At 69.8% G+C, this 56,083-nt stretch carries 54 protein-coding genes, 4 tRNA genes and 1 pseudogene (2 of these 59 cut by a window edge); 33 read left to right on the forward strand and 26 right to left on the reverse strand.

The features are described 5' to 3' along the window. From ACWD0F_RS06360 to ACWD0F_RS06375, 4 genes are all read left to right on the forward strand, one after another. Positions 1–70, forward strand: a tRNA-Glu gene (locus tag ACWD0F_RS06360); it begins 3 nt to the left of the window's first position. A gap of 91 nt (positions 71–161) precedes the next feature. Further along, positions 162–236, forward strand: a tRNA-Asp gene (locus tag ACWD0F_RS06365). Positions 237–241: 5 nt separating this feature from the next. Then, positions 242–315: transfer RNA gene (locus tag ACWD0F_RS06370), tRNA-Phe, on the forward strand. A gap of 184 nt (positions 316–499) precedes the next feature. Next, the gene (locus ACWD0F_RS06375) at positions 500–769 is read left to right on the forward strand and encodes a winged helix-turn-helix domain-containing protein (RefSeq protein WP_449872865.1); all 270 of its coding nucleotides are present in this window, start codon (positions 500–502) and stop codon (positions 767–769) included. 152 nt (positions 770–921) lie between these two features. On the opposite strand, the gene ACWD0F_RS06380 is transcribed toward ACWD0F_RS06375, so the two are convergent. Then, positions 922–1,407, reverse strand: a complete 486-nt coding sequence (locus tag ACWD0F_RS06380; protein ID WP_449872866.1) for a hypothetical protein — start codon at positions 1,405–1,407, stop codon at positions 922–924. Positions 1,408–2,506: 1,099 nt separating this feature from the next. On the opposite strand from ACWD0F_RS06380, the gene ACWD0F_RS06385 reads away from it, so the two are divergent. Next, a complete protein-coding gene (locus tag ACWD0F_RS06385) occupies positions 2,507–3,619 on the forward strand; it encodes a trypsin-like serine protease (RefSeq protein WP_449872867.1) in 1,113 nt (370 codons plus the stop codon). Here the strand turns inward: ACWD0F_RS06385 and ACWD0F_RS06390 are convergent. Continuing rightward, positions 3,616–4,431, reverse strand: coding sequence for a hypothetical protein (locus tag ACWD0F_RS06390; RefSeq protein ID WP_449872868.1), 816 nt, complete (start codon positions 4,429–4,431; stop codon positions 3,616–3,618). The genes ACWD0F_RS06385 and ACWD0F_RS06390 overlap by 4 nt on opposite strands. 520 nt (positions 4,432–4,951) lie before the next feature. Here ACWD0F_RS06390 and ACWD0F_RS06395 point away from each other — a divergent pair. From ACWD0F_RS06395 to ACWD0F_RS06415, 5 genes are all read left to right on the forward strand, one after another. Continuing rightward, positions 4,952–5,022, forward strand: a tRNA-Ser gene (locus ACWD0F_RS06395). 131 nt (positions 5,023–5,153) lie between these two features. After that, on the forward strand, positions 5,154–5,390 hold the full coding sequence (locus ACWD0F_RS06400; protein ID WP_449872869.1) for a barstar family protein: 237 nt from the start codon (positions 5,154–5,156) through the stop codon (positions 5,388–5,390). Positions 5,391–5,536: 146 nt separating this feature from the next. Next, a complete protein-coding gene (locus ACWD0F_RS06405; protein WP_449872870.1) occupies positions 5,537–6,031 on the forward strand; it encodes a hypothetical protein in 495 nt (164 codons plus the stop codon). Between the two features lie 158 nt (positions 6,032–6,189). Next, complete coding sequence (locus ACWD0F_RS06410) at positions 6,190–6,456, forward strand: type II toxin-antitoxin system HicA family toxin (protein ID WP_449872871.1); 267 nt, start codon at positions 6,190–6,192, stop codon at positions 6,454–6,456. A gap of 57 nt (positions 6,457–6,513) precedes the next feature. Continuing rightward, on the forward strand, positions 6,514–7,563 hold the full coding sequence (locus ACWD0F_RS06415) for a hypothetical protein (protein ID WP_449872872.1): 1,050 nt from the start codon (positions 6,514–6,516) through the stop codon (positions 7,561–7,563). Between the two features lie 111 nt (positions 7,564–7,674). Here the strand turns inward: ACWD0F_RS06415 and ACWD0F_RS06420 are convergent, their stop codons facing one another. Continuing rightward, positions 7,675–9,078 carry an MFS transporter gene (locus ACWD0F_RS06420; protein WP_449872873.1) on the reverse strand — a complete coding sequence of 468 codons (1,404 nt, stop codon included), beginning with the start codon at positions 9,076–9,078 and terminating at the stop codon, positions 7,675–7,677. 110 nt (positions 9,079–9,188) lie between these two features. On the opposite strand from ACWD0F_RS06420, the pseudogene ACWD0F_RS06425 reads away from it, so the two are divergent. From ACWD0F_RS06425 to ACWD0F_RS06440, 4 genes and pseudogenes are all read left to right on the forward strand, one after another. Continuing rightward, positions 9,189–9,350 (forward strand): annotated as a pseudogene (locus tag ACWD0F_RS06425) (LLM class flavin-dependent oxidoreductase); the annotation flags it as partial. A gap of 62 nt (positions 9,351–9,412) precedes the next feature. After that, the gene (locus tag ACWD0F_RS06430) at positions 9,413–9,544 is read left to right on the forward strand and encodes an MbtH family NRPS accessory protein (RefSeq protein ID WP_449872874.1); all 132 of its coding nucleotides are present in this window, start codon (positions 9,413–9,415) and stop codon (positions 9,542–9,544) included. A gap of 10 nt (positions 9,545–9,554) precedes the next feature. Further along, positions 9,555–12,143: an ATP-binding protein gene (locus ACWD0F_RS06435; protein WP_449872875.1), complete on the forward strand. Its 2,589-nt coding sequence runs from the start codon at positions 9,555–9,557 to the stop codon at positions 12,141–12,143. A gap of 147 nt (positions 12,144–12,290) precedes the next feature. Further along, positions 12,291–12,656 (forward strand): DsrE family protein, encoded by a 366-nt coding sequence (locus ACWD0F_RS06440; protein WP_449872876.1) that lies wholly within the window; start codon positions 12,291–12,293, stop codon positions 12,654–12,656. 42 nt (positions 12,657–12,698) lie between these two features. On the opposite strand, the gene ACWD0F_RS06445 is transcribed toward ACWD0F_RS06440, so the two are convergent. Next, positions 12,699–14,753, reverse strand: a complete 2,055-nt coding sequence (locus ACWD0F_RS06445) for a cellulose binding domain-containing protein (protein ID WP_449872877.1) — start codon at positions 14,751–14,753, stop codon at positions 12,699–12,701. Between the two features lie 147 nt (positions 14,754–14,900). Between ACWD0F_RS06445 and ACWD0F_RS06450 the strand changes: the two genes are divergently transcribed. Further along, entirely contained in the window at positions 14,901–15,596 is a 696-nt protein-coding gene (locus tag ACWD0F_RS06450; protein ID WP_449872878.1) for an HAD family hydrolase, read from the forward strand. Positions 15,597–15,629: 33 nt separating this feature from the next. Here ACWD0F_RS06450 and ACWD0F_RS06455 read toward each other — a convergent pair whose 3' ends face one another. Continuing rightward, positions 15,630–16,406 (reverse strand): hypothetical protein, encoded by a 777-nt coding sequence (locus tag ACWD0F_RS06455; RefSeq protein WP_449872879.1) that lies wholly within the window; start codon positions 16,404–16,406, stop codon positions 15,630–15,632. Positions 16,407–16,530: 124 nt separating this feature from the next. Then, the gene (locus ACWD0F_RS06460) at positions 16,531–17,007 is read right to left on the reverse strand and encodes a hypothetical protein (protein WP_449872880.1); all 477 of its coding nucleotides are present in this window, start codon (positions 17,005–17,007) and stop codon (positions 16,531–16,533) included. A gap of 246 nt (positions 17,008–17,253) precedes the next feature. Between ACWD0F_RS06460 and ACWD0F_RS06465 the strand changes: the two genes are divergently transcribed. Both ACWD0F_RS06465 and ACWD0F_RS06470 read left to right on the forward strand, forming a co-directional pair. Beyond that, a complete protein-coding gene (locus ACWD0F_RS06465; protein WP_449872881.1) occupies positions 17,254–18,075 on the forward strand; it encodes a hypothetical protein in 822 nt (273 codons plus the stop codon). A gap of 175 nt (positions 18,076–18,250) precedes the next feature. Next, positions 18,251–18,715 (forward strand): anthrone oxygenase family protein, encoded by a 465-nt coding sequence (locus ACWD0F_RS06470; protein WP_449872882.1) that lies wholly within the window; start codon positions 18,251–18,253, stop codon positions 18,713–18,715. 28 nt (positions 18,716–18,743) lie between these two features. On the opposite strand, the gene lpdA is transcribed toward ACWD0F_RS06470, so the two are convergent. Further along, positions 18,744–20,123: a dihydrolipoyl dehydrogenase gene (gene lpdA / locus ACWD0F_RS06475; RefSeq protein WP_449872883.1), complete on the reverse strand. Its 1,380-nt coding sequence runs from the start codon at positions 20,121–20,123 to the stop codon at positions 18,744–18,746. 199 nt (positions 20,124–20,322) lie between these two features. Between lpdA and ACWD0F_RS06480 the strand changes: the two genes are divergently transcribed. From ACWD0F_RS06480 to ACWD0F_RS06490, 3 genes are read left to right on the forward strand one after another with little or no spacing between them, the layout of a single operon-like run. Further along, positions 20,323–21,012 (forward strand): TetR/AcrR family transcriptional regulator, encoded by a 690-nt coding sequence (locus ACWD0F_RS06480; protein WP_449872884.1) that lies wholly within the window; start codon positions 20,323–20,325, stop codon positions 21,010–21,012. Beyond that, positions 21,005–21,928 (forward strand): ATP-binding cassette domain-containing protein, encoded by a 924-nt coding sequence (locus ACWD0F_RS06485; protein ID WP_449872885.1) that lies wholly within the window; start codon positions 21,005–21,007, stop codon positions 21,926–21,928. The genes ACWD0F_RS06480 and ACWD0F_RS06485 overlap by 8 nt, the downstream gene beginning before the upstream one ends. Continuing rightward, complete coding sequence (locus ACWD0F_RS06490) at positions 21,925–23,523, forward strand: ABC transporter permease (RefSeq protein WP_449872886.1); 1,599 nt, start codon at positions 21,925–21,927, stop codon at positions 23,521–23,523. The genes ACWD0F_RS06485 and ACWD0F_RS06490 overlap by 4 nt, the downstream gene beginning before the upstream one ends. A 234-nt stretch (positions 23,524–23,757) precedes the next feature. Here the strand turns inward: ACWD0F_RS06490 and ACWD0F_RS06495 are convergent, their stop codons facing one another. Further along, the gene (locus ACWD0F_RS06495; RefSeq protein WP_449872887.1) at positions 23,758–24,132 is read right to left on the reverse strand and encodes a tautomerase family protein; all 375 of its coding nucleotides are present in this window, start codon (positions 24,130–24,132) and stop codon (positions 23,758–23,760) included. 19 nt (positions 24,133–24,151) lie between these two features. Between ACWD0F_RS06495 and ACWD0F_RS06500 the strand changes: the two genes are divergently transcribed. The 3 genes from ACWD0F_RS06500 to ACWD0F_RS06510 are packed head-to-tail and all read left to right on the forward strand — an operon-like array spanning position 24,152 to position 26,453. Next, positions 24,152–24,802 carry a response regulator gene (locus ACWD0F_RS06500; protein ID WP_449872888.1) on the forward strand — a complete coding sequence of 217 codons (651 nt, stop codon included), beginning with the start codon at positions 24,152–24,154 and terminating at the stop codon, positions 24,800–24,802. Between the two features lie 6 nt (positions 24,803–24,808). Next, positions 24,809–25,861, forward strand: coding sequence for a quinone-dependent dihydroorotate dehydrogenase (locus ACWD0F_RS06505; protein WP_449872889.1), 1,053 nt, complete (start codon positions 24,809–24,811; stop codon positions 25,859–25,861). A gap of 37 nt (positions 25,862–25,898) precedes the next feature. Continuing rightward, positions 25,899–26,453: a GNAT family N-acetyltransferase gene (locus ACWD0F_RS06510; protein ID WP_449872890.1), complete on the forward strand. Its 555-nt coding sequence runs from the start codon at positions 25,899–25,901 to the stop codon at positions 26,451–26,453. A gap of 4 nt (positions 26,454–26,457) precedes the next feature. Here ACWD0F_RS06510 and ACWD0F_RS06515 read toward each other — a convergent pair whose 3' ends face one another. From ACWD0F_RS06515 to ACWD0F_RS06530, 4 genes are all read right to left on the reverse strand, one after another. Further along, the gene (locus tag ACWD0F_RS06515) at positions 26,458–28,050 is read right to left on the reverse strand and encodes a beta-N-acetylhexosaminidase (protein ID WP_449872891.1); all 1,593 of its coding nucleotides are present in this window, start codon (positions 28,048–28,050) and stop codon (positions 26,458–26,460) included. After that, positions 28,047–28,916, reverse strand: coding sequence for an N-acetylmuramoyl-L-alanine amidase (locus ACWD0F_RS06520; RefSeq protein ID WP_449872892.1), 870 nt, complete (start codon positions 28,914–28,916; stop codon positions 28,047–28,049). The genes ACWD0F_RS06515 and ACWD0F_RS06520 overlap by 4 nt, the downstream gene beginning before the upstream one ends. A gap of 99 nt (positions 28,917–29,015) precedes the next feature. Then, a complete protein-coding gene (locus ACWD0F_RS06525) occupies positions 29,016–29,279 on the reverse strand; it encodes a hypothetical protein (RefSeq protein WP_449872893.1) in 264 nt (87 codons plus the stop codon). Between the two features lie 121 nt (positions 29,280–29,400). Beyond that, on the reverse strand, positions 29,401–30,450 hold the full coding sequence (locus ACWD0F_RS06530; RefSeq protein WP_449872894.1) for a LacI family DNA-binding transcriptional regulator: 1,050 nt from the start codon (positions 30,448–30,450) through the stop codon (positions 29,401–29,403). A gap of 146 nt (positions 30,451–30,596) precedes the next feature. On the opposite strand from ACWD0F_RS06530, the gene ACWD0F_RS06535 reads away from it, so the two are divergent. Next, on the forward strand, positions 30,597–31,247 hold the full coding sequence (locus tag ACWD0F_RS06535) for a TetR/AcrR family transcriptional regulator (RefSeq protein ID WP_449872895.1): 651 nt from the start codon (positions 30,597–30,599) through the stop codon (positions 31,245–31,247). 161 nt (positions 31,248–31,408) lie between these two features. Here the strand turns inward: ACWD0F_RS06535 and bldC are convergent, their stop codons facing one another. Beyond that, entirely contained in the window at positions 31,409–31,612 is a 204-nt protein-coding gene (gene bldC, locus ACWD0F_RS06540) for a developmental transcriptional regulator BldC (RefSeq protein WP_013133571.1), read from the reverse strand. A 322-nt stretch (positions 31,613–31,934) separates the two neighbouring features. After that, positions 31,935–32,798, reverse strand: coding sequence for a hypothetical protein (locus tag ACWD0F_RS06545; protein ID WP_449872896.1), 864 nt, complete (start codon positions 32,796–32,798; stop codon positions 31,935–31,937). A gap of 107 nt (positions 32,799–32,905) precedes the next feature. Here ACWD0F_RS06545 and ACWD0F_RS06550 point away from each other — a divergent pair, with 107 nt between their 5' ends. The 3 genes from ACWD0F_RS06550 to ACWD0F_RS06560 all read left to right on the forward strand — a co-directional run bounded on the left by ACWD0F_RS06550 (position 32,906) and on the right by ACWD0F_RS06560 (position 35,056). Beyond that, the gene (locus ACWD0F_RS06550; RefSeq protein ID WP_449872897.1) at positions 32,906–33,985 is read left to right on the forward strand and encodes a Glu/Leu/Phe/Val family dehydrogenase; all 1,080 of its coding nucleotides are present in this window, start codon (positions 32,906–32,908) and stop codon (positions 33,983–33,985) included. Positions 33,986–34,136: 151 nt separating this feature from the next. Continuing rightward, positions 34,137–34,364 carry a DUF3073 domain-containing protein gene (locus tag ACWD0F_RS06555; RefSeq protein ID WP_449872898.1) on the forward strand — a complete coding sequence of 76 codons (228 nt, stop codon included), beginning with the start codon at positions 34,137–34,139 and terminating at the stop codon, positions 34,362–34,364. A gap of 143 nt (positions 34,365–34,507) precedes the next feature. Continuing rightward, entirely contained in the window at positions 34,508–35,056 is a 549-nt protein-coding gene (locus ACWD0F_RS06560) for a CGNR zinc finger domain-containing protein (protein ID WP_449872899.1), read from the forward strand. A gap of 22 nt (positions 35,057–35,078) precedes the next feature. Here the strand turns inward: ACWD0F_RS06560 and purM are convergent, their stop codons facing one another. The 4 genes from purM to ACWD0F_RS06580 form a co-directional block, all read right to left on the reverse strand. Then, positions 35,079–36,104: a phosphoribosylformylglycinamidine cyclo-ligase gene (purM, locus tag ACWD0F_RS06565; protein ID WP_449872900.1), complete on the reverse strand. Its 1,026-nt coding sequence runs from the start codon at positions 36,102–36,104 to the stop codon at positions 35,079–35,081. Continuing rightward, positions 36,101–37,537 (reverse strand): amidophosphoribosyltransferase, encoded by a 1,437-nt coding sequence (gene purF / locus ACWD0F_RS06570; protein ID WP_449872901.1) that lies wholly within the window; start codon positions 37,535–37,537, stop codon positions 36,101–36,103. Before purF ends, purM begins: the two co-directional genes overlap by 4 nt. Before the next feature lie 52 nt (positions 37,538–37,589). After that, positions 37,590–38,336, reverse strand: coding sequence for an SDR family NAD(P)-dependent oxidoreductase (locus ACWD0F_RS06575; protein ID WP_449872902.1), 747 nt, complete (start codon positions 38,334–38,336; stop codon positions 37,590–37,592). A gap of 86 nt (positions 38,337–38,422) precedes the next feature. Next, complete coding sequence (locus ACWD0F_RS06580) at positions 38,423–38,830, reverse strand: MarR family winged helix-turn-helix transcriptional regulator (protein ID WP_449872903.1); 408 nt, start codon at positions 38,828–38,830, stop codon at positions 38,423–38,425. A gap of 142 nt (positions 38,831–38,972) precedes the next feature. Between ACWD0F_RS06580 and ACWD0F_RS06585 the strand changes: the two genes are divergently transcribed. Further along, positions 38,973–40,163, forward strand: coding sequence for a hypothetical protein (locus ACWD0F_RS06585; protein ID WP_449872904.1), 1,191 nt, complete (start codon positions 38,973–38,975; stop codon positions 40,161–40,163). Here the strand turns inward: ACWD0F_RS06585 and ACWD0F_RS06590 are convergent. Next, a complete protein-coding gene (locus ACWD0F_RS06590; protein ID WP_449872905.1) occupies positions 40,160–40,597 on the reverse strand; it encodes a sterol carrier family protein in 438 nt (145 codons plus the stop codon). The two genes, ACWD0F_RS06585 and ACWD0F_RS06590, sit on opposite strands and share 4 nt — an antisense overlap. Before the next feature lie 114 nt (positions 40,598–40,711). Here ACWD0F_RS06590 and ACWD0F_RS06595 point away from each other — a divergent pair, with 114 nt between their 5' ends. Together ACWD0F_RS06595 and ACWD0F_RS06600 are read left to right on the forward strand one after the other, a co-directional pair. Continuing rightward, positions 40,712–42,775, forward strand: a complete 2,064-nt coding sequence (locus ACWD0F_RS06595) for a PhoX family protein (protein ID WP_449872906.1) — start codon at positions 40,712–40,714, stop codon at positions 42,773–42,775. Positions 42,776–42,809: 34 nt separating this feature from the next. Then, positions 42,810–44,690 carry an ABC transporter ATP-binding protein gene (locus ACWD0F_RS06600; RefSeq protein ID WP_449872907.1) on the forward strand — a complete coding sequence of 627 codons (1,881 nt, stop codon included), beginning with the start codon at positions 42,810–42,812 and terminating at the stop codon, positions 44,688–44,690. Here the strand turns inward: ACWD0F_RS06600 and ACWD0F_RS06605 are convergent. Continuing rightward, a complete protein-coding gene (locus ACWD0F_RS06605) occupies positions 44,651–46,063 on the reverse strand; it encodes an MFS transporter (RefSeq protein WP_449872908.1) in 1,413 nt (470 codons plus the stop codon). The genes ACWD0F_RS06600 and ACWD0F_RS06605 overlap by 40 nt on opposite strands. Positions 46,064–46,136: 73 nt before the next feature. Between ACWD0F_RS06605 and ACWD0F_RS06610 the strand changes: the two genes are divergently transcribed. After that, the gene (locus tag ACWD0F_RS06610; protein ID WP_449872944.1) at positions 46,137–46,781 is read left to right on the forward strand and encodes a TetR/AcrR family transcriptional regulator; all 645 of its coding nucleotides are present in this window, start codon (positions 46,137–46,139) and stop codon (positions 46,779–46,781) included. Positions 46,782–46,791: 10 nt separating this feature from the next. Continuing rightward, complete coding sequence (locus ACWD0F_RS06615) at positions 46,792–47,538, forward strand: methylenetetrahydrofolate reductase (RefSeq protein ID WP_449872909.1); 747 nt, start codon at positions 46,792–46,794, stop codon at positions 47,536–47,538. Here ACWD0F_RS06615 and ACWD0F_RS06620 read toward each other — a convergent pair. The 3 genes from ACWD0F_RS06620 to ACWD0F_RS06630 are packed head-to-tail and all read right to left on the reverse strand — an operon-like array spanning position 47,499 to position 51,734. Beyond that, positions 47,499–48,968: an MFS transporter gene (locus tag ACWD0F_RS06620; RefSeq protein ID WP_449872910.1), complete on the reverse strand. Its 1,470-nt coding sequence runs from the start codon at positions 48,966–48,968 to the stop codon at positions 47,499–47,501. The genes ACWD0F_RS06615 and ACWD0F_RS06620 overlap by 40 nt on opposite strands. A 45-nt stretch (positions 48,969–49,013) precedes the next feature. Then, the gene (locus tag ACWD0F_RS06625) at positions 49,014–49,676 is read right to left on the reverse strand and encodes a Crp/Fnr family transcriptional regulator (protein ID WP_449872911.1); all 663 of its coding nucleotides are present in this window, start codon (positions 49,674–49,676) and stop codon (positions 49,014–49,016) included. 33 nt (positions 49,677–49,709) lie between these two features. Continuing rightward, a complete protein-coding gene (locus ACWD0F_RS06630) occupies positions 49,710–51,734 on the reverse strand; it encodes an adenylate/guanylate cyclase domain-containing protein (RefSeq protein ID WP_449872912.1) in 2,025 nt (674 codons plus the stop codon). A 197-nt stretch (positions 51,735–51,931) separates the two neighbouring features. On the opposite strand from ACWD0F_RS06630, the gene ACWD0F_RS06635 reads away from it, so the two are divergent. After that, complete coding sequence (locus tag ACWD0F_RS06635; protein WP_449872913.1) at positions 51,932–52,807, forward strand: hypothetical protein; 876 nt, start codon at positions 51,932–51,934, stop codon at positions 52,805–52,807. 53 nt (positions 52,808–52,860) lie between these two features. On the opposite strand, the gene purL is transcribed toward ACWD0F_RS06635, so the two are convergent. The 3 genes from purL to ACWD0F_RS06650 all read right to left on the reverse strand — a co-directional run. Then, positions 52,861–55,110: a phosphoribosylformylglycinamidine synthase subunit PurL gene (gene purL, locus ACWD0F_RS06640; RefSeq protein WP_449872914.1), complete on the reverse strand. Its 2,250-nt coding sequence runs from the start codon at positions 55,108–55,110 to the stop codon at positions 52,861–52,863. Continuing rightward, the gene (gene purQ, locus ACWD0F_RS06645) at positions 55,107–55,790 is read right to left on the reverse strand and encodes a phosphoribosylformylglycinamidine synthase subunit PurQ (RefSeq protein WP_449872915.1); all 684 of its coding nucleotides are present in this window, start codon (positions 55,788–55,790) and stop codon (positions 55,107–55,109) included. The genes purL and purQ overlap by 4 nt, the downstream gene beginning before the upstream one ends. A gap of 139 nt (positions 55,791–55,929) precedes the next feature. After that, positions 55,930–56,083 carry the final stretch of an ATP-binding protein gene (locus ACWD0F_RS06650; RefSeq protein ID WP_449872945.1) on the reverse strand. Its footprint extends 233 nt past the window's final position, so only the last 154 of its 387 coding nucleotides appear in the window; its start codon lies off the right edge, out of view; its stop codon occupies positions 55,930–55,932.

Below are 56,083 nucleotides of genomic sequence, written 5' to 3' on the forward strand. Positions count from 1 at the left end.
CCCATCGTCTAGCGGCCTAGGACACCGCCCTTTCAAGGCGGCGGCACGGGTTCGAATCCCGTTGGGGGCACCGCGAGCGCCTAGCGCACCCGCACAACGGCTGGTCCAAGACCACCGAAGAGCTGGTAAGCTAAGCGAGCGCAAACAGAACGAAAACGCAAGGTCCTGTAGAGCAGTTTGGAGTGCTCGCCACCCTGTCAAGGTGGAGGTCGCGGGTTCAAGTCCCGTCAGGACCGCTCTAGGTCAGGTAGCTCAGTTGGTACGAGCGTCCGCCTGAAAAGCGGAAGGTCGGCGGTTCGACCCCGCCCCTGACCACAGCAATTGACCAGCAAGAATGCCCCGAACGGACCATCGTTCGGGGCTTTTTGATCTCCTCTGAGCACCGTCGCCCACCAACGCCATGCCTCCAAGCTAGCAATCCTGTAAGCATTCCATGCAACTCCACGAAAGGCCGTGACCCGCAGTGAAGGGGCGTGAAACGCCCTCCTACTCTCATACCGTGGCCACATATGTCGAGCACACACGCACCTGGGAGTACGACGAGGACCGATCCCGCTGGGAACAGATCCTCGAAGTCCTCACGCGGCGCATCGATACAGGGGAGTGGGGAGCCAAGTTCAAGATCTCCGAAGTCAAGCTTATGGAAGAGTTCGGCGTCTCCCGCCCCACCATACGAAAAGCCATGGAACGCCTCAGAGCCGCCGACAAGATCTACACCGTCCCCAACCTCGGCAGCTTCGTCACCACGGCCGACTCTGCTGGGGCATAAGGGCTGGTCGCTTACGCACAGAGTCCTGCTAAGCCGAGCAGTGACGCAATGAAGCGCATCCTTGTGCTCATGCGCGAGCAGGGCACCCCACCCGACCTCCAAGAGGCAGCACGGCCCAAGCACCTGCTCCTCAAGCGGAAGATCAAGTGCTCTCATTCCGGTAAGTCAGACGCCCACCCCTCGACGGTGATGTACACCATCTCCTCCATAGGCAGCCCCGTGGCTGCCGCCGACTCCCGCAGCTTGCTGCTCAAGTCCACCCCTACAAGCGGCTCCACCGTAATGAAAGCGTGAGGCCATCTGGCCGACTGCAGGCCGATCTCGGGCGGCTCCCTGTTCCACACGTGCCAGCCCCTCCGGTTCAGCCGTTGCTCGGCCTCGGCGAGTATGTCCTGCTTGACGCCTCCGTTGAGATGGACCACGAGGCACTTGAGCTCGACGTAGGAGTTCTCCCACGCGTGACCCGTGGCGCCGTCCTCACCGACGATCGGGCCGATGGCTCCCAACTCCAACAGCGCTGCCGGGTCGACGCGATCCACGTTGGGCCCGAAGAAGAAATACAGCGGGGCCGCCCCCACGCCAATCACGAACAAGACAGCGGCTATCGAAACCGCCATTCGGACGACGATCTGGACCACGCGGTTGTCCAGGTAGCTGCGTCTGCGCGATACCGCCATGCCGCCTACACCTCCTCGGACCAGCGAGCACCAGATGAAGTCCTCCGCGAGATGGGCCCAGGACTTCCATAAGCGCAGCCAGAGCGTTGATCGTCACAGAAGTACATCTCGCCTGGATCACAGCAACCGGCATCGCCAGCCATACGCTGGCGGGCCAGCCGGCTGGGCGACGCCCCATGGCGGAATCCATGACAACGTCCACGTAGCCCTGCTGGATCCACGGCAGCCTTGCCTGCCCGCTGATTTCCAATCGGCCCGCTCAGTCATCACCAGCCCGAACGCTGCAACGGATGCTGATCCAGCCCTTCAGTACGGCCCCGGAGGCGAAGCGTCAAGCATCAACCGAGACTCTCCGCCGGTGAATATGCTCGAGAAAACCCAGGTCAGGGGCAGTCTTCAAGCGATCGGATGAGAACTTTCTCTACGGTTTCAAGGCCGCCCACCTGCGGCGGTCGGCGCGCGTCGGGCGGTCGCTGGCCGCGCTGCGGCTCTTCGGCCGGTCGCGGCCAGCGCCACCACGCGCTTGACTCCTATGAGTTCACCTCGGCCGACCCGCCCACAAGCCCGCCAGGTGATCGCTGAAGATAGTAGTCCTCGGACAGCAGCGCATCGGATGGAGGTAGCCCTCCTTGGCTCGGTAGCAGGAGCGAGTCTGCGCAATTCTTGAAAGCACGCAACAGGAATCCGCCTCGGCCGCTCTCTCGGCTTACCGCCTTGACGCACAGGTAGATATCTCCTCCATGCCCATCTTCAAGATCGTCCAGACGGCCAAGCCGAGACGTGGAGTTCCATTCAGCAGTGCTGGTGAGGACTGAAAGTTCTAAATCTTGACGGTGGAGTCATGATCACGTAGAACGATCTTAGGTACGGCAAGAGAAAGGAAAGCATGCACGGATTACGGCGTTTCCGGCGATTACTCGTCCTGTTCATGGCAGTACTGACTGCAAGTGCGATTATCGCACCAGCCTCGGCGACCCAAATGGTCGGCGGCGATCCGGAGTCGAAACTCTCCATCGAAGAAAAGCCCTTCAGTCACCTACCTCCGGGCACTCTGGACCTGATGAAGGAGCAGGAGCCGCGTAAACGGGCAGCGAACAAGATACAAGCAGCCCTGGTACAGCTCGTCGGTGACGTCCGAAATCCGCGAGGGAGCGGGTTCGCTGGTATTCACATCAACGACGAAGGCGTCCAGGTCTGGTGGAAGGGCAAGGTGCCCGCCGCCATCTCCTCCGCCATCGAAAGCGCAGGAGTCGACGCACCTGTGACTGTCACGCCGGCCCCGTACTCTCGTGCCGAACTGCACGCCGAGGCGGACAAGCTTAAGGAGCAGATGTTCAAGGACCCCAAGGGGGCCATCCATCGGGTGGAGGTCAAGGGTGACGGCTCGGGCATAGTCGCCGTGACCGAGAGCACCACGGCCCGGTCACAACTGCAGGCCGGTTACTCGGCCATGACCGACATACGCGTCCCCCTGACGATCAAGCAGGGACCCCGGACCAGGACCGCCGGCCGTCTCAACGACACCAATCCCTTCTTCGGGGGCGCGAGAATCTCGGGCAGCGGAGGCGCCCTCTGCACCGCGGGCTGGCCCGTGCAGGGGCGCACCAGCGGCTACTGGTATCTCGTGACGGCAAGCCACTGCGGCTACGAAGGCCAGTATTGGTGGAACGGCACGGGATCGGCGAACATCGGCTACGCCACCAGCGAGAGGGTTAATTACGACCTCATGCTGGTCGGGATGCCGGGCCCCTCATATAACAAGTTCATGTGGGATGGGGGTGTCCCCGGTGGCGCCAACACCAGCCCCGAGTACACCAAGTCGGTCGCTGGATGGGATCACGTGACCCCTGGTGAATGGCTCTGCACCTCGGGATCGTTCAGCGGCGCCGTGTGCCTGTGGCAGGTCAGGAACGACTTCCCGGTCGGATACTGCGACACCGACCTATGGGGCACCTACGAGTGCTACGGCGACATGTTCCATGCCGACCAGGTCAACGGGGAGCGCGGATGCCGCGGGGGCGACAGCGGAGGCCCGGTGTTCTCGCTAAGCGGCGATTACTCCCAGGTCTTCGCCGAGGGCATCATCAGCGGCTGTAACAAAACGGGTGACGGTGACTACTTGGTGTTCCAGGACTTCTACACGGCTATACAGTCGCTTGACGTAGTCCTCTAGCGAGGCGGCCCGCCGGGTGTCGGCGCCGCGTCCTCGTGGTGAACGACCGGAAGATGGCCAGCCGCGTCGAGCAGCCCTCTGTTCCCCAGGGGGCTGCTCAATAGGTAGGTGAACGGCCGAGCCCGGAAATCGGCGGTCGAGACACACATGTTGTCCGGGGACTTCGGGGTGTCGGCCGTACTGACGACGACCACGTCCGGGGTTTCCGTGATGCGCACGGCTGGCTGCTCGTCCCGCTGCTCTCCACAGCCGTGTCTCGAGTCCATCCACACGGTGATCTCGGGTCTCGCTTGGTCCGCACTCGCCCGAATGATCTTCGAAGACGGGGAGATTGACCCGAGGCGCCAGAACGTCTCTGGGGAAAGTGCCGGCCACGTCAACGATCCGCCATCTGCGATCCGAAACCTCCAGGCTGGCAGTCGGATTGAGCCGCGATCGGAGAGGAATTCGTGAGTAACGAGTTCGGCGTCCAGAACGGCGCCCTCTCGTCCCGGTGCGGCCCGTCGCTCCATATGTCGCCTCAGTTCTTCGTACGCGGCAACGGGGGAGATCTGCGGAAGCTTCGCGATGCCGTCCGTCAACGGGACGTCTACTGGTTCCGGAGCTTGTGAGGTCAATTTCGTGTCGAGTCGTACACGGGTGACGTAGCCGCCGGTCTTGTCCACTTCTGGAAGGGCGCCGATCAGCACAAGCGGACGTGGCTGCTGGGATTCCGGAAAAACAGCCCACTGCTGCGCCAGTAACGCCGGGTCTGGAAACTCTGACCGGCCTTCTCCGGTGAATGCGAACGGCGCGATGGCCAGGAGAAGCATGGAGCTAGCCGCTCTTTTCATGGGGTGACTTCTTTCGTTCGGTAGATCTCCGGACCGTGGCGTCGCATACGGTCCCCACAATCCATAGACGTAATTCCGCGCGGAGATGACAGTCGCAGCTATGTGATGTGCATCACTTTACCGTGCAGGCGAGCTGCCGCGATGCTCGTCACGCCGCGAAGGCGCCCCGCTTCCCGCCCTGTAGCTGGGTAGTTCGGAGGCCGATGCACCCTGTGAACAGTGCGGCATTGGCCCCGAGTTGGGTGACGAGACCCGCCTCTCGACTCCAGTGGAGGATTGCAGCCCCGGCCACGGATCAGAACGTGGCACGGTGGCTGAGGCCGTGACGATCGCGGACTTCGGTGCCCGTCTCGCGGGCTGGGGCGATCGCCGGCAAGACCCTCCTCCGTCGGGCCTTGCCACCGGGTGACCATGGCTGAGGTGACAGCAGTGCTGACAGCAACGTCCCCACACGCCGACGCATCCCCGCCACCGTCCACACGCCTCTGACCACGTTCCCGATCAGGCGACCAGGGCGGTTTTTCCGCCTGGAAAGCGGAAGGTCGGCGGTTCGACCCCGCCCCCTGACCACACTTAGGGAATGGCTGACCATCGTCGGCCACAGCGATCACCGAGGGAACGAGCGATCCGATCCGCCCCCCGGACACGTCTACCACCTCGATGGGACCCACATCACTGATGAGGCCGCCTTCTACCTGGCGATGGGAGAGGCGATCAACGGGCCTGGCGGCTACTTCGGCCGGAATCTCGATGCGTTGGACGACTGCCTGCGGGGCGGCTTCGGGGCCAGGGCGCCGTTCACCCTGTTCTGGAGCGATTCCCACGTTGCGCGGCAGTCCCTGACGGGGACCTTGGAAGAGACGGACGACGCTCCGACATACTTCGACATCATCCAGACGATCTTCGGGGAGCACGATGTGAGTGTCGTGTTGAGGTAACTGCCGGGCTCAGTGATGACCTCGCGCGGCCGGCCCAGCTCCATGCTGACCTCGACGGCGTGACCCGGTTGAACTGGGTCTGGAACCGTCCCGCAGGGTTCGCTACTGCGGTTCGGCTAGCGTGGTTACTGACCTAGGGGAACAACATGGTGATTGTGCAGCGAATCGTAATCCGGTGGACCAAGCAGACACGTGGCGCTACAGAGGCCTTACAGCGACGAGAGATCCCCTCGGCGTTTGAACTGCCGCCAGTGCCCGACGCACCACTCGTCGTTCACGATCTGCTCGCCGAGGAACGGACTGGATACGTACCAACCGCTGTCATAGGCAGCCACTCCCTTCCCATACAGCTCAATGGGCTGCGTTTCAAGCTGTCCGAAGCAGCCATTGAAGTGGCGCGAACCCCAGTGCGGGCCGCGTACCCGACCAACCGATTCCCCGGCAAGGTGTTCTCGCTTCGCCCAGGAGAACATGCCCGTTACCGAGCGAACTTTCGTTTCAGTGGTTACAGCACGGAGTGGTACTACGAGCAATGGACTATCAACATCGCCCACAGGCGGTGGCAGCGCGACATGTTCCTCGCCGCGGAGATTGACCATGACAAGGACGAACGAGTGTCTTTGTACGGCGGCCGTCGCTGATCCGCTGTCGGGCCACGAGACTCAGCAACTATGGCTGAGGCGACAGCAGGGCTGACAGCAACGTCCCCGCACACTGACGCATCCGCACGGTCGCCCACATGCGCCTGAGTCAGAGCATACTGTGGAAGCCCTGAGGTCCTGACGATGAGGATTCTTCAATGCCCCTAGCATCCAGGCTGCCTGCCAAGTTGGTTGTCGAGCTCCTGGAACGCACAGGATTCGTGACAATGCACATCCACGGCGGGCATCGCATCATGTGTCACCCTGACGGCCGTTGCACGACGATCCCCGCCGATGACGATACGCAGCTAGCGCAAGATACGTTGCAAGCGATTCTTCTCGACGTTGGTATGACTCGGCACCCTCCAGTCTTTCTTCGGGTGGCTCTGGCTATCCGACGACTGATCAGTCGCCCAGGGAATTGAGAGGGGACGGCGCCTGGCAGACGGTTGCCGGCGTCCGTATCAAAGCGGGCTGAGGTCGTGACGATCGCCGACTTCGGTCTCGCCTTGGATGGCGATCACCTGGAAGGTCTGCGCGTCGAGCCGCAACGTCACCCGTTGGTCGGCCGGCGGCAGGCCGACGCTCAGCAGTTCGCCCGCCAGGCCGACGCATCCAGAGCCAACAAGGGCGAGGTCCTCAGACGATTTTCGGCTGCCACGTGGACGCAGGACCGTTTGAGAGCGCGGATGACCTTACGCCCACCGACGCGGCGCCGCGGCCTTCTCGGTGTCGGCAAGGAGCCTATGACCTTGCCGACCTCTGCGTCCTCGCCCCACCAACGCCCTAAACCACCGTGTACTGCCGCATGGCCGATGGTGCTTAACTCAATAGACATTCCGCTGGCTGATCCACGGGCTACTCTGGCGCCAAATACTGCAGGAGGTGCTATGGGCCGGGTGGCTTGGATTACCGCGGCCGAGGCCCTGGCCACGGCCACCTCGAAGGTGGCGCCCCACCAGTTCCCGGAGCTACTTGCGGCCTATGACGAGCTGCTGCGGGCCCAGCCCGATCAGCCGTGGCGACATGCCGAGCACGCCGACGCGATGTACCGCGTCGGTCGCCCGGAAGACGCGCTGATCGCATACGATCACGCGATCACCCTTGACCCGGACAACGCCTCCCTCCACTTCAATAAGGGCCACTTGCTGTTCGGACTTGCCAGGTTCGAGGAGGCGGCATCCGAACTGGTCGTTGTCACTCGCCTTCGGCCCAACGACGTTCTCGGAGCCAAGGTGCTGCTCGGCGCGATTGCCTGGCCCACCAACACCGATAAGGCAACCGGACACTTCGCTGATGCGTTGTCCTCACCTGGCGAGCAACTCACCTCCTTCACGAGGACCTTCTATCAGGCTCTTGCCCTGGCTGGGCTCGGCCGGACTGAGGAGGCGCTGAGTGAGCTGGAGCGAGGCCTACCCACCCGTTCAGCTGACGAGATGACCCTTGACCATTCTGATCGGCTCCTTTTGGGGCGATTCCGCGATCCGCCGCTCTCCGGTCTAGACGCCCTATGTGAGCTTCTTGAGTCGTAAACTGCGGACGTAGATCCCCATGCGTGTCGACACTCCGGTTTTATCGACAAATAGCTGAATGCTCGGAAGTCAGCAGGTCGGTCCCATGTGTCACAGCAGTTCGGACGATCGTCATGGATCGGTGAGCGCGGGCCGCGGTCGCCGCCGGGCCAGTTGCACGGCCAGCACCAGGACGGCCGCCCCGGCCAGAGCCAGGGTGAGCACGGCCGACAACAGGAGCGTCTGGCGGGCGCCCATCAGGCCCACCAGCAGGCCGCCGGGGATGGTGCCGAGCGGCACCGCCACCACACCGATGACGCCGTTGGCCGCCAGCACCGACGGCAGTGCCTCCTTCGCCGCACCGCGCTGGAGCAGCGCCATGGAGAAGGAGGTGAACGGCGGCCAGAACAGCCCGGCGATCCCGAACGCGGCCAGGCAGAGGCCGAGCGGCGCGCCGACGCCGAGCGGCAGCAGGGTCACCCCGAAGCCCAGCACCATGGCGACGAGGCTCGCGGTCAGCGGCAGGCGGCGCAGGTAGCCGGTCGCCAGGCCGCCGGCGACCGCGCCGATCCCGAAGGTGGTGTAGTAGGCGCTCAGCACGAACGCCGAGCCCTGGTTGTCGACCACGACGTAGATCGGCAGGGCCACGAGAACCGGGCCGAAGAAGACGAAGAACCCGAAGGTGAGCAGCAGCACCCCGAGGACCGGCCGATTGCGGCGGATCTCGGCGAGCGCGCCGGCGCTCGCCTCCTGGGCCTGGGCGCCTTCCGGTGGTGCCGTGGCGTCGATGGTCCGCCGTCGCCGGATGGCCAGCCGGTAGGTGACCGCGAGGATCGCGAACGTGGCCGCGTCGACCGCGAGGACGGTGGCCGCGCCTCCCCACAGAACGATGAGCCCGGCCAGCGCCGGACCCACGATGGTCGCGAACTCGGTGAGGGTGCTCAGCACCGCGTTCGCCGCGAGATGGTGCCGCTCGGGCAGGAGCTGGGCGATCAGGGTGTAGCGCCCGGAGGAACCCCAGGCGTGCAGCAGCGACGACAACGCCAGCAGCGCCACGTAGAGCTGAATCGTCAGCAGGCCGACCGCGAACACCACCGGGATCGCGGCCAGCGCGGTGGTGCGCAGGATCGCGTCCCAGCTGCCTAACGTCATGCTGTCGCGACGGCGCAGGAACCGGCCGAACAACAACGTGCCGAGCGCGCTGGGCGCGGTGTAGGCCGCCAGCGCCACACCGACCCACGGCCCCGGCGCTCCCTGCACCAGCTGCAGGGTCATCCAGGTCACGGCCACCAGGGCCATGCCGTCGCCGATGGCGGAGACCGCCAATGCGGGCAGTATCCGGCGCAGCACCGGATGGGAAACGATCGGCCAATAGGGTGACGAACGCAAACTCTGCCTCGCTTCCGTGTCGCCGATCATCGAGCAGTCATCGTATATGGGGACAAATGTCCAGTGTCTAGCCGACCAGATGATTCGCGCAGTCCAGGTGATAATCGATTGCCACGCGAATCGACGTGCTGGAGGCCATGAATCCATTCGGTATTCAGCGGGGTGGTTCGGGGAATTTGCCAAGGTCAGGGAGATGGTTCGGAGCGCGTCGGAGTGATGATCCCGCCTGATCGGCGGTGGAGTGAAAGCGTCGAACGCTGGCGTCTGACCGGGCCCGCCGTTTCGAGGAATTCGTCAGCCTCACCGATCGGCTGCTCAGAACGCGGAGCACGACGCACAGAGGTGAGTTCTATTCGGCGATCGACAACAATGTGCGGCCAGGGTGCGTGCAGCGGCCGAGAGTGCCATTCGCGCTGGCCGCCTCAGGCCCGTTGGACCTGCTGCGATTCGTCCTCCGCAACGAGGAGGGCCGGCACTCGTCGTGGCCGACGGTCCGGCGGGGTGGACGGTCGCCTTCGGCGAGGCGGGCCGCCGGGCCTGTCTGGACTACGTGGAGCTGCGCTGGACCGACATACGTCCACTGAGTCTGATCAAACAGTCGCAACGGGATTAGCATCTGGGAGATGGAGCTGTGGGAACGTTCCGCGACCCTCGATCTCCTCGGCGGCCTGTTACGCGGGAGCGGCGGGAGCGTTGCCGTGCTCGCGGGCGAGGCGGGCATCGGCAAGACCGTGCTGGTGGCCGAGTTCGCCCGCCGGTGCGGGCCGGCGGCCTGGGTGCTCTGGGGTGGTTGCGATCGATTGATCACCCCGAGGACGCTCGGCCCCCTGCACGACATCGCCCGCCAGACCGGCGGCCCCGTGGCCGATCTCCTGCGCGCCGGCGCCGCGCAGGAGGAGATCTTCGCGGCCTTCCTCGACGAGCTCTCCGGTCCGCCCCGGCGGCCGCGCCCGGTCGTCGTGGTGGAGGACGCCCACTGGGCCGACGGGGCCACGCTCGACTGGCTGGTCTGGTCGGGACGGCGGATCGCCAGGACACCGGCCCTGTTCGTGGTGACCTACCGGGACGACGAGGTGGGCCCCGAGCATCCCCTGCGGGGCGCCCTGGCCGCCCTGCCCAGCGCCATCGTGCGGCGCGTGTCGCTGCCGCCGCTGTCGCAGGAGTGCGTGAGCGAGCGGGCGCGCGCGGCCGGGCGCGATCCCGCGCTGGTCTACCGGCTGACCGGCGGCAACCCGCTGCTGGTGACCGAGCTGTGCAAGGCCGGGGGCCCGGCGGTGCCGGCCACCGTTCAGGATCTCGTCCTCGACCGGCTGCGGTCGTTGCCGCCGGCCGCCCGGGAGCTGGCCAGGCTCGTGGCCGTGATCCCGACGCGCGCCGACGCGGCCGTCGTGGCGGGCGTGCCCGACCTGCTCGACCTGTGCTTGGACGGCGGGGTGCTGGTGCCGTCGGGCGACGGTGTGTCCTTCCGTCATGAGCTGTTGCGCAGCGCGGTGGAGGACGCGCTGCCGCCGGTCCGGCGCGCCGCCCTGCACCGGCGGGTGCTGGGCATCCTGGCGGAGGTGGCCGGCGTCGATCCCGGCCGCCTGGTCCACCACGCGCTGCACGCGGGGGACGACGCCGCCGTCCTGCGGTACGGGCAGGTGGCGGGGGCGGGGGCGGCCAGGCACGGCGCGCATCGGGAGGCGGTGGCCCACTATCGCGCCGCCGCCGCGCACGCCGATCGGCTGGCCGCGCCGGAACGGGCCGGGCTGCTGGAGGCGTACGCGTTCCAGGCGTACCTGGCCGGGCTGGCCGAGGAGGGGCTGCGCGCCCGGCGGGCGGCGCTGGCCGTCCGCGAGGAGTTGCGGCAACCCGAACGCGTCGGGGAGAACCTGCGCTGGATCTCCCGGCTGGCCTGGTGGGCCGGGGACGCGGTACAGGCCAGGGAGGCGGCCGCCCGCGCGGTGACGGTCCTGCAGGACGGGCCGCCGGGTCGGCAGCTCGCGATGGCTTACAGCAACCGGTCGCAGCTCCACATGCTGGCGGGCGAGCACGAGACGGCGGTCGTGTGGGGCGAGCGGGCGCGAATCCTGGCCGACCGGCTGGGCGACACGGAGACCTCCGTGCACGCGGCGATCAACGTGAGCAGCGCCCGGCTGATGGCCGGCACCGGGGACACCGGTGCGGCGGCCGGTGCGCTGCGGGCGGCGCATGAGCGGGCCGCCGCGCTCGGTCTGGCCGATCACGCCGCGCGGGCGCTGGTCAACCTGGCCACCGCGCTGATCCAGCTCGCCGAGTACGAAGCCGCGGCCCCGGCGGTCGACCGGGCCCTGGCCTACGCCACCGAGCAGGACCTCGACGGCTACGTCCAGTACCTGCTGGGCGTCCGGGCCGGTGTGCGGCTGGCCCGCTGCGACTGGGCCGGCGCGCTGGCCGACGCGGACGCGGCGCTGGACGGGCCGGTCGGCAACGGGGTCGCCGTGGTGCCCGCCCTGGTGGCACGAGGCCGGATCCAGGCGGCCCGTGGCGAGCCTGGCGCGCGGGCCACCCTGGACGAGGCCGCCCGCCAGGCCGAGCGCACGGGGGAGACACAGCGGGTGTGTCCTGTCGCCGCGGCGCGGTCGGAGTACTTCCGCTGGCAGGGCGACGCCGAGCGCGCCGCCGATGAGGCCAGGCGGGGTCTGGAGCTCGCCATGGCCATGGGCCATCCGGTCTACGTCGGGGAGCTGGCCCACCGGTTGTGGCTGGCGGGCGGGGCCGGGGTTCCCGGTGCGGTGGCGCGGCCGTACCAGCTCATGATCGACGGCGACTGGGCGGGTGCGGCGGCGGAGTGGGCGCGGCGTGGCGCGGGGTACGCGCGCGTGGAGGCGCTGGCTGGTGGTGATCAGGACGCCGCGCGGGAAGCGCTGCGGGCTCTGGACGAGCTGGGGGCCACCCGGGCGGCCGAGCGGCTGCGGGCCGAGCTGCGCGGGCGCGGGTTCACCCGGGTGCCGCGCGGCCCGCGCCGGGCGACGGCGGCCAACGCCGCCGGGCTGACGCCGCGCCAGGTCGAGGTGCTGGCACTCCTGGTCGAAGGGCTGTCCAACGCCGAGGTGGCCGGGCGGTTGTCGTTGTCGGTCAAGACCGTCGACAACCACATCTCGGCGGTGCTGGGCAAGCTGGGGGTGACGAGCCGCGGGCAGGCGGCCGCCGCGGCGCATCGGCTGAACCTGGTCAGCGACCCCGCAAAATAGGGAAATCTCCTCAATTGCCGGTGGCCGCGCGGGACGTACCTTTCCTGCGGAGCGGCGCCCTGTCCGCGACCGGCGCCGTGCGAGCCACGGCGGGCTGCACCCCGGCATCAGGGCGGCCATCACCCGTCAAGCGCGAAGGAGCCGACCATGGCCGGAAAAGCAGTCGTCAGCCTGACCACCGGGCTGGAGGACCCCGAGCGGGTCACCGTGGCCTTCCTCGTCGCGGTCGGCGCGGCCGAGCAGGGGCGGCCCACGCTCATGTTCCTCACCAAGGAGGCGGCCCGGCTGGCGCTGGACGGCATCGCCGTCGGCGTCGCGTGCGCCGGCTGCCCGCCGCTGGCCGACCTCGTCGAGCGCTACATCAAGGCGGGCGGGCGCTACCTCGTCTGCCCGATCTGCTTCGAGGCCCGCGCGCTCGACCGCGGTCAGCTCATCGAGGGCGCGGAGCTGGGGGGCACCGTGCCCATGTGGGAGTGGATCGGCGACGAGGGCGCGACCACCTTCAGCTACTGAGGCTCGGGGGGCCGTCGGGTGAAGACGGCCCCCCGAGCACGGTCATCCCGTCGTGCAGAGCGTGCCGTTGAGGGTGAAGACGGCGGGGAGCACGTTCGGGCCGCTGTAGTTGCCGACGAAACCGATCGTGGCCGACGCCCCGGTGGCAAGCGCGCCGTTGCCGGTGTCGTTGACGGCCTTGACGTCCGAGCCGCTCTGCGTCCAGACGGCGCTCCAGCCGCTGCCCAGGCTCTGCCACGTCCTGGGCCAGGTGAAGCTGAGGGTCCAGCCGTTGATCGGGGCGCCGTTGTTGGTGATGTCGATGGCGCCGACGTAGCCGCTGGCCCAGTCGGACTGGTTGGTCAGCCGTACGGTGCAGGCGCTGGTCGCGGGCGTGCCGGTGGTGAACGTCAGCGGCGGGGAGGCCGCCGAGAGGCCGCCGCCGCTGTCGCGCGCGAGCACGTTGATCGTGTAGCGGGTGCCCGGCTTGAGGTTGCCGGCGGTGAACGAGGTGCCGGCGGTCTCGCCCAGTTGCTCGCTGATGGCGCCGTTCTGCCGGTGGACCTCGTACTTGACGATCGGACGCGCGCCCGGGGCGGCGGCCGGCCAGGAGATCGTGGCGCTCTTGTCCGTCACGTTCGAGACGACCGGCTGCTTGGGCGCGCCCGGCAGCCCGGTCTGGGCGGTGGCCGGGCGCAGCACGACCGTGGTCAGGGAGAGCGGCGGCAGTGTCCTGCTGGTCGCGCTGCCCCCGGTCGAGGCGGTGATGGCGGTGGCGCCGTTGGTGTGGGTCAGCACGGCCGGCGCGCCGGAGGCCGGGGTGAAGCCCGAGTAGCCGATCGTGACCGGGTACGACGTGCCGGACGAGGTGTTGATCAGCAGGACGGCCAGGTCGCCGTTGGGGCGGCGGACGGCGTGCGCGGTGACGTTCGCCTGGTCGGTGGCCGACCGGATGAACTGGTCGCCGGGGCGGGCGAACTTGCTCATCATCTGCAGCGCGTAGTACGGCGCGAACGGCGTGTTGAGCGCCGGCTCGCAGACGCTGCCGTCGGAGGTGCACCCCCCGCTCGACAACAACCCGAAGTCGCCGTAGTCGGTATGGCCCTCGACCTGCGTGACGGTGCCGATGCCGTTGTGGACGTTCCACCAGTCGACCGTGAAGACGCCGTTCGCCAGCAGCGAGGCGTAGGCGTCGGCCGCGGCCAGGGCGCCGGGCTGGGTGGTCGCGCCGTTGCTGCTGCTCCCCGTGTTGAACTCGGTCATCGAGATGCCGATCCGCTCCGAGCCGGCGCCCGCGTACGTGGCGATCTGCCGCCGGGTGAGGTGGATCATGTCGGGAATCTGGGCGGCCTTGTCGAAGGCCCCCGGATACCAGTGCAGGATGACGAAGTCGATCTTCGGGCCGGCGATCGACAGCACGACCTTGTTCCACGATCCGTCGTCGCCCTCGGCCGTGATGGCGTCGGGCCAGTTGGCCGGCGTGGTCAGCACCGCGCCGATCTTGATCGTGGGATCGACCGCCTTCATCGCGTCGGCGTAGGCGACGACGTGGCGGGCGTACTCGGCCGGGCTCTTGTCGGCGTGGTCGTCGGCCTCCCAGGCGGCGCCGTAGCGGCCGTTGCCGTAGTTCTCGTTGCCGATCTCCCAGTACTTGACGCCGTAGCCCTTGGTGACGTTCGCCTGGCGGACCCAGGCGGCGGCCTCCGCGGCGGTGCCGGTGCCGTAGTTGGCCGTCACCATCGCCTGGGCTCCGGTCTGCCGCACGCCCCGCATGAACGTGTCGAAGTCCGTGTTGGGCGCCACGTAGCCGCCGGGAGCGGTGTGGTCGGCCCAGTGGTAGATGTCGGAGTAGGAGCCACCGGGATAACGCAGCAGCTTCACGCCGGCGTTCTTGAGCAGGCCGGCGGTCTCGTCGGTGCCCAGGTTGCTGTCCCAGATGGCATGGTTGGAGCCGATCCCCGTTTCGGGGACGGTGGCCAGGCCGGCACGGGCGTTGACGGTCACCGCCACGGGGGCGACGTCGTCGGCGTTCGCCGCTGGGATGTTCAGGGCTGTCAGCGTCAGCAGGACGGCGGACGCGGCTCGTAAAAGGGGTTTCGTCGGCAGTTTCGTCGGCATCGGCGCACCTCGCCATGATCGCGGTATTCACTCGACGCCCCCTCCTGACCAGGAGGCACCGCGATCATGGAGGGTGCCGTCCCGATCGTCAACCAACGGTGAAACTTTCACGCCGCGGTCACCGGGCAGGATGGTGCCATGCCACCGGTGACGCACATCCTCTTCGACTTCTTCGGCACCCTCGTCGCATACTCGCCCAGCCGGACCGAGCAGGGATACGAGGGCACCCACGCCCTGCTGCGGCGGCTCGGCGGCACGCTGACCTACGAGGAGTTCCTGGCCGCCTGGTCCGGCGTCTCGGCGGAGTTCGACCGGCTGAGCGACCTGGACGATCACGAGTTCTCGATGGCCGACGCGGGCACGGTCTTCCTGACCAGGGCTCTGTCCCGCGAGCCGAGCCTGGCCGAGGTCGAGGAGTTCGCGGCCCGGTACGTGGCGGAATGGAGCACCGGCGTGCACTATCTTCCGGGCCTGGCGGAGCTGATCGAGGGGCTGTCGGCGGAGTATCGCCTCGCGGTCGTCACCAACACCCACCAGCCGAGCCTGGTGCCCGGCCATCTGGAGGCGATGGGGCTGCGGTCGTCGTTCGACGCCGTGGTCACCTCCGTCGAGGTCGGCTGGCGCAAACCGCATCCGAAGATCTACGCCGGCGCGCTCGGCCTGCTGGGTGTGGCGGCGTCGTCCGCCGTGTTCGTGGGCGACACCTACGGGCCCGACTTCGAAGGGCCGGAGCGCGCGGGCATGACGGCGTTCCTCATCGACCCGCACCGCAGCGCCGGGATCCCGGCGGAGCGGCGGCTGGAGTCGGTCTTCGACCTGCCCGCGCGGCTGCGAGCCCGCTGACGCCGGGTGCGGGCCCGGCGCCGGCGGAAAGCGCTAGTTGTACTTGTACAACCTCGTGGCGACGCGATGCCTGCCGTCGAACACCGAGGCGCGGTACATGCTGATGGCCAGCTCGCCGTGCTCGGCCTTGCCGCACGTGTTGACCCCGGCGAGCTGATGGATCTCGTAGCGCGTCGTCGGGTCGCCGCCTGCGAAGTATTCGGCGCGGGCCTGATACCGGTCGGCGCTGGTGTCACAGGCGAAGACGAACGTGTTCTGCTGCTCGGCGAAGCAGGTCGTGGCGGCGCTCTTGGTCGAGGTGCACACCTTGGCTCTGGCGCGGGCGGTGGCGGGCGTGACGCGGGTCTCCCGCTTTACCGGATATTTGGCGATATTTCGTACGGTCTGCCAGCGGCCGAACGAGACCCGGCGGTTCCCCTTGTAGACCGCCGCCCGGAACGTCACGACCTTGCCGATCTCCTTGTTGCCGCGCACCTGTCCCTTGCGGCCGAGGTTGTGGATGACGTACACGGTGCCGAGATAGCCGTTGAGGTAGTACTCGACGGCCGGATGCCGCCTGTCGTTCGCGGTGTCCTCGATGGTGATCCCCGGCCGGTCGCTCCCGTCCGGCCCGGCGCACGCCTCAGCGCCCTTGATCCGCACGCACACGGGATCGTCCTCCTGGGCCGCCGGGCTGCGGGCCGGCCTGTGCGACTCGGCCGCCACCGCCGCCGCGGCCACCGCCGCCGGGCCGGCGGCCGGAACTGGGACGACTCTGGCCGCGGCTCCGTCGGCGCTGAACACGGCGGCCCCGATCACTACGGCCGCCACGAATGGCCGACCTGACTGACCTAACGCCATTCCCACCTCACCAGCCTCATCCAGTCACGAACGCGTATGCCTGGATGTGACGCCGAGCGAGGCGAAAAGGTTTCAGATTCAGTTCAGATCGCGTTCATCCGGCGGGCTGCCGTTTCATCGTGGACGTCAGCAGGAGCAGCAGCGCGGCCTGGGCCAGCATGCCGGGCGCGAGCGGCGGCGCGGAGCCGACCGACTTGGTGAGCGCGTACCACCACTGGGTGAGCGGCGAGAGCGTGTCCCACGCGGGGTCGAACGCTCCCGAGCCGTGGTTGACGGAGACGTGCATGAACACCCCGTACACCGAGGCGAGCAGCACCACCGCGGCGAGCACGCGGACCACGGTGATCGCGCGCGGCGCGGCCAGGAGGAGCACCAGCCCCGCCGCGAGGAGCACCAGCGCCACCCACGGGATCAGTTGCACCGGGCTCTGCCAGTGACGTTCGAACGCCAGCTCCGCGGCGGCTCCCATGATGCCGATGGCGACCAGCGCCAGGAGGCCGAGACGCAGTGCCGTCGGTCCGGTCCGCCGGCGAGCCGGCCGCGGAAGCAGGTCAGAGGACGTCGAGGTCATGCGGGACCACCATCCGATGCGATCTGTCTTCGGTTTCTCCCAGCTTTCTGAGAGAGCCTTGGAGGTTCCTGTACTGATTCTGAAGATCTGGTGAGAATGGCGGCCCACCACCGCCGAAGGATGGCTGCACAACATCTTCACGACATTCGCACACACGCCTGGTGGATCCAGCGGGCCGTACGCGGTGTGCTCGTAGGGGTGCCGTCTTCCGCGACGTAACCGAGGGGCAGGCTGATGGGGAACTGGATGGATGAGCCGATCGTGGACCCCGCCCTTCCCCGGCGGGACCGGTGGCGGGCCGTCGGCGCGCTCGCGGTCCTGCTCGGCAGCCCGGACCCGGAGCCGCCTCGGTGGACGCGGGTCCTGTTCGCCGCCGGCGCGGGCGTCACCGGCGTGAGCGGCGCGCTGTTCGCCGTGGCCGCCTTCCAGACCGACCACGAGTCGGCGGGGCTGGCGGCCGTGATGGTCTTCCTCGTCACGGTCCTCTTCATCGGCGTCGCCCGCCCCGCCGCGAGCCGGCGGCCGGCCGGAAGGTACGCCGGCCGCTACGTCATCCCGTCGGAGCTGGACACCATCGGCCTCGACCTGCTGGCCAGGGCGCGGCGGGCGATCCAGGACGTGACGGCCTCCCGGGTCAACCGCGGCGGCCTGCTCGACGAGGTCGCCAACGACGTCGTGCTGCGGCAGCGGCTGTGGGAGGTCGCCCGCCTCGTGCGCATGCAGGCGGAGCTCCGGGCCGAGCAGGCCGATGCGCTGGCCGAGGTGATGACGCCCGAGCTCGCCGCCGTGCTCGAACCCCAGCAGGAGGCCCTGGGCCGCTCGGTCGCGGCGGTCACCGAGTGGGTGTGGGAGCTGGAGGTGTACGCCGGCCGGGTGCGGGCCGCCGACTCCGCGCTGCGCGCCTGCGAGTTGCAGCGCAGCGACGACCGGTATCGGGACCTGCTGGCCGAGTCGGGCGACGCCGAGGGCCTGCGGGCCCTGAGCGACCAGGCGGACGCGCTGACCCGCATGTTGCGCGAGGCCATCGCGGCCGGCCAGACCCTCGCCGACGAGATCGCCACCGACTGACGGCCGGACCGACACGGCCGGACCGACACGGCCGGACCCGACACGGCCGGACCCGACACGGCTGAAGCCGACGCGGCCGGACCCGACGCGGCCGGCACCGGCTGACAGTCGGCAGCGACGGCATCCCCGGGTTAATCGACGTGCGGATATCCCTCACAAGGTGGATCATTGCCCCATGGACGTTTTGGCGGCGATCGCGGCAATCCTCGCACTCGTGCTGAACGGGCTGATGGCGGGCGTCTACTTCGCCTTCTCCACGGCGATCACGCCCGCCTTCGACGCCATCGACCAGGACCAGGCGGCCACCGCCTTCCGCAGCGTCAACAGGAAGATCCTCAACCCGGCCTTCCTGGCGACGTTCACGCTCTCCCCGGCCCTCTCGCTGGTCGCGGGCGTGCTCCTGCTGCTGACCGGGGCGAGTACGCCGGGGATCCTGGCCATCGCGGCGGCCGTGCTCGTCTTCGCGGGCTCCATTTTGGTGACCGCCCGCGTCAACGTGCCGATGAACAACGCGCTGGATGCGGGCGATCTGGAGTGGACGGCCTTCTCGCCCCGCTGGACGCGCTGGAACACCCTGCGCGGCTGGGCGTGCGTGCTCGCCGTGGTGCTGCTGGGCGTCGCGCTCGTCGTCTGGGAGTGACCGGCACGTCCGCGCCGATCACTCGCGCCTACATGTTGATCATGTGTCCGGCGAGGCCGTGGACGGCCTCCTTGACCGCTTCGCCGAGCGTCGGGTGCGCGTGCACGTTGCGGGCGACCTCGTGCACGGTCAGGTCCCACTGCTGTGCCAGGGTGAGCTCCGGCAGCAGCTCGGTGACCTCGGGCCCGATCAGGTGGGCGCCGAGCAGCTCGCCGTGCGTGTCGTCACTGATGATCTTGACGAACCCGGCCGCGTCGCCCAGCCCGTGCGCCTTGCCGTTCGCCGTGAAGGGGAACTTGGCCACCTTCACGTCGTAACCCAGGTCGCGCGCCTGCGTCTCGGTGTAGCCGAAGCTGGCCACCTGCGGCTGGCAGTACGTGGCCCGCGGGATCATCACGTAGTCCAGCTCCATGGTCTCCGCGTCGCCGATCGTCTCGGCCGCGATGATGCCCATGGCCTCGGCGGCGTGCGCCAGCATCAGCTTGGCGGTGACGTCGCCGATGGCGAAGATGCTCGGCACGTTCGTCCGGCAGCGCCCGTCGACCGCGATGGCGCCCCGCTCGGTCAGCGCCACGCCCGTCTTCTCCAGCCCGTAGCCGTCCACCCGCGGCTGGAACCCGATCGCCTGCAGGACCTTGTCGGCCTCCAGCACCTGCTGCTGACCGTCACGGGTGACGGTGACCTTCACGGAGGAGCCGGTGTCCTCGATGCCGTCCACGCGGGTCGAGGTCAGCACCTCGATGCCGAGCCGCTTGTAGCGCTTGGCCAGCTCGGCCGACACCTCCTCGTCCTCCAGCGGCACGACCCGGTCGAGGAACTCCACGATCGTCACCTTGACGCCGTAGTTGTGCAGCACGTACGCGAACTCCACCCCGATGGCGCCCGCGCCCGCGATGATGATGCTGCCCGGCAGCTCCTCGGTCAGGATCTGCTCCTCGTACGTCACCACCCGCTCCGACAACCGCGTGCCGGGAATGAGCCTGGTGGTGGCGCCGGCGGCGATGATGCAATGGGCGAAAGTGATCGTCTCGCCGTTCACCTGGACCGTGTTCGCGTCCAGGAACGTGCCGCGGCCGTCATACTCCGTGATGGCGTTCTTCTTCATCAGGTAGTGAACGCCCTTGACCCGCCCGTCGGCCACCTTGCGGCTGCGCTGGAAGGCCGCTCCGTAGTCGAAGCTCACCTCGCCGCTGATGCCGAACGTCTTGGCCTCATGGTGGAAGATGTGGGCCAGCTCGGCGTTGCGCAGCAGCGCCTTGGACGGGATGCAGCCCACGTTCAGGCAGACGCCACCCCAGTATTTCTCCTCGATGACCGCGGTACGCAGCCCGAGCTGGGCGGCGCGGACCGCGGCCGTATATCCTCCCGGACCCGCGCCGAGAACGACGACGTCATAGTGAGTGCTCATGAGTCGGACCATACCGTCCGCCCATAACCACCCCGGAACCAGGCGAGTAAGTCCGATCTCCGGTCAGTCGTCGTAGGCGGTCAGTGACCGGGTCACTGGTGCGTTGTCCACGCTCTCGCGCTGGACACCTCCTATACAACCGAATAGTATCCTATTCATTCGAGCAACTACCTATGCGCTTGGATAGGAGCCATGGGCTGTGACGACACCAAGACCCGACCCTGAGGACCTGACCGCTCGCGCGCGGATCAGAGACGCGGCCCTGCGGCATTTCGGGGAGCATGGCTTCGAGAAGGCGACAACCCGGGCGATCGCCGAGACCGCGGGCGTCTCCCCGGGACTGCTGCGCCATTACTTCGGGTCCAAGCAGGCGCTGCGCGAGGCGTGCGACGCCCACCTGGTCAAGCTGATCAGCAGGATCAACGAGCAGGCCGGCGCCGACACGGCCGCCGGCGGCGTGAAGGGCGTGAACTACGTCGCGGCCTCCATGGCGGCCCTCGGCCCCTACCAGCGATACCTGGCGCGCGCCCTGACCGAGGGATGGGCCGAGCCGGTGTTCGACGCGATGGTCCAGATGAGCGAGCAGTGGCTCGCAAGGCTCGACGAGCGCCGCCCCGATCCTCCCTTCGCCGACCGCACGGCCAGGGCGACGGTGGGCACGGCGATGGCCATGGCCGTCGGAATCCTGCACAAGCACGTGTCCCGAGGGCTGGGTGTCGACGTGTCCAGCGAGGAAGGCGCCCACCTGCTCGCCCTGACCGTGCTCGACCTCTACTCCCACCCCTGGCTCAGCCCGGAAGAGGCCGCCGTGTACCGCGACGCCCTGGACAAGAACCGGCCAGACGCCGAAGCCACACTTCGTTCAGCCGAGGAGCACTCCGATGAGTGACGCGATATCCGTAACAGGCTTGGTCAAGACGTTCGGCGCCACCCGCGCACTGGACGGCCTCGATCTCGTCGTGGGCACCGGAGAGGTGCACGGCTTCCTGGGGCCGAACGGCGCGGGTAAGAGCACCACGATCCGGACCCTGCTCGGCATGCTTCGCGCCGACGCGGGCACCGCCCGGCTGCTCGGTGGCGATCCGTGGGCGGACGCGACGGAGTTGCACCGCAGGCTGGCCTACGTACCCGGCGATGTCACGCTGTGGCCACATTTGTCCGGCGGCGAGGTGATCGACCTGCTCGGGCGGCTGCGCGGCGGGCTCGACGAGCGGCGCCGTGTCGAGCTGCTGGAGCGCTTCGACCTGGACCCCCGCAAGAAGTGCCGCGCCTACTCCAAGGGCAACCGGCAGAAGGTGGCCTTGATCGCCGCGCTGGCCTCCGACGTCGAGCTACTCATCCTCGACGAGCCCACCACCGGGCTGGACCCCCTGATGGAGGAGGTCTTCCGCGAAACGGTGGGCCAGGAGCAGCGCCGCGGAAACCGGACCGTACTGCTGTCCAGCCACATCCTGGCCGAGGTCGAAGCGCTGTGCGACCGGGTGACCATCATCAAGGACGGGCGCACGGTCGAAAGCGGCACCCTGGCCGGCTTGCGCCATCTCACCCGCACCTCCATCCAGGCCGACCTGGCGGCGCCGGCGGACGGGCTGGCCGGCCTGCCCGGCGTGCATGGCGTGCGCGCCGAGGGCGGCCGGGTGTGGTTCGACGTCGACACCAGCGATCTGGACGCCGTGCTGCGCCACCTCACCGACGCCGGCGTACGCGGCCTTGTCAGCCGGCCCCCCACCCTGGAGGAGCTGTTCCTACGGCACTACGACCGCACCGGCAGGATCGACGGGCGACACGCAAGGGCGGTACGGTGAACTCTTTCACCGGCGCCGGTCACCTCGCCCGCCTGGCGCTGCGCCGCGAACGGGCCATCGCCCCTTGGTGGATCCTGCTGATCGTGACCTTGGCTCTGACGATGGTCGCCTACGTCAACAGGAACATGGGCACCCACGAGCTGAAACTTGCGTACATCGACATCATCCGCAGCAACGCCTTCCTCCAAGGGCTCGGCGGGGGGTTCGCCGAACCGCGGCTGGAGGTGCTCGCCACGTGGCGGAGCGGCGGGTTCCTCTATATGGCGAGCGCGTTCGCGGCCGTCATGTCAGTCGTCCGGCACACGCGCAGGGAGGAGGACGCCGGCCGCAGCGAGCTGGTCCGCTCGGCCGTGGTGAGCCGCCACGCTCAGCTGACCGCCGCCCTGCTGGTAGCGGCGGGGAACAGCCTGCTCGGCGGGCTGGTGACGGCCGTCGTGCTGATCGGGATCGGGCTCGAACCGATCGGATCGCTCGCCTACGGGGCCGCGATCACGGTGGCGGGCTGGGTGTTCGCGGGGATCGCCGCCGTCGCCGCCCAGCTGGCGCGCAACGCCCGTACGGCCACCGCGATCGGCCTGTCCCTGCTCGCCGTCTCCTTCGTGATGCGCTATGCCGGTGATGCGAGCGCGCAGTACTGGCTGAAGTACTTGTCCCCGATCGGCTGGAGCCATCTGGTGCGGGCCTACCAGGACGAGCGGTGGTGGATGCTCGGGATCTCGATCCTGGCCGGCGTCGTTCTGTCCGCCGTCGCCTATCAGCTGCTCGGCCACCGCGACCTCGGCGCCGGGCTGTTGCCCGAACGCCTCGGGCGGGCGACGGCACCGGAGCTGCGCGGCCCGATCAGCCTGGCCTGGCGGCTGCACCGCGGCCTGCTGGTGAAGTGGACGGCCGGGGTCGCCTTCTTCGCGGCGGCGGCCGCCGGGTTGAGTCCGCTGGGCCGGGATCTGCTCTCGCGGCCGAGCATCGTGGTCGACAACATCAGGAACACCCTCGGCATACCCGCGGACGCGATGCTCGGCGCCTACTCCTGGTACATGATCCTGATCCTCGCGTACGCCATCGCCCTCTACCCGGTGCTCATGACGCTGCGGCTGCGCTCGGAGGAGATCTCAGGCCGCGCGGAGGCCGTCCAGGCGACCGCGGTGACCCGGCTCCGGTGGGCGGCCGGGCACCTGATCGTGACCGGGCTTGGCACGACGGCGCTGATGGCCGTTGCCGGGCTCGTGTTCGGCACGCTGTATTCGGTGCTTGTGGGCGACCTCGCCACCGACATGCCCCGCTTCCTGGCCGGGGCGCTGGGCGCCGTGCCGGCCGCCTGGTGCGTCGGCGCGATGTGCCTGCTCGCCTACGCGATGTCGCCGCAGGCGGGCGCGGCGATCTCCTGGATCGTCTGGATCCTGACCGCCGCGCTCGGGCAGGTCGCCGGCCCCCTTTACGGGCGGTGGGGCGGCAGCCCGCTGGAACCGTTCCACTACATCCCCAACGCCTTCGCGGCAGCACCCATGGACGCCAGACCGATCCTGGCCCTGCTCGCCGTCACCGCGGTCCTGCTCAGCGGCGGACTGCTCGCCCTCCGCCGCCGCGACTTCGGGTAAGGCCACAGATACGCCCGCTCTCCTGGTCACCGGCCCAGGAAACAGGACGGCGCTGACCACACCGGCCCGCCCGCCCCGGCGGTCGTGTTCCAGTCGATCCGCGCTGACGGAAGCTTGCGTGCAACGGTCCTGGCGCGATGGCCGGCCAGGATGCGTACTGGTGCGGCCACGACGGAGCCGTCCGCGCCAACGCCGCGGCGATCGGCGGCAGCACCGGGACGGCCCCAGGCAAACCTAGACCTCCACCTTGTACGACAGCGCCAGCTCATCAGCGGGAACGCCCCGGATCCCCCAGTTGACCTTGGGCATCTCGATGATGGTGATTTCCAGATCCTGGGGGTCGTGCGGCCACTTGTCGTAGAGCGCCCGGATCAGCGCCCGCTTGGCGTCCTCGCTGCGCCCGCTGAAGCAGACCACCTCGATGATCAGGTAGCTCTCGCTCCGCTGGGGGCAGACGAAGTCGTCCGCGTCCAGCAGCAGGAACCGGTGGAACCGCTTGTCCTGCGGCACTCCCCACGCGCTCACCAAGCACGACTGCAGCAGATCCGAGACCTCCTGCTGACGTCCCGCCCACACGTCCCTGCGTCCGTACACCTTCACCTGTGCCATGTCGGCCAATATAGGGCAGGTGATCCGTATTCTCCTGGCCGACGACGAGGCCATGATCCGCGCCGGCATCCGGGCGATCCTGGCCTCGGACCCGTCGCTGGAGGTGGTGGCCGAGGCCGGGGACGGCAGGCAGGCCGTGGACCTGGCCATCAGCCACCACCCCGACGTGGCGTTGCTCGACATCCGCATGCCCAGGCTCGACGGCCTGGCGGCGGCGGCCGAGATCCGCCGCGCCGCGCCCGGGACGGCCGTGGTGATGCTGACCACCTTCGGGGAGGACGACTACATCGCCAAGGCGCTCGACGTGGGGGCGAGCGGGTTCCTGCTCAAGTCGGGCGACCCGCGCGAGCTGATCGCCGGGATGCACGCGGTGGCCGAGGGCGCCGCCTACCTGTCGCCCAAGGTCGCCCAGCGGGTCATCGCCCAGCTCTCGGACGGCAGGATGGCCAGGGGCGCGCGGGCCCGCGACCGCATCGAGCGCCTGACGGAGCGCGAGCGCGAGGTGCTCGCCCTGCTCGGCGCCGGGTTGCCCAACGCGGAGATCGCCCGCAGGCTGCACATCGTGGAGGGCACGGTGAAGGCGTACGTGAGTGTCATCCTCACCCAACTGGCGGTGCGCAACCGCGTACAGGCCGCGATCATCGCCCACGAGGCCGGGTTGGTAACCTGACCCGTGATGTATCGCCTCGTGTTCACGCAGGTCTTGCGGCGTTTCGACGCCGAGGCCGTGCACCATATGACCGTGAGCGCCCTCGCGCTCCTCGCGCGGTTGCCGCTGCTCAAGCGGCTGCTGCACCGAGCGCTCGCGCCGCGCGACCCGGCCCTGCGGGTGACCGCCTTCGGCGTGCACTTCCCCGGGCCTCTCGGGCTGGCCGCCGGCTTCGACAAGGACGCCGCCTGCGCCGAGGGCATCGCCGCCCTCGGCTTCAGCCACGTCGAGGTCGGCACCATCACCGCCCACGCCCAGCCGGGCAACCCCCGGCCGCGCCTGTTCAGGCTGGTGGGGGAGCATGCGGTGATCAACCGGATGGGCTTCAACAACGCCGGCGCCGCCGCCGCGGCCCGCAGGCTCCGCCGCCCCCGCGGCGTCCCCGTCGTGGTCGGGGTGAACATCGGCAAGACCAAGGTGGTGCCCGAGTCGGAGGCCGTGGCCGACTACGTGGCCAGCGCCAGGCGGCTCGCCGCCCTGGCCGACTACCTGGTGGTCAACGTCAGCTCGCCCAACACGCCAGGACTGCGCAACCTGCAGGCCGTCGAGCTGCTGCGGCCGCTGCTCGTCGCGGTCAAGGAGGTCGCCGACGCGACGCCCAAGCGCACGCCGCTGCTGGTGAAGATCGCCCCGGACCTCGCGGACGAGGACGTCGACGCGGTCGCCGAGCTGGCGGTGGAGCTCGGCCTCGACGGCATCATCGCCACCAACACCACGATCAAGCACGGCGGGGAGACCGGCGGCCTGTCGGGCCGGCCGCTCAAGGCCCGCTCCCTGGAGGTGCTGCGCCGCCTGCGCGCCAAGGTGGGCGACCGCCTCACGCTGGTGTCGGCGGGCGGGGTGGAGGACGCCGACGACGTCTGGGAGCGCATCCTGGCCGGCGCGACCCTGGTGCAGGGCTACACGGGCTGGATCTACGGCGGCCCGTTCTGGGCGTCCCGCATCCACCGTCAGCTTTCCCGACGTGTACGCCGCCACGGCCTCACGTCCATCACCGAGGCCGTCGGCCGCGTCGCCTGAAGGGCCAGTGCAAAAGGGCGTCTTCTATCGTAGACGGGTGATCACAGAGGTAAAACTTACCGACGACGTCGTACTCCGGCCGGCCACCGAACAGGACGCGGAGGCCGTGCTGCGCGCCTGCCTGCGCAACCGCGAGCACCTGCGGCGCTGGGAGCCGCGCCGGCCGGAGGAGTACTTCACCCTGTCCGGCCAGGCGCACCGGCTCACGAACCTGCTGGCGCAGCAGGCGGACGGCCGCGCCATGGCGTGGGTCCTGGCCGACGGCGATGAGGTCGTGGGGCGCATGACGCTCAACGACATCGTGCGCGGCCCCTTCCTCAACGCCAACCTCGGCTACTGGATCGACGCCGGCTACGCGGGACGCGGCCTGACCACCAAGGCGGTGCTGGAGGTGTGCCGGATGGCCGACCAGGACCTCGGACTGCACCGGATCGCGGCCGGCACGCTGCTCGACAACGCCGCCTCCCAGAGTGTCCTGGGCAAGTGCGGTTTCGAGCTCTTCGGCACCGCCCCGCGCTACCTGGAGATCGACGGGCGCTGGCAGGACCACCGCCTGTTCCAGCGCATCCTCAACGAGCGCCCCGCCTTCTGAGCGCTCACACGCTGGGCCGAGTCGACTCGGCGTGGTGCGTCATGGAGTCGAGGCCCGCCATGTTCTCCGCGACCTGCACGTCGCTCGGCCGGTGCGGTCGCCGGCGCTGCCACGGACGCGGCCCGGCCGGCGGCCGGTACTCCACGCCGATCGCGTCCAGCCGTCCCAGGTGCTCGGTCAGCCGTCCGGCGAAGCCCTCGGCGGGCGTGCCCGACCAGGCGACCTCCGCCAGCGCGCAGGCCCGCGGCCACATCCGGTAGTCCACCATGCGGGCGTCAGGCACGCGTTCCGTCCACAACTGCGCCTGCGCCCCCATGACCCGGGCGCGCTCCTCGTCCGTCCACTCCCCGGGCGCCGGGCGGAACGCGGCCACGTCCTCGACCGTGATCGCGTCACCGATCGACATCGGCTCGTCGGGCGAGGACGCCTCCGCGTAGTCGAAGTACAGCGGGAAGACCGGGGTCGCCACCACGTCGTGCCCGGCGGCGGCGGCGCGCCGCCCCACACCCATGCCGCGCCACGGCATGACGATCGTGTCCTGCCGGAGCATGCCGCTGACGAACGCCTCGTCCCACACCACGGCCCTGGCGCCGCGCGCGGCCAGCGCGTCGGCGAGCTGCCGCAGGAACCACGCCTGCAGGTCGTTCACCGTGGCCAGCCCGAGCCGGTCGCGGTACGCGGTGATCTCCGCACTGCCGGCCCAGTGGTCGAGCACGACCTCGTCGCCGCCGATGTGCACGTAAGGCGTCTCGCCCAGCGCCCCGATCAGCTCGTCGAAGATCGTGGTGAGGAACTCCACGGTGGGCGGCAGCGGCGACAGGATCGCGGGGGAGATGCCCCACCGGTCGAGCACGTCGTGCGGCTCCCCGGTGGCTCCCAGCGCCGGATACGCCGCCAGGATCGCCGACGCGTGCCCCGGCACGTCGATCTCGGGCACGATCGTGACGCAGCGGGCCCGGGCGTAGGCGCCGATCTCCGCCAGGTCGTCGAGCGTGTAGTAGCCGCCGTGCGGGACGCCGTCGTACGCCGCGGGATCCCCGAAGTAGTTGGTCGCCGTCCGCGGCCGGTGCGAGGCGACCTCGTGCAGCAGCGGGTAGGCCCGGCTCTCCACCCGCCACCCCTGATCGTCCACCAGGTGCAGATGCAGCCGGTTGAGCTTGTGCACCGCCATCAGGTCGATCAGCCGCAGCACCTCCCGCTTGGGGGAGAAGTGCCGCGCCACGTCAAGGTGCAGCCCCCGCCAGCCGAACCGGGGCGCGTCCTCGATCCGCACCCCCGGCACCGGCCACGCCGCCTCCGCCGAGAACCGGTAGGAGGCGGCCGGCAACAACTGGTGCAACGACTGCGCCGCGTAGAACGCCCCCGGACGCCCGCCGGCCACGATCTCGATCCCCCGTGAGCCCACGGTCAGCCGGTAGGCCTCCTCGCCCAGCGCGGGGTCCCGCCGGACGTCGATCTCACCGGAGTCGCCGGGGCGCAGGTCGAGCAGAGGGAGCGCAACGCGTACGGCATCGGCCAGATCGCCGGAGACCGTCGCGCCCGAGGTCAGCTCGAAGGAGCCGGAAAGGTCGCTGATCAGCGCAGGGTTAGGAATCATGTTTTGAGATAGTGCTGCAATCCGTTCGCCAGCGCCACCGCGATCCGCTGCCGGAACGCCGGGTCCTGGAACTTGGCCGCCTCGGTGGCGTTGCGCATGTTGCCGGTCTCGATGAAGATCTTGGGCACCGTGGACAGGTTGAGCCCGCCGAGGTCGTTGCGGTAGTTGAGCGCCCTGCTGCCGACGTAGGTGGAGTAGGGCAGCCCCGTGCCCGCCTTGTAGGCGTCGCGCACGGAGGTCCCCAGCTTGCTGGAGGCGCCCACCACCTTGTCCACCGGCCCGTTGATCTTCTTGGGCATGATGATGTGGAAGCCGTGGTTGGCGGGCGCGGAGCCGTCGGCGTGCACGGAGATCGCGGCGTCCGCCTTCGCCTTGTTGCCGATGGCGGCCCGCTCGGTGATGCACGGGCCGACGCCGTTGTTGCCGCTCCTGGTCAGCTTGACCGTGGCGCCGCGGCTCTTGAGGATCTTGGTGAGGCGCTTGGAGACGTCCCAGGTGAAGGCGGCCTCGCTGTAGCCGTTGTTGGTCGCGGTGCCCGTGGTGTCACACTCTTTCCACTGGGTGAGCACGTTGACCTTGCGGTTGATGGCCGCCGGGTTGCGGTAGTTGCCGCCGTTGTGGCCGGGATCGATGACCACGACCTTGCCGTCGAGCGGCTTCGCCTCGGCCGGCTTCTCCGCAGGCGGCTGCCCCGTGGTCGGCTGCACTGTGGGCGCCTCGTCCGCCGGGGCCTGCCGCCCCGTGGTCGGCTGGACGGTGGCCGCAGGGGCGGCCTGACCTGCCGCGGCGTCACCGGAGCCGGTGCCGCCACACGCGGAGGCGATCAGGCCGCAGACGGCGAGGACTGAGGCTGGTAGAGCACGCATGCAAGCCAACTTACGGCAACCAGGAACTCAGGCCCGTCTTATGCCAAACGCGGCGCGTGCCGTCTCACGCCGGGACACGGTGCCCGATTCGCCACGTTCTCACCACACGCGCTCGCCGACCTCCTGCCGCTCCAGCAGCGCGGCCAGCTCCCGTGCGTCCTCGGCGTCGAGCCCGAGCACGACACGGGGCCGGCCCCACGGGTGGTCGAGTGAGTGGGCGACATAGCTGGCGACCGATTCCGCGCCGCCGCCGCCGTCGGTGCCGCCGTCGCCCCGCCCCCGGCCCGCCCGCCAGTGACCCCAGGCGCGTTCGAGCTCGGCCGCCGCGCGCTGGGCGCAGGACACCAATTCTGGATCACGCATGACTGTTCCCCCCGGATCAGATCGCGGCCGGACCGAATCCGGCTGCAAATAGCATGACCCTGCCGAGTAAACCGCCGTGTGGCGGCGCGGCCACACGGCTTGACCCAGCTTTGATGCTTCCTTAGGCGGGCCCCGTGCTGCGTCGCACGATCAGCTCAGGGCGGATCTCCCGCAGACGCGCGAGCTTGGCGGGGTCACCGATCCGGTCGCTCAGCAGCGCGGCCGCCGACCTGCCCATGGCGCGGCGCGGCTGGTCGACCGAGGTGAGCGAGATCTGGCGGGAGGCCGACAGGTGCGTGTTGTCGTACCCCACCACGGAAAGGTCGCCGGGCACGCGCAGGCCCAGCTCGTCGGCGGCGGAGAGGACGCCGAGCGCGACCACGTCGTTGGCGGCGAAGACGGCCGTGGGCCTGGGCTCACGGGTCAGCAGCGCGAGCGCCGCCGCCCTGCCGCCGTCCTCGGTCGAGTCCGAAGCCTCGACCATGATGTACGGCGCCAGCGAGTGCCTGCGCATCGCCACGAGATAACCCTCGCAGCGTGACGATCGCGGGCCTTCGATGTGCGCGATGCGCTTGTGCCCCAGCCCGACCAGGTGGTCGATGGCCAGGCGGGCGCCGAGCTGGTCGTCGTCGACCACGATGTCGACGCCGTCGAGCTCGATGTCACGTTCCCCTACGACGACGGTGGGGGTGTAGGCGGTGGCCTCGATCAGCGTTTCGCTGGTCGGCGCGATGCCCAGCAGGACCAGCCCGTCGACCCTGAGCTCCAGGAAGGCCTCGACGGCCTCGTCCTCGAACGCGGGGTCCCACTGGCTGTTCCCGATCAGCATGCGCAGCCCGTCGCCGTGCAGGCTTTCCTGCAGGCCGTCGAGGAACTCGGCGTAGAACGGATTGTGCAGATCGGCGACGAGCGCGCCGACCAGATGCGTACGGCCTTCGACCAGGCTTCGCGCCACCGCGTTCGGCCGGTAGCCGAGCTCGCGGGCGGCCTGCAGCACGGCCTGGCGCCGGTGCTCGCTCACGTGCGGGGATCCGCGCAGCACGAGGGAGACCAGCGATTTCGAGACGCCGGCTCGCTCGGCGACATTGCGGATGGTCGGTCTGGGCCGAGGCAGGGCGTCTACCTCTTTCAGCTCCGTAATAGTTGAAGTGTTGACGGGCGGTCCTGACATGTGTCTCCCCCGCGATGCGGAAATGGGCACCTGTCTCACCAAACGATCGAGTTCGCCGCAGGGTACGGGTTCATTACCGGAGAGCTCCATATTGACCGCGTAAGCACACGTCAGCTATTGGGCACGGCGTCGGATACTGTGCAGGTGTGACACCCGGGAAGTCAGCCGAGACGGCACGACCTGCTCGGCGCAGGCTCAGCGTGGACCGCCGTCGCGAAGAGCTCATGGCGGCCGCACTGGAGCTGTTCAGCACCCGCGACGCGGAAGACGTCTCGATCGACGACGTGGCCTCCGCGGCAGGCGCCTCGCGGGCGCTGGTCTACCACTACTTCGGCGGCAAACAGGAGCTCTACGTGGCCGCGCTGCGCAGCGCGGCGGAGCAGCTCGAATCCCGGCTGCGCCCCCAGGAGGCGGGCCGGCCGCTCGACGAGCTGGCCTCCGGGCTACGGCGTTACTTCGACTTCGTCGAGGAGCACGCGGCCGGCTTCGCCGCGCTGCTGCGCGGTGGCCCCGCCAACAGGTCGGGCGAGGTCGGCGAGATCGTCGACGGTGTGCGCCGCCGGCTCTTCCGCCTCATCCAGAAGCAGATGCGGGTCGAGACGCCGAGCCCGGTGCTGCGCACGACGCTGAGGTCGTGGATCGCCTCGGTCGAGACGGCCGGTCTCGACTGGCTGGAGCATCGTGACATAGAGCGAGCGAAGCTGGAGAAGATGCTCGTCGACCACATGGTGGCGCTGCTGGGCGTGGCCGCCGCCTATGACGGCGAGGTCGCGGCCCTGCTGGAGCGGCTCGCGTAACAGCGTGTAACAGCGCGGTCCGCGTAACAGCGGGAAGGATGGCGCCGGACGCGGCGGCGCCAACTTCCCGTACGACGTCACGTCGTCACTTCGGTGGACCGGGCCCCAGTGCCGGCCTGGTCCACCCTTCAACCCCCCTGAGGTCGGTGACGACCCTTCGACTACTCGGAGCGCTGCTGCGGAATCCCCGCGAGCAGTGCGCGAACCTCGGTCTCCCGGTAACGCCGATGACCGCCGAGGGTACGAATCGACGTCAACTTGCCCGCCTTGGCCCACCGCGTAACGGTCTTGGGGTCGACCCTGAACATGGTCGCGACCTCAGCGGGCGTGAGCAGTGGCTCGGCCTCGGGTGTACGAGCTGACATTTGTGCGGCCTCTCCTCCGTGTGGACCGGCTCAGCGATCCTGTGACTGCCTTTGCGCGTGTCACGGATGTCCGCCTATGGCGCAGAGCGTGCGGCTTTTCTAAGCCATATGCGGCATCACCCGATGTGACCATACCGCCACGCAGAGCGATTGGCGAGCCCTTCTTTGACCCAACTGCCCGCCCCCATGGCGATGTCACGCTCGGTGATTCTAGCGACACGGTTCGTGGTATCGCAGTGAAAACGGCAAACTACTCAGTTCGCAGAAGAGAGCAGCCGCGAGACGTGACCTACTCATGCAGGTCAGACAGTCGTATTGGGGCTCAGTTGGCAGATTCCAGCAGTTGCATTGACTTCCACCGGAGGATGACCCTCTGGTACATGGCGTAGGCAAGTTCTTCTTGACCCGTGTCCAGGCCCGTGAGAGCCGCGGAAAGCTCCGCGACCGACTGGTCGGCCTGCAGCGCGTCGTCGTCCATGAGGTGCACGAGCCCGCCGTAGTCGAGCTCCACCAGCGAGTGCGGATGGAACTCTTCCAGCCACCTGGCGACGTCCTCCACGTCGAAGTTGGACGCCACGTCGCCCAGGTGCCGGCGCATCACGCTGAGTGCGCGCGCGGACCGCCTCCTGGCCTGGGCCATGGAGGTGACGTAGATGAGGTTGCGTCCGGTAGCCGTCGTCACGTCCTGTCCCGGGTTGGCGGAGCCGAGCACCAGCCAGCGCTCGTTTCCATCAAACGGCACGAACCACGCCGGGGGCACATGCCACGCCGTGGTGCGAATGTGCGTACGCAATGCTGACGAACCGGCCTTGCGCTTGTATGTGTCGAATGCGTCGGCGGTCTGCTCGGCGATCGTCTTCGGCACCAGGCGATCCATCAGCTTGGCCGGGGTGGCGCCACGAAGCCGTGAGAACGCCAGCCACGAGCGCAGACGCGTCTGCCAGGGGCAAACGTACAAGCGGTCCTCAACGCGCCGCAGATAGGCGTTGGGGCTCTCCTGAGCGGGAACGGGGTGCGGAGGCACGCCGAGCAGGCGCATCACCGACTCGCCGTGCTCCGCGTTGAGCGCGTTCGCGCGGCGGGGGCGGTCGCGTGATTCGGCGTACTCGGCCCATGCCTTGCGCTCGGACTCGGCGAACGCGGTCAGTGGCTCATAGACGCGGAGGTAGGCGGCATAGGGCAGCACGGAGGCATCGTGTCACGAAGCGAACCCGCGTGCACCGTTGTGGCTTTACTACGCTGGGGCTGATCTCCGCCGCGAAGATGCGGTGGACCTGACAGGGAGTCACTACCGTGACCGACGTCTTCGGCACGTCCCACAAGGACGTCCACGAGCAGGTCGTGTTCTGCGCCGACGAGCAGAGCGGCCTGCGCGCCATCATCGCCATCCACAACACGAGGCTGGGGCCGGCTTTGGGAGGCACCCGCTTCTATCCGTACGAGAGCGAGCAGGCGGCCCTGGCCGACGTGCTCAACCTCGCCAAGGGCATGGCCTACAAGAACGCGCTGGCCGGGCTCGACCTGGGCGGCGGCAAGGCCGTCATCATCGGCGACCCGGCGCGCGACAAGAGCGAGGCGCTGCTGCGCGCCTACGGCAGGTTCGTCGAGTCGCTCGGCGGGCGCTACATCACCGCCTGCGACGTGGGCACCTACAGCGAGGACATGGACATCGTCGCCCGGGAGTCACGCTACGTGACCGGGCGCACGCTGGCGCACGGCGGAGCGGGTGATTCGTCGATCCTCACCGCTTACGGGGTTTTCCAGGGCATGCGCGCCTCGGCCGAGGTCGTCCACGGCACGCCGTCGTTGCACGGCAGGCGGGTCGGGGTCGAAGGGGTCGGCAAGGTGGGCCACCGCCTGGTCGACCTCCTGCGCGAGGACGGCGCCGAGGTGGTGATCTGCGACGTCGATCCGAAGGCGGTCGAGCGGGTGCGCCTGCGCCATCCCGACGTGGGCGTGGTGGCCGACGCCGCGGCGCTGACCTCCGCCGACATCGACGTGTTCGCCCCCTGCGCGCTGGGCGGCGCCCTCGACGACGACACCGTCGCCCGGCTCCGGGCGAAGATCGTCTGTGGCGCGGCCAACAACCAGCTCGCCCACGCCGGGGTCGAGAAGCAGCTCGCCGAGCGGGGCATCCTGTACGCGCCCGACTACGTGGTCAACTCGGGAGGCGTGATCCAGGTCGCCGACGAGATCGAGGGTTTCAGCATGGAACGGGCCAGGGCCAAGGCCACGCTGATCTACGACACGACTCTGAAAATCTTCCGAATCGCCGCGGAGGAGGGCGTACCTCCTGCGGTCGCAGCGGATAGGCTAGCCGAGCGCAGAATGTCGGAAGTCGGGCGTATTAGGGCCATTTGGCTGGGCCACTGACGCCCCACGCCCATACGACGTACCGAGCTGGGCACAAAACAGGTACGGTAATAGGCGAACGATAGGCTGACGCCCAAAGTCAGGCGGCGTCAGTGTGTGGTGCGTTAGCGACGAGGGGTCGGGGACGACCCCACACGAGGGGGTCGAGCCAATGGGGCGCGGCCGAGCAAAGGCCAAGCAGGTCAAGGTTGCTCGCCAGCTGAAGTACAACAGCGGTGGCACAGATCTTGATCGTCTTCGCGACGAACTCGGGGTCGGAGACTCCAGCGTTGACGACGCCGACGAGCCCAACGATGAGCTGGCGGAGCGCTATGCCGATTACGCCGATGACTATGGCGCCGGGGACGACGACGATGGCCGCTCATCCGGCCGCCGTTAGCCGCTCTCCTGGTTGACGTGGCCGAGGGCCCGGCGTCCGCGCCGGATCCTCGTACACGATCATCGGGCCCCACGGGTGACCGTGGGGCTTTTCGTTTGCCCTCGGCCGGCTAATGCGTCAATGATGCGATATACCGTTAGGGCATGGAGCTGCTGACGGGTGAGCCGCTCGCCCTGGATCTGGTCAACACGCGCGGCGCCGCCTATGACGCCTTGGACGAGGTGGCGGGCTTCCACGACTGGCTGGCCGAGCAGGCCGGTCGTCTCACGGCGCCGGAAACCCCGTTCACCCGGGCGGACCTGCCGGCCGTCCGGGAGTTGCGCGGCCACGTGTCAGCGGCCCTGGAGGCCGCCCGCCAGGCCGCCCCGCCGCCGGCCGGGGCGGTCGCGGCGCTCAACCGGGCGCTGCGGGCCGCGCCGCCCTACGTGCGTCTGGAGCCCAGGGGAGCGGTGCTGGTCAGCGGCTCCCGCAGGGACGGCCCGGCGCTGAGCCGCCTGCTGGCCGAGCTGGCCGAGGCCGCCGCGGCGCTGCTGACGGATCCGGGGGTGGGCCGGATCAGGGCCTGCGAGGGCCCCCAGTGCCCGATGCTCTTCCTGCCCGCCCACCCGCGCCGCCGCTGGTGCTCGCCCGACCTGTGCGGCAACCGGGTGCGCGTGGCCCGCTACTACCAGCGCCACAAGGACGAGCGGTAGCGCGCCGGACCACCAGGCGCGGCTAGCGGTAGCGGGCCTGGCCGCTGCCCGGGACGATCTCGCCCAGCACCCAGGCGTCCAGTCCGCGCGCCGCCAGCAGCCGGATGGCCTCGTCGGCCGCGTCGGCGGGCAGCACGGCCGCCATCCCGACCCCGAGGTTGAACGTGCGGTCCATGTCCTGCTGGGCGATGGAGCCGTATTCGGCCAGCACGCCGAAGATCGCGGGCGGCATCCACGACGCCCGGTCCAGCAGGGCGTCCAGGTGGCCGGGCAACGAGCGCGACAGGTTGCTCTCGACGCCGCCGCCGGTGATGTGCGCGTACGCGTGGACGTCGGCCGAGCGGGCCAGCTCCAGGCAGTCGAGCGCGTAGATGCGCGTCGGCTCCAGCAGCTCCTCGCCCAGCGGCCGGCCCAGCTCAGGCAGCACGGTGTCGAGCGACAGGGACGCCTCGCGCAGCACGTGACGCACCAGCGAGTAGCCGTTGGAGTGCACCCCTGACGACGCCAGCCCGAGCACCACGTCACCGGCGGTCACCCGGTCGGGCCCGAGCATGGCCGCGGCCTCCACGACGCCGGTGCCGGCGCCCGCGAGGTCGTATTCGTCCGGGCCCATGGCTCCGGGGTGCTCGGCCGTCTCGCCGCCGACCAGCGCGGCCCCGGCCAGGCGGCAGCCCTCCGCGACCCCGCCGACGATCTCGGCTATGCGCTCGGGCACCACCTTGCCGCAGGCGATGTAGTCGGTCATGAACAGCGGCTCGGCCCCGCAGACCACCAGATCGTCGAGGACCATGCCGACGAGGTCGATGCCGATCGTGTCGTGCTTGCCGTACTGCTGGGCGATCATGACCTTGGTGCCCACGCCGTCGGTGGAGGAGGCGAGCAACGGCCGCTGGTAGCGGAGCAGCGCCGAGGCGTCGAACAGGCCCGCGAACCCGCTGGCGTCGTCGACCACCTCCGGCCGCCGCGAGCGCGCCACCTTGTCCTTCATCAGGGTGACGGCGCGCTCGCCGGCCTCGATGTCGACGCCGGCGGCCTCGTACGTACTCACGCTTTGCTCTCCAACACGAACTTGCCCACGTTGTCCTGGTCGATCGGAATGGGATAGGAGCCGTCGAAGCAGGCCCTGCAGAGCCGGTCGGCGGGGATCGTGGTGGCCTTGGTCAGGCCCTCCAGGGAGATGTAGCCCAGCGAGTCGGCGCCCAGCGAGGCCCGGATCTCCTCGACCGACAGCGAGCCCGCGATCAGCTCCGCCCTGGTGGCGAAGTCGATGCCGTAGAAGCACGGCCAGGACACGGGCGGCGAGGAGATGCGTACGTGCACCTCGCGCGCCCCCGCCTCGCGCAACATCTTGACGATGGCGCGCTGGGTGTTGCCGCGCACGATCGAGTCGTCCACGACCACCAGGCGCTTGCCCTCGACGACCTCGCGCAGCGGGTTGAGCTTCAGCCGGATGCCGAGCTGGCGGATGGTCTGCGAGGGCTGGATGAAGGTGCGGCCCACGTAGGAGTTCTTGACCAGGCCCTGCCCGTAGGGGATGCCGCTCTCCTCGGCGTAGCCGACGGCCGCGGGGGTGCCGGACTCCGGCGTGGGGATGACCAGGTCGGCCTCCACCGGGTGCTCGCGGGCCAGCACGCGGCCGACCTCGACCCTGGTGACCTGCACGCCGCGGCCCGCGATGGTGGTGTCGGGGCGGGCGAGGTAGACGTACTCGAACAGGCAGCCCTTGGGCTCGGCCAGCGCGAAGCGGCGCGAGCGCACGCCGCGCTCGTCGATGGTGAGCATCTCGCCGGGCTCGATCTCGCGGACGAACGTGGCGCCGACGATGTCGAGCGCGGCCGTCTCCGAGGCCACCACCCAGCCGCGCTCCAGCCGGCCCAGGACCATCGGGCGGATGCCCTGGGGGTCGCGGGCGGCATAGAGCGTCTGCTCGTCCATGAACACGAGCGAGTAGGCGCCCTTGACCTGCGGCAGCAGCTCGGCGGCCGCGTCCTCGATGGAGCGGCTGCGGTCCTGGGCGAGCAGCGTGGTGAGGACCTCGGTGTCGGTGGTCGCCCTGGTGGAGCCCGGAGCGAGGCGCTGGGCCAGCTCCGGGGTGTTGATCAGGTTGCCGTTGTGGGCCAGCGCGAGCCCGCCGACGTCGGTGGAGCTGAGGGTCGGCTGTGCGTTCTCCCACACGCTCGACCCGGTCGTGGAGTAGCGGCAGTGGCCGATGGCCAGGTGGCCACGGAGGGTGCCGAGCACCGACTCGTCGAAGACCTGGGCGACGAGGCCCATGTCCTTGTAGACGAGGATGCGGCTGCCCTCACTGACCGCGATGCCCGCGGACTCCTGGCCGCGGTGCTGCAACGCGTACAGCCCGTAGTAGGTGAGTTTGGAAACTTCCTCGCCGGGTGCCCACACGCCGAAGACGCCACAGGCGTCTTTGGGAGCGCGGTCATCGGGGTCCAGATCATGGCCGAGCCGGCCGTCGCCCTTCAGCACGTGCCTCAGTCTAGGTCGAGCGCTTCCGTGCTCGCGCACCCGGGGGGCGGGATCACCCCGCGTGAGCCGACCTGCCGGCGTTGGATCCGTCGCGGATGATCTCTCCGGTGAGATTGCGGTTCGCCGCGGAACCGAGGAAGACGATCAAGGCGGCGAGGTCGTCCGCCGTGGAGAGCCGGCGGCTGGGCGTGCGGGCGGCCAGCCGGTCGAGGACCTCCTGCGGGATCGGGCGCTGGGCGCCGGTGATGGTGAGCCCGGCCACGGCCACGTTCACCAGGATGCCGTCCTTGCCGGCCTCCCAGGCGAGGGCGCGGGCCATGCCGTGCAGCGCCATCTTGGCGGTCCCGTACGGACCCGGGCCCGGCACCCCCTCCTCGGCGATCCCGGACGAGACGAACACGATCCGGCCCCACCCCTTGCGCCGCATCTCCGGCAGCACCGCCTGGACGAGCAGGGCGTTGCCCACCACGTTGGCGTGCAGGGCGGCCGACCATTCGGCGGCCGGCACGTCGTCGAAGGCCACCCCGCCGGGCGGCAGCGTGCCCCAGCGCACGGCGTTCGCGACGAGGGCGTCCACCGGCCCGGCCGCGGCGACGGCGGGGGCGATGGTGGCGTGGTCCTCCAGGTCCAGGTGGACGGCCGCGGCCTCGCCGCCTTCCGCCTCGATCCGCTTGACGATCTCGGCGGCCCGGTCCTGGCCGGAGTGGTAGGTGAGGGTGACGCGGGCGCCGGTCTGCGCGTACGCGAGGGAGGTGGCGGCGCCGATGCCGGACGAGCCACCGGTGATCAGGACATGCATGTATTCCTCCGTATTTAGCCAACTAATTAGCCAGCTAACGACAGAAGAGGCAAGCGTGCAAGGGTGTTTCGCTGAGAGTGAAAGGCTCAATGGGGAATGGCACGGACGAGCCGGGCGAGCAGGTGGCGCTCCTCGTCGTCGAAGCCGCGCATGAGCTCCTCGTCCGTACGGCGCCAGATCTCCTCCACCGGCTCGCGCAGCGCCTTGCCCGCGTCGGTGAGGTGCACCCGGCCCACCCGCGGCCGGTCGGGGTCGGGCGCCCGGTAGACCAGGCCGGCGCGCTCCAGCCGCTGGAGGGTCTTGGTCACGGTCGGCGGCTCCACGCCGAGCCTGGTGATGAGCTCGCCCTGTGTGAGGCCGTCCTGCCGCCAGAGCTGGTTGAGCAGCAGCTCCTGCCCGACGTGGAGCCCGAGGGGGACCAGCGCGGCGGCCATCTGGTTGCGGTGCGTCTTCATGACCTTGATCAGCGCGTACGTCAGGGTCTCGTCCAGCATGCACTCATCTTGCCCTTCGCCTGCCGCTTTGGCGCATGGTGACCCAAGGATGAGCGGCCTCTTACCGTGTCGCGTGGTTTAGCCGGGGCCTTCCGCGAAAGGGTGAAGTATCCGGCATGCTGACCCGTCGGGAGACGCAGACGTGACCACACCTGGGGACCCGAACGAGCCCCGTCCGGGGCAGAACCCGCGCGACGGCCGTCCAGACGAGGACGAGCCGGGCCCCGCGCCGCCGCCGCACACGCCCGACTGGTGGAGCGAGGGAACACTGGACGACGAGCCGACCGGCCGGGACGAGCCGACCGGCCGGGACGAGCCGTCCAGGCTGGGCGAGCCGAGCAGGGCCGAGGAGCCGATCAGGCCGGCGCCCCCCGTGGTGCCGCCCGTGGCCCCGCGGCCCGACGTGCCGCCGACGCACGAGCCCAGGCCGGCCGGCGAGCCGTCCCATCCCGACCTGCCCACCTCGCCGGAGACCCCGGAGCCCACGGGCGGCGACGCCGAGGAGACGCAGGTTTTCAGGATTCCCGGCGCCACGCCCTCGTACCCGGGGTGGGAGGGTGCTCCTCCGAACGACGAGGGCGGCGTCCGGCCGGGTCCGTCGCGATACGACCAGGACGACCAGCCGACCTTCGCCCCACCCGGCGGCCAGACCCCGCCGCAAGGCTCGCCTGCCGCCCAGACCCCGCCCGGCGATCAGGCCCCGTCCCAAGGCCCGCCCCAGGGCCCGTCCGGAGATCAGGGCCCGCCTGCCGCCCCGCCTCCGTCTCTGGGCGGTCCCGGGGAACAGAGCCCGCTTCCTGGCGGCGAGAGGCCGTATCAGGGCCCCCAAGGCCCGCCGGGTGGCCAGGTGTCACCCCAGGGCGCGCCGTACCAGGACACGCAGCCCCAGGAGGCTTACGCCGCCCAGCCAGGCCAGGAGCCCGCCGTGCCGGGCACGACGCCCTCCAGCCCGTACGGCGGCCCGCCCGGCTACGGCCCGCCACCGCCCATGGGAACCCCCTACGGCCAGCCCTACCAGCAGGCGGTGCCGGGCAGCGGCCTGGCCACGGCCTCGCTCGTGCTGGGCGTGGCCAGCCCTTTCCTGGTGTTCGTCTGCTTCACGGGCCTCATCACGGCCATCCTGTCGATCGTCTTCGGCTGCGTGGCGCTGGCCAAGCGGGCCGGCAAGGGCCGCGCCATCGCCGGCATCGTGATCAGCGTCCTGTCGCTGATCCTGTTCGCGATCGTGGCCATCTGGTTCTGGAACGTGGTGCAGGAGTGCGCCCACCTGCCGGGCCAGCTCGCGGACCGCTGCTTCGAGGCCAAGTTCCCCTGGATGAGCGGACGGAACTAGAGCGGCAGTTGCCCTGACAGGTCGGCCCGGGAGCCGCTGGCGGCCACCAGTCCCTGGGCCATGGCCTCCGCCCAGGTGCGGCGGCCGAGCGCGAGCTCGATCCAGGTGCGCCCGTCCATCTCGACCACGTTGGGCGGCGTGCCGCGCGTGTGGCGCGGTCCCGCGATGGCCTGGACGGCCGCGTACGGCGGCACGCGCACCTCGACGGTCCTGCCGGGCGAGGCGGCCGCGAGCCGGTCGAGCAGGTAGCGCACGGCCTGCCTGGCCGCGTCGCGCTCGGGCGGCGACCCCCGGTCGTAGGCGGCCAGCACGGCGGCCACGAGCGCGTCGGGCAGCGCGGACGCCGGCCCGTCGTAGGGCGGCTCGTCGAGGGCGATGAGCTGCCCGTCGAGGGCGGCTCTCAGTTTCTCCGGGTCCAGCTTGCGTGGTGCCACCCGGCCATTGTCTCGCGGGAAGCGTTCATCAAGACGGAGGTCGTCGTTCACCTCCGGTTTCGCCGGCGACCGTAACGTCCCCGCCGTACCAATGCGCACTTTTCTGGAGGACCTGTGGCGAACCCCAACGCGGGCGGACGGCTGTTGCCGTTGCTTTCCACCCCGCACAAAGGTGGCCGATCCGCGCTGACCTGTCAGTTCCGCTGCGGCAACGCGTGCGCGCACGACGTGGCGAACACCACCGGCAACGCGTATTTCGGCGATGTCGTGAAGGAGGCGCTGTCGCGGCGCGGCGTGCTGCGCGCCGGCGCGCTGGGCGCCATCGTGGCGGGCGCGGGCCTGGCGGGGGCGGCGCCCGCGCTGGCCGACGAGCCGGCCGCGACCGCGGCGAAGGGCTGGAACGGCGACGGCGGCGACCTCCGCTTCACGCCCGTGCCGCCGAACAGGGACGACGCGCTGCGCATCCCGGACGGTTACGCCTCCTCCGTGGTCGTCCGCTGGGGCGACCCCGTGACGCCCGACGCGCCCGCCTTCGACTTCGAGGCCCAGAGCGCCGACGCCCAGAACAAGCAGTTCGGCTACAACTGCGACTACGTGACGCTCCTTCCGATGGGGCGCGACCGCGCTCTGCTCTGGGTGAACCACGAGTACACCGACGAGAACCTGATGTTCCGCGGCTACACCGGCGGCGCCGCCGCGACCGAGGAGCAGATCAAGATCGCGCTGGCCGCGCACGGCGGCTCGGTCGTGGAGATCGAGCGGGCGAAGGACTCGGGCCAGTGGAAGCTGGTCACCAAGGGACGCCGCCGCTACAACCGGCGGATCACCGCTCAGACCCCCATGAGGTTCACCGGGCCCGCCGCGGGCAGCGACCTGCTCAAGACGGCCGCCGACCCCGGCGGCGTCAAGCCCGTCGGCATGCTGAACAACTGCTCGGGCGGCACCACCCCGTGGGGCACCGTGCTGACCGCCGAGGAGAACATCGACCAGTACTTCGTCAACGGCGACAAAGTCCCGGCGGCGCAGCAGCCCTACATCGCCCGCTACACGATCACGAGCGGCACCCCGTCGGGCAGCCGCCGCTTCGACCGGGTCGAGGAGCGCTTCGACCTGGCCAAGCACCCCAATGAGGCCAACAGGTTCGGCTGGGTCGTGGAGATCGACCCGTTCGACCCCGACTCCACGCCGATCAAGCGCACCGCGCTCGGCCGGCTGAAGCACGAGGCGGCCACCACGACGCTGGCCCGCGACGGCCGCCTCGTCGTGTACATGGGCGACGACTCGCGCTTCGAGTACATCTACAAGTTCGTCTCCAAGAACCGCTACGTCCCCGGCTTCGACCGGCACAACCGGGACCTGCTGGACGAGGGCACCCTGTACGTGGCCAAGTTCACCGGCGACAGCCCGGCCATCGAGATCGACGGCTCCGGCAAGCTGCCCGCCGACGGCCTGTTCGACGGCTCGGGCGAGTGGATCCCGCTGGTCTCGGGCGACAAGTCGTACGTGGACGGCATGACCGCCGCCGAAGTCCTCGTCTACACCCGCACGGCCGCCGACAAGGTCGGCGCGACCAAGATGGACCGCCCCGAGGACATGGAGCGCAACCCCGTCACCGGCGGCGTGTACGTGGCGCTGACCAACAACACCAACCGCACCGCGGCCCAGGTGGACGAGGCCAACCCGCGTGCATCCAACAAGCACGGCCACGTCCTGGAGCTCGTCGAGCGGCGTGACGACGCGGGCGAGAAGACGTTCGCCTGGTCGCTCCCGCTGGTCTGCGGCGACCCCAACGACGCCGGCACGTACTTCGCCGGCTTCGACAAGACCCAGGTCTCGCCGATCTCCTGCCCGGACAACGTGACGTTCGACGCGGACGGCAACCTGTGGATCTCCACGGACGGCAACCAGCTCGGCAGTCACGACGGGCTCTTCGTGATGCCCGTCCGCGGCAGGGACCGCGGTCACCTGCGCCAGTTCCTCACCGTCCCCGTCGGCGCCGAGACCTGCGGCCCGCTGGTGACCGCGGACCAGCGCAGCGTCTTCGTCGCGGTGCAGCATCCGGGCGAGACCGACGGCGCCACCCCGGACAACCCCTCCAGCCGCTGGCCCGACGGCGACCAGCCGCGCCCGTCGGTCGCGGTGGTGTGGCACGGCAGGGGCAAGAAGATCGGCGCTTGACCTCAACTTAACTTGAGGCCCTAACGTCCATGTCATGAGCATGGAGATGACCGCCTGGCACCAGCTTTACTCGATGAACGACCAGCGGGAGCGTCGTCCTGTGTCCAGGGCGACGCTCCGGCGCATCGGCGGCTTCGCCCGCCCGCACCGCCGCAGGCTGACCCTGTTCCTGCTGCTCAGCGTGGTGATGGCGGGCCTGGCCGTGGCCGCGCCACTGCTGGCAGGCCGGGTGGTGGACGCCATCTTCACCGCCGAGCCCGTCGACGTGGTGGTCGTGGTGGCGCTGCTGATCGCGGGCCTGGCGATCGTCGAGGCGGGACTCGGGCTGCTGAGCCGGCTGTTGTCGGCGAGCCTGGGCGAGAGCCTGATCCTCGATCTGCGCACGGCCGTCTTCGACCACGTGCAGAAGATGCCGATCGCCTTCTTCACCAGGACCCGCACCGGCGCGCTGGTCAGCCGGCTGAACAACGACGTGATCGGGGCGCAGCGGGCGTTCACCGACACGCTGTCCGGCGTGGCGGGCAACGTCGTGATGCTCGTGCTCACGCTCACGGCCATGATCGGGATCTCCTGGCAGATCACGCTGCTCGCGCTGCTGCTCCTGCCCGTGTTCGTGCTGCCGGCCCGGCGGATGGGCAGCAGGATCGCCCGGCTGCGCCGCGAGGCGGCCGACCACAACGCGGCCATGGGCACGCAGATGACCGAGCGTTTCTCCGCGCCCGGCGCGACGCTGGTCAAGCTCTTCGGCCGGCCCGCGCTGGAGTCCGCCGAGTTCGCCGGCCGGGCCCGCCGGGTGCGTGACATCGGCGTGCGCTCGGCCATGACCCAGTCGGCCTTCGTCACCGCGCTCACCCTGGTCTCGGCGCTGGCCCTGGCCCTCGTCTACGGCCTCGGCGGCTTCTACGCCCTGCGCGGCCAGCTCGCCCCCGGCGCGCTGGTGTCCATGGCCATGCTCCTCACCCGCCTGTACGCCCCGCTGACCGCGCTGGCCAGCGCCCGCGTGGACGTGATGAGCGCGCTCGTGAGCTTCGAGCGGGTCTTCGAGGTGCTCGACCTCAAGCCGTTGATCGAGGACAAGCCGGGGGCCAGGCCGGTGCCCGAAGGGCCGGTCGCGGTCGAGTTCGACGACGTGCGCTTCGCCTACCCGGCGGCCGACAAGGTCTCGCTGGCCTCGCTGGAGGAAGTCGCCGTGCTCGACTCCAGGGGCGGCGACGAGGTGCTGCACGGCGTCTCGTTCCGGGCCGAGCCCGGCCAGATGGTCGCCCTGGTGGGCTCGTCCGGCGCGGGCAAGTCCACGATCGCGCAGCTCCTGCCCAGACTGTACGACGTCGACTCCGGCGCCGTCCGGCTCGGCGGCGTGGACGTACGCGACCTGAGCGCCGAATCCATCCGCGACACGCTCGGCATGGTCACCCAGGACGGCCATCTCTTCCACGACTCGATCCGGGGCAACCTGCTGCTGGCCCGCCCCGAGGCCGACGAGGACGAGCTCTGGGACGCCCTCACCAGGGCCAGACTGGCCACCCTCATCGAGTCGCTGCCGGACGGGCTCGACACGGTGGTGGGCGAGCGCGGCTACCGCCTGTCCGGCGGGGAGCGGCAGCGGCTGACGATCGCCCGCCTCCTGCTGGCCCGGCCCAGGGTGGTGATCCTGGACGAGGCCACGGCGGCGCTCGACTCCACCTCCGAGGCCGCCGTGCAGGCGGCGCTCGGCGAGGCGCTCGAAGGCAGGACCGCCGTGGTCATCGCCCACCGGCTCTCCACGATCAGGGCCGCCGACCTCATCCTGGTGATCGAGGACGGGCACGTGGCCGAGCGCGGCACGCACGCCGAGCTGCTGGCCGCGGGCGGCCGTTACGAGGAGCTGTACCGCACTCAGTTCGAGGATCCGACGGTCTCCGGGGTGGCCGCCTGAGGCTGCCGGGCGTCCCGGTTCTCGCGCAGCGCGTAGAGCGCGACCGGGATGCTCAGCAGCACGATCACCGCCGCGATGACGAGGGTGAACCGGTAGCCGTCGAGGAAGGCGAGCAGCGGCGGCTGCTCGCTCGCGTCCTGCCGGGCGGTCAGGATCGCGCCCAGCAGGGTGATGCCGAGCAGGCCGAAGACCTCGCGTGAGACGTTGAGCACGCCCGAGGCCACGCCGGAGCGCTCCCTGGGCATCCCGTTCAGGATGGCGGCCGTCAGCGGGACCAGCAGGCCGCCGCCGAGGCCGTACAGCAGGAACCAGGGGACGACGTCCGCGTAGCCGGCGTCCGCGCCGACGCCGGAGAGCAGATAGATCGCCGAGCCCATGAGCGCCATGCCGAGCGCCACCGTGCGGCCGATGCCGATCAGCCGGGTGACGCGCGCCGACAGGATCGCGACGACGGCCATGACCAGCGCCATCGGCACGAACGCGGCACCCGCTTGACTGGGGGAGAAGCCGAGCACGTTCTGCAGCCACAGGGCGCTGAAGAAGTAGATCCCGAAGACGCCGAACGACCAGATCCCGCTGGTCAGCAGGCCGCCGCTGAACACCCTCGACCGGAACAGCGACATGTCGATCATCGGCTCGGCCGCCCGCGTCTCGGCCAGCACGAACGCCACGGCCGCCACCGCGAAGACGGCGAACGCGGTCAGGATCTCCGGCGAGGTCCAGCCGGCCGCCGCGCCCTCGATGAGCGCGTAGGTCAGGGCGGACAGCGCGATCGCCGAGGCGGCCAGCCCCGGAAGGTCGAGGTTGCGGCGTACCCGGGTGAAGGCGGGACGGACCGCCCAGAACGCGAGCCCGAACGTCGCGACCCCGATCGGGACGTTGATCAGGTAGATCCAGCCCCAGTGCAGGTTCTCGCTGATGAAGCCGCCCGCCGCCGGGCCGAGGGCCATGGACAGCGCCCCGGAGATGCTCCAGATGCCCACCGCCCGGCCGCGCTCGCCGGGGTCGGGGAAGATCTGGCTGATCAACGCCAGCGCCGTGGGCGTGAGCAGCGCGGCGCCGACGCCCTGGACCGCCCGCGCGGCGATCAGCGCCGTCCCGCTGGTGGCCAGCCCGGCGGCCAGCGAGGCGAGCGTGAAGACGGCCAGGCCGCCGAGGAAGACGCGGCGGGCGCCGAAGACGTCCGCGAGCCTGCCGCCGGCCAGCATGAGGCCGGCGAAGACCAGGATGTACGAGCTCACGATCCACTCCAGCCCGGAGATCGTCAGCCCGAGGTCACGCTGGATCGTGGGTAACGCGACGTTGCCCACGTTGTTGTCGAGATACGTCATGAAGGTGCCCAAGGTGACCGCACCCAGTGCCCACCATCGCATGGTCCATTCCCCCTATACGGTGTACTTGTACGCCGTATAGTTCAACGTGTACGACGTATAGTTGTCAACCGTGATGGGAAAACTCACCGCGCAGGCGATCGCGGAGCGGGCTCTGGAGATCGGCGACGCCGAAGGGCTCGACGCCGTCACCATCCGGCGGCTGGCCACTGACCTGGGCGTGACGCCGATGGCCCTCTACTGGCACTACAAGAACAAGGAACAACTGCTCACCGGCATGGCCGACCACCTGATCGCCGGCTTCGCACCCAAGCCCGCCGACGACCGGTCGTGGCAGGAGCAGCTACGCGAGCTGGTGGACGGCCTGATCAGGACGCTGCGCGCGCACTCCTGCGCCAAGAACGTGATCGAGCAGATCGACCCGGCCTCCGTCCCGAACTTCCTGCTCGTCTGGGAGCACACGCTGCGCCTGGCCCGGGTCGCCGGGTTCGGCGTCGAGGAGAGCTGCCTGATCACCAAATACCTGCTGCAGAGCGCCATCGCCGTCGCCGACGCGCCCGTGCACTTCCCGTCGGGGCCGGCCCGCGACGAGATCGTCCGGGTCAAGCGGCTGAGCCTGCAGTCGCTGCCCGCCGAGACCTACCCGAACCTGGTGGCGATGGCCGGCCCGCTGGTCGTCGGCCCCGACCCCGGGCTCTACGACACCTTCGGCGTCGACCTCGTGCTCAGCGGTATAGAGGCGCTGGCGGCCAGACGTTAGGGTGCTGATCATGGCATTTGAGCTGATCTGTGAGATCGAACCGCCCACGAAGCCTGATCTGAAGCACGTCAGACACCAGATCGGCACGATGGGCAAGATCGCCCATTCGTTCCTCATCCCGGACAACCACATCGGCCGCGCGACCGTGTCCAGCGTGGCCGTGGCCCACGAGGTGCAGGCGATGGGCGGGCGCGGCATCGCCTGCCTCAACTCGCGCGACCGCAACCTGCTCGGCTTCCAGCGCGACCTGCTGACGGCGGGGGCCTACGGCGTCGACCAGTTCCTCTTCGTCTACGGCGACAAGCCGACGAGCGGCAACCGCACCAGCGACCTCACCGTGCGCTCGATGATCGAGGAGGCCAGGAGCTTCGCGCCGGGCTTCCGGCTCGGGGCCGCGGCGGGCATGCGCACGCTGCCGTCGTGGAAGCGCGCGGCCGACTTCCTGTTCCTGCAGGTCGGCTTCTCCCTGGAGGCCCAGCTCCGCTGGCGCGACGCCCACCCGGTCGACGTGCCCGTCTACGCGGGCGTCATGGTCCTGGCCAGCGAGCGGCACGCGCGTACCCTGGCCGCCGCGATCCCCGACATCGAGCTGCCGGAGGAGCTGATCGCGAGGGTGGCGGGGGATCGCATGGCCGGGGTGGAGGCGGCCTGCGAGCAGGTGCTCGCGCTGCGCGACTCGGGCGCCTTCGACGGCGTCCACCTCGTTCCGGTCTCCCGTTACCGCGACGTGGAGTCCAGGCTCGCCGCCGCCCTCTGATCCCTGGCCAGGGCGGCCAGGACGGCGCCGGCCGCGGCGACGGCGAAGAGCACCGCGTACGCCCGCTGGAACCCGTCCATGAGCTGTCCCACGGCCACGGGCGAGAGCGTGGAGAGCGTGCCCGCGTAGACCTGGTCCCGCAGGCCGGGCCCCACCGAAACGGTCACGACGCTGAGCGACAGGCCGACGCTGATCACGATCCCGACGTTCATGATCATGACACGGAAGCCGTTGACCACCCCCAGGCTGCCCACCGGCAGGGCCCGCATGACCTGGGTGGTGTTGCCGGTCAGGAACGTTCCGCTGCCGCAGCCCGCCACGAACAGCCCGATCCCGATCACCCAGTACGGCGTCGCGGGATCGGCCGTCAGCATCAGCGTGCCCAGCCCGGCGGCGGACAACACGGCTCCGCCGATGGACAGCGCGTACGGCGACACCTTCTGCCCGAGCATGCCCACGATGGGCGAGGCCAGCCCGATGCCGACCGGCACCGGCAGCACGCTCAGCCCCGCCGTGAACGAGTCGAGCCCCCTGGCCGCCTGGAAGTACAGCGCCACCACCAGGATCAGCGCCGAGCGCGCCAGCGCGTTGCAGAACGAGGCCAGGTTCGCGTAGGCCAGCAGCCGCCCCCCGAACAACCGCAGGTCCAGCACCGGGTTGGCGGAGCGACGCTCGGCCAGCACGATCAGCGGCACCAGCAGCACGAAGAGCGCCACCCCGGTGATCACGACCGGGCTGGTCAGCCCGCCCGAGCCCGCCTCCGACAGCGCGAGCAGCAGCGCCGACAGCGCCGCGAACACCAGCACGTTGCCGAGCCCGTCGATCGGCTCCTTGGGCCGCCTGGGCATCTTGCGTAAGATCGCCGCGCCCCAGCCGAGCGCGATGAGCCCGGCCGGCACGTTCACCCAGAAGATCCACTGCCAGCCCGCGGCCTCCGCGATCAGGCCGCCCAGCGTGGGCCCGGCGAGTTGCGCCACCGAGAGCGTGCCGATGTAGACGCCCATGCCCTGGCTGAGCCGCTCCGGCGGGAACGCGTCCGTGATGATCACGGTGCCGTTCGCCAGGATCATCGCCGCGCCGATCGCCTGCACCACCCGCATCGCGACCAGGAACCAGACGTTCGGCGACAACCCGGCCAGCAGCGAGGCCAGGGTGAACAGCGCGAAGCCCGCCAGGTAGACCTCACGCCGGCCGAGCAGGTCGGCCACCCGGCCGAAGAACACCAGGGTCGCGGTGTTGACCAGCAGGAACGACAGCAGGATCCAGCCGGATTCGAGCGCGCCGGCGTGGAAGTGCCGCACCACGGAGGGAAGGGCCACGTTCAGCGTGCTGCCCGCGATGCCGATGAGGACCAGCCCCAGGCTGGTAACCGAGCACACGCGCCAGGCGTACCGCAGGCGGCTGTCGTCTTGGGGGGGTGCCGCGACCATGCCCTCCACTATGACGTACGACGTACGTCCGTTTTATCCCAGGGGTCACCTGGCCCGCTTGCGTAACCCCTCCAGGTCGTGGATCACCACCCGCCGCCGGCCCGTCTCGATGAGCCCGCGGTCGCGCAGCGTGCGCAGCGCCTTGCTGACGGCCTCCCGCGAGGCGCCCGTCCAGCCCGCCAGCTCGTCCTGGGAGAGCGGCAGCGCCACGCGTACCCCGCTGTTGGTCTTCTCCCCGTAGCGGTCGGCCAGCTCCAGCAGCCGGGTGGCCACCCGGCCCGTGGTGTCGAAGGCGCCGTACTCGATGCGCTTGCGGTCCGCGTCGCGCAGCCGCCCGCTGACGAGCTGCATGAGCAGCACGGCGATGCGCCCGTGCTGCTCCAGGAACGTGGGGAAGTCGCGCACCACGATGCCCGAGATCGGCTCCAGAGCGGTCACCGTGGCCGAGCGCGGCGACCCGTCGATGGCCGACAGCTCGCCCAGCAGCCCGCCGGGGCCGCGCACGGCCAGCACCACCTCGGTCCCGCTGTTGGTGTGCGAGGAGACCTTGACCCGGCCTTCTAGCAGCACGAGCACCCAGTCGGCCGTGTCGCCCTCGGTGATGACCGTCGTGCCGCGATCCCAGCGTCGCAACCGCCCGGCCCTGCGCAGGGCCTCGCCGTCCTCGTCGCTGAGCATGGACAGGAATTCGCCGGACTCTGAAGCCATGCGGATGATTATGTCGGCACGGGTCCGGCCCTTCTATGGCAAATGCGTCAGAACGTAGGCCGCAACAAGCTCTTCCTTGCCCTTGAGGCTGAGCTCTCCCAGAGGGTCCACCGAAACGTCATGGCCCAGTTGCCGCAGCGTGGTCTCGCCGATGACCACCGTGCCGGGCTCGGCGACGCCCTGGAGCCTGGCGGCCACGTTCACGCAGTCGCCCATGGCGTTGAAACCGCGTAACTCCGGGCTGCCGATGTTGCCGACCAGCGCGGGCCCGGTGTTGACGCCCACCCGGAACGTCGGCCACTCGACGTCGTCCACCCGCTTCCACGCCATCTCCTCGGCCACCTCGGCGGCGGCCCGCTGCATGTCGAGTGCGGCCCTGCAGGCGGCGCGCGCGTGCCCGGCCTGCGTGGCGGGCGCGTTGAACAGGGCCAGCAGCGCGTCGCCGACGAACTGCACGATCGTGCCGCCGTTGTCGAGGATGCAGGGGACGGCGGCCGTGTGGTAGCGGTTGAGCATCTCGACGATCTCGCCCGGCGTGACCCGCTCGGAGAACGTGGTGAAGCCCTTGAGGTCGGCGAAGAGCGCGGTCAGCTCCCTCAGCTCGCCGCCGAGCGCCGCCTGCCCCGGGTCGGCCAGCAGGGCGTGCGCCACGTCGGGCGACATGTACTGGTGGAAGAGCGTGTGCAGCTCCCGGTAGAGGCGGGCGTTCTCCAGGGAGATGGAGAGCTGGCCGGCCAGGGTGGCGGCCAGCGCCTCGTCCTGGCGCGTGCGGCCGATGGGCACCTCCAGGACGCCCGCCAGGTTGCCTTTGACGGTGAGCGGGAAGGCGAGCAGGCGGTCGCGCCGGATCGGGTCGGCGCCGGTGAACTCGTAGGCGCGCGAGCCGATCGCGGTCTTGCCGTCCGCGACCAGGCCGATCTTGACGTCGCCGTACGCCTGCCGCACCCGCTCCAGCGACGTGGCCAGCAGCTCGGCCTCGGGCAGCCCGACCCTGGTCTGCGCGGTCACCGCCACGAGGGCGGCCAGGCGCTCCGACAACTCCCGCTCATTGGCCAGCGCCTCGCCGGCCCGGTCGAGCACCGCGGCCTGGCTCTCGTTGAGCCGGAACTTGCCCGACAACCGGGCGGCGGCCAGCGGCTCACCCCGCCGCACGTGCTCGACCATCTCCTCCAGCGCCTTGTCGTAGTCCTGCTGGATGCGGCGCACGGTCGCCGACAGCGTCACCGAGTCGAACAGTCCCGCGCTCGACCCCTCGCGCCGGAACTGCAGGTAGGAGCTGTAGGCCACGAAGACGAAGGCCAGGGTGAGCAGCAGGTGCCACTCCCACCAGGACAGGTGCCAGTTGTGCTGGGACATTCCGGCGATCATGGCCTCGGCCAGCAGCGCGTACGCCGTGATCAGGCTGATCAGCATGGCCGACGGGCGCCGCCGATGCAGCAGGAACATCATCACGCTGGCCGCGCCGTACAGGAGCACGCCGGGGATGGACGCCCAGCCCAGCCAGTCGACGGGCGACCGCGGCGGCGGCTCGCTGAGCGGCGTCAGGCCGGGGATCAGCGAGATGAGCCCCCACAGGGCCATGAAGCCGAAGAGCGCCCCGCGCACGAAGTGTTGCGCGCCCAGCACGGCCTTGGCCGCCGGCTCGCCCAGCGGCAGCGCCGAGGCGAACGCGAACGCGGCCGCGATCGTGAGGCCCACCTGCTGGCCCAGGTCGAACCCGAGCGAGCCGGTCGGCAGGATGACCTGCGGTGTGGCCAGACCGTGCAGGAAGAAGAAGCCGGCGCTGCTCAGGAAGACCATGGAGACCAGGAACAGCCGGGCGTCCTGCCGCCGCCGGGACGCCTCGCTGATCAGGGCGCCGAGCACCACGTTGACGCCGGCCACGATGATGATCATCCAGAAGTGGCCGGCGTTGTGCTGCCAGGGGATGTTGACCTTCGGCTGGGCCAGCAGCAGCCACAGGGCGAGCAGGGGCACGATCAGGTGGATGCCCCAGACCACGCCGCGCACGGGCTGTGTGGCCGGAGGCAGGTAGGGGGCATCGCTCGGCGTCGGCACAGACCCGATTATGCACGCGCGACAGCCATCTCCAATGCGTCGTTTTACTCACCGATGTCGCCAACAACCGGTCAACCAGGTCAGTAACGGTATGTTTCGTGACAGATACGTTATGTAGTTCCTGTCATCCCTTGGAACGTTTGAAACGTGAATCACATGACCAACATCTGCAACACGTTCCTCTGGAAGGCAAGCCCGTGGCTATCAAGATTCGCGGTGGGCGCTCGCTCACTCTCGTCACCGTCGGAGCGCTGGCCGCCGCGCTCCTCGCCGTCGGCGGCGTCGCCACCGCCTCGTCGGCCGCCGGCGAAGTACACGCTTGCGTACACAAGAAGTCGCGGTACGCCCGCATCGTCACCCCGACCACGAAGTGCCGCAAGACCGAGGAATCGGTCCTGATCGGCGGTGGTGGCACCTCCACGACGACCATTCAGCAGGGTCAGCAGGGCGCGACGGGCCCGCAGGGCAAGCAGGGCGTCCCCGGCCCCACGGGCGCGACCGGCGTCCGGGGTCTGCCCGGCAAGCAGGGCGCTCAGGGCCTCCAGGGCCTCAAGGGGGAGACCGGCCCGCAGGGTCCCAAGGGTGATGACGGCAAGGACGGCCTGCCGGGCAAGAACGGTCAGGACGGTCTCCCGGGCAAGAACGGCCAGGACGGCAAGGACGGGCGGCCCGGCCGGGACGGCGATGACGGCAAGGACGGCAAGCAGGGCCCGGCCGGCCCGCAGGGCCCCAAGGGTGACAAGGGCGAGTCCGGCGCCGGCGCCTCGTACACGACCTACACCAGGACCGAGTCCATCAGCGGGACCGGCTCCGAGACGGCCTCCTGCCAGTCCGGCCACGTGGCGACCGGCGGCGGCTTCTCCTTCGGCAGCCTCAAGAACGCCATCGTCCTGAGCAGCATGCCCAGCGGCGGCTCCGGCTGGACGGTCAACGTCGCCAAGGACGACAACGGCAGCAACACCTACGCCAGCACCCAGACCGACCCCAAGACCACCACCACCACCAACGGTGGCGGCGGTGGCGGCACCTCGGTCAGCGGCAGCGTCTACGTCGTCTGCCTGAAGAAGGTCTGACACAACGATGAGGGCCGGCCCGGAATCCCGGGCCGGCCCTCGCTCGCGGATCGTCAGCCGAACAGCGCGGGAAGCGCCGCCGAGTGCGTTTCCCGCAGCTCCGTCACCGCGACCTCGAACACGTCCTCGACCACCAGCGACGCGCCGCCGGTGGTGCCGAGCCGGTAGCAGGGCACCTCGTGCCGCCCGCAGAGCGCGGCGAACTCCTCATAGGTCTCGGGCCGCACCGCGACCAGCGCCCGCGAGGCCGACTCGCTGAACAGGCCGGTGAAGGCGTCGCCGCTGAGCGTCACCGCGGCACCGACGCCCCGCGCCAGGCACGACTCGGCCAGCGCGACGGCCAGGCCGCCGTCCGACAGGTCGTGGGAGCCTTCGAGCAGGCCCCGCCTGGCCGCCTCGACCAGCACCGTCCCGAGCGCCCGCTCCGCCTCCAGGTCCGCCTGCGGCGGCAGCCCGCCCAGGTGGTGGTGCGCCACGTGGGCCCATTCGGAGCCGCCGAACTCCGCCTGCGTGTCGCCGAGCAGGACGACCTCCAGGCCCTCGGCGACGAACCCGGTCGGCACCCGCTTGGCCACGTCCTCGATGACGCCCAGCACGCCGACGACGGGCGTCGGGTGGATGGCCGTCGAGCCGGTCTGGTTGTAGAAGGAGACGTTGCCGCCGGTCACCGGCACGCCCAGCAGCTTGCAGGCGTCGGCCAGGCCGCGCACGGCCTCGGCGAACTGCCACATGACCTCGGGGTCCTCGGGGGAGCCGAAATTGAGGCAGTTGGTGACCGCCAGCGGCTCGGCGCCGGTGACGGCCACGTTGCGGTAGGCCTCGGCGAGCGCGAGCTGCGCCCCCGCGTACGGGTCGAGCTTGGCGTAACGACCGTTGCCGTCGGTGGCCAGCGCGATGCCCCGGGTCGTCGGCTCGGCGCCCGCCATGACCTCGGAGATCCGCACCATGCCCGCGTCGGCCGGCTGGGCCAGCACGGTGTTGGCGCGGACGTAGCGGTCGTACTGGGAGGTCACCCATTCCTTGGAGGCCAGGTTGGGCGAGCCGAGCAGCTTGAGCAGCGTCTCCCGCAGGTCCGCCGGCCGCTCCAGCCGGTCGGGCGTGTCGGCGTTGAGCGCGGCCTGGCCGGCCGGCTCGTGGAAGGGCCGCTCGTAGACGGGCCCGTCGTCGGCGGCGGTGCCCGGCGGGATGTCGACGATGACGTCGCCGTCCCACGTCATGACCAGGCGGCCGGTGTCGGTCACCTCGCCGATCACGGCGGCGGGCACGTCCCACCGCCGGCAGATCGCCATGAACGCGGGGATGTCGTCCGGCCGGACCACGGCCATCATCCGCTCCTGCGACTCGCTCATGAGGATCTCCTCGGGCCTGAGCGAGGGGTCGCGGAGCGGGACCAGGTTGAGGTCGACGGCCATGCCGCCGGTGCCCTTGGCGGCCAGCTCGGTGGTGGCGCAGGAGACGCCGGCCGCGCCGAGGTCCTGGATGCCGACGACCACGTCGGCCGCGTACAGCTCCAGGCAGCACTCGATGAGCAGCTTCTCCATGAACGGGTCGCCGACCTGCACGGCGGGCCGCTTGGCCTGCGACTCGTCCTCGAACGTGGCGCTGGCCAGCACCGAGGCGCCGCCGATGCCGTCAGGGCCGGTGGAGGCGCCGAACAACACCACCTGGTTGCCGGGCCCTGGCGCGGTGGCCAGCTTGATCTGGTCCTTGCGCAGCAGGCCGACGCACAGGGCGTTGACCAGCGGGTTGCCGATGTAGCAGGGGTCGAAGACGAGCTCGCCGCCGATGTTGGGCAGGCCCAGGCAGTTGCCGTAGTGGCTGATGCCCTCGACCACGCCGGGCAGCACCCGGCGGGTGTCCACGGCGTCGGCGCCGCCGAAGCGCAGCGCGTCCATGACGGCGATCGGGCGCGCGCCCATCGACATGATGTCGCGCACGATGCCGCCGACGCCGGTGGCCGCGCCCTGGTGCGGCTCGACGTAGGACGGGTGGTTGTGCGACTCGATCTTGAACGTGGCCGCCCAGCCGTCGCCGATGTCGACCACGCCGGCGTTCTCGCCCATGCCCACCAGCAGCGCCTCGGACTTGGGCGCCTTGGTGGCGAACTGCTTGAGATGCACCTTGGACGACTTGTAGGAGCAGTGCTCGGACCACATGACGCTGTAGATGGCCAGCTCGGAGCCGGTCGGACGGCGGCCCAAAATCTCCTTGACCCGGTCGTACTCGTCCTGCTTCATCCCCAGCTCGGCGAAGGGCATCGGCTCCTCGGGAGTCTCCGCCGCCCGCTGCACACTGTCGGTCATGCGTTCACCAGGTTCTTGAGGATGGAGGTGAAGAAGCCCAGGCCGTCGGTGCTCGGCGCGCCGACGAGCTCCTCGACGGCGTGCTCCGGGTGCGGCATGAGGCCGACCACGTTGCCCGCCTCGTTGCGGATGCCCGCGATGTCGTTGAGCGAGCCGTTGGGGTTGCCGCCGACGTAGCGCACGACCACGTGGCCGCCCGCTTCGAGCGCGGCCAGGGTGTCGTCGGCGGCCACGTAGCGGCCCTCGCCGTGCTTGACCGGCAGGACGATCTCCTGGCCCGGCTCGAAGGCGTTCGTCCAGGCCGTCGCGGTCTGCTCGACCCGGAGGCCCTGGTCACGGCAGACGTAGTGGAGCGAGCCGTTGCGCACCAGCGCGCCCGGCAGCAGATGGGCCTCGCACAGGATCTGGAACCCGTTGCACGTGCCGATCACCGGCAGGCCCGCTCCGGCGGCCGGGATGAGCTCCTCCATCAGCGGCGCGAACCGCGAGATGGCGCCGCACCGCAGGTAGTCGCCGTAGGAGAAGCCGCCGGGCAGGAAGACGGCGTCCACTCCCTTCAGGTCGCGGTCGGCGTGCCACAGCGGCACCGCCTGTGCGCCCACGAGGCGCACGGCTCTGGCGGCGTCCTGGTCGTCGAGAGTTCCTGGAAACGTGACTACGCCCACACGGGCAGCGCTCATGACAGTCGTCCCCTCCGAGGAATGCGCGCGCACGCGCCGCCGTCACTTCGGGGTGGACGGCGGTCAGCGGCGGTCACTTCAGGTTATCGGGTGCCGCCGGATGTTCGGCAACGGCCGGGGCCTGCGGCGAATCGCCAGCTCAGACGGCCGCGAGCTCGCGGGGACGGGCATGGGCCGCGTCATCCCAGGCGAGCAGCTTGCGCAGATGGACCGTGGTGCCACGACCGGGTGTGCTGCCGAAGGAGATCTCGTCCACCACGGAGCGCATGATCAGCAGGCCGCGGCCGTTCTCG

The organism is Nonomuraea sp. NPDC002799 (assembly GCF_053592075.1).

Coding starts and splice junctions, on each gene's coding strand:
- ACWD0F_RS06385 (WP_449872867.1), top strand. CDS start 2,507: ATGAAGGAGCAGGAGCCGCGTAAACGGGCAGCGAACAAGATACAAGCA.
- ACWD0F_RS06390 (WP_449872868.1), bottom strand. CDS start 4,431: ATGCTTCTCCTGGCCATCGCGCCGTTCGCATTCACCGGAGAAGGCCGG.
- ACWD0F_RS06400 (WP_449872869.1), top strand. CDS start 5,154: ATGGGAGAGGCGATCAACGGGCCTGGCGGCTACTTCGGCCGGAATCTC.
- ACWD0F_RS06405 (WP_449872870.1), top strand. CDS start 5,537: ATGGTGATTGTGCAGCGAATCGTAATCCGGTGGACCAAGCAGACACGT.
- ACWD0F_RS06410 (WP_449872871.1), top strand. CDS start 6,190: ATGCCCCTAGCATCCAGGCTGCCTGCCAAGTTGGTTGTCGAGCTCCTG.
- ACWD0F_RS06420 (WP_449872873.1), bottom strand. CDS start 9,078: ATGGATTCATGGCCTCCAGCACGTCGATTCGCGTGGCAATCGATTATC.
- ACWD0F_RS06435 (WP_449872875.1), top strand. CDS start 9,555: ATGGAGCTGTGGGAACGTTCCGCGACCCTCGATCTCCTCGGCGGCCTG.
- ACWD0F_RS06440 (WP_449872876.1), top strand. CDS start 12,291: ATGGCCGGAAAAGCAGTCGTCAGCCTGACCACCGGGCTGGAGGACCCC.
- ACWD0F_RS06445 (WP_449872877.1), bottom strand. CDS start 14,753: ATGCCGACGAAACTGCCGACGAAACCCCTTTTACGAGCCGCGTCCGCC.
- ACWD0F_RS06460 (WP_449872880.1), bottom strand. CDS start 17,007: ATGACCTCGACGTCCTCTGACCTGCTTCCGCGGCCGGCTCGCCGGCGG.
- ACWD0F_RS06465 (WP_449872881.1), top strand. CDS start 17,254: ATGGATGAGCCGATCGTGGACCCCGCCCTTCCCCGGCGGGACCGGTGG.
- ACWD0F_RS06470 (WP_449872882.1), top strand. CDS start 18,251: ATGGACGTTTTGGCGGCGATCGCGGCAATCCTCGCACTCGTGCTGAAC.
- lpdA (WP_449872883.1), bottom strand. CDS start 20,123: ATGAGCACTCACTATGACGTCGTCGTTCTCGGCGCGGGTCCGGGAGGA.
- ACWD0F_RS06485 (WP_449872885.1), top strand. CDS start 21,005: ATGAGTGACGCGATATCCGTAACAGGCTTGGTCAAGACGTTCGGCGCC.
- ACWD0F_RS06495 (WP_449872887.1), bottom strand. CDS start 24,132: ATGGCACAGGTGAAGGTGTACGGACGCAGGGACGTGTGGGCGGGACGT.
- ACWD0F_RS06505 (WP_449872889.1), top strand. CDS start 24,809: ATGTATCGCCTCGTGTTCACGCAGGTCTTGCGGCGTTTCGACGCCGAG.
- ACWD0F_RS06515 (WP_449872891.1), bottom strand. CDS start 28,050: ATGATTCCTAACCCTGCGCTGATCAGCGACCTTTCCGGCTCCTTCGAG.
- ACWD0F_RS06520 (WP_449872892.1), bottom strand. CDS start 28,916: ATGCGTGCTCTACCAGCCTCAGTCCTCGCCGTCTGCGGCCTGATCGCC.
- ACWD0F_RS06525 (WP_449872893.1), bottom strand. CDS start 29,279: ATGCGTGATCCAGAATTGGTGTCCTGCGCCCAGCGCGCGGCGGCCGAG.
- ACWD0F_RS06530 (WP_449872894.1), bottom strand. CDS start 30,450: ATGTCAGGACCGCCCGTCAACACTTCAACTATTACGGAGCTGAAAGAG.
- bldC (WP_013133571.1), bottom strand. CDS start 31,612: ATGTCAGCTCGTACACCCGAGGCCGAGCCACTGCTCACGCCCGCTGAG.
- ACWD0F_RS06555 (WP_449872898.1), top strand. CDS start 34,137: ATGGGGCGCGGCCGAGCAAAGGCCAAGCAGGTCAAGGTTGCTCGCCAG.
- ACWD0F_RS06560 (WP_449872899.1), top strand. CDS start 34,508: ATGGAGCTGCTGACGGGTGAGCCGCTCGCCCTGGATCTGGTCAACACG.
- ACWD0F_RS06575 (WP_449872902.1), bottom strand. CDS start 38,336: ATGCATGTCCTGATCACCGGTGGCTCGTCCGGCATCGGCGCCGCCACC.
- ACWD0F_RS06580 (WP_449872903.1), bottom strand. CDS start 38,830: ATGCTGGACGAGACCCTGACGTACGCGCTGATCAAGGTCATGAAGACG.
- ACWD0F_RS06600 (WP_449872907.1), top strand. CDS start 42,810: ATGAGCATGGAGATGACCGCCTGGCACCAGCTTTACTCGATGAACGAC.
- ACWD0F_RS06605 (WP_449872908.1), bottom strand. CDS start 46,063: ATGCGATGGTGGGCACTGGGTGCGGTCACCTTGGGCACCTTCATGACG.
- ACWD0F_RS06610 (WP_449872944.1), top strand. CDS start 46,137: ATGGGAAAACTCACCGCGCAGGCGATCGCGGAGCGGGCTCTGGAGATC.
- ACWD0F_RS06615 (WP_449872909.1), top strand. CDS start 46,792: ATGGCATTTGAGCTGATCTGTGAGATCGAACCGCCCACGAAGCCTGAT.
- ACWD0F_RS06620 (WP_449872910.1), bottom strand. CDS start 48,968: ATGGTCGCGGCACCCCCCCAAGACGACAGCCGCCTGCGGTACGCCTGG.
- ACWD0F_RS06625 (WP_449872911.1), bottom strand. CDS start 49,676: ATGGCTTCAGAGTCCGGCGAATTCCTGTCCATGCTCAGCGACGAGGAC.
- purL (WP_449872914.1), bottom strand. CDS start 55,110: ATGACCGACAGTGTGCAGCGGGCGGCGGAGACTCCCGAGGAGCCGATG.
- purQ (WP_449872915.1), bottom strand. CDS start 55,790: ATGAGCGCTGCCCGTGTGGGCGTAGTCACGTTTCCAGGAACTCTCGAC.